The organism is Nocardioides okcheonensis (genome assembly GCF_020991065.1).
GTDB lineage: Bacteria > Actinomycetota > Actinomycetes > Propionibacteriales > Nocardioidaceae > Nocardioides > Nocardioides okcheonensis.
This window is the reverse complement of sequence record NZ_CP087710.1, coordinates 574,567-632,237: the sequence shown is the minus strand read 5'-3', so window position 1 is coordinate 632,237 and position 57,671 is coordinate 574,567. Positions and strand designations below refer to the sequence as shown.

Annotated in this window: 45 protein-coding genes and 6 pseudogenes (1 of these 51 running past the window's edge); 30 read left to right on the top strand and 21 right to left on the bottom strand. The window is 67.4% G+C overall.

Annotated elements, in window-relative coordinates; all coding sequences use genetic code 11:
* Nucleotides 1-48, bottom strand: partial view of a VC0807 family protein gene (locus LN652_RS02815; protein ID WP_230443187.1) — the start only. It extends 636 nt beyond the left edge of the window; only the first 48 of its 684 coding nucleotides appear in the window; the start codon lies at nucleotides 46-48; its stop codon lies off the left edge, out of view.
* Nucleotides 48-806, bottom strand: coding sequence for a TetR/AcrR family transcriptional regulator (locus tag LN652_RS02810; protein WP_230443186.1), 759 nt, complete (start codon nucleotides 804-806; stop codon nucleotides 48-50). The genes LN652_RS02815 and LN652_RS02810 overlap by 1 nt, the downstream gene beginning before the upstream one ends.
* An 80-nt stretch (nucleotides 807-886) precedes the next feature.
* Here LN652_RS02810 and LN652_RS02805 point away from each other — a divergent pair, with 80 nt between their 5' ends.
* From LN652_RS02805 to LN652_RS02795, 3 genes are all read left to right on the top strand, one after another.
* On the top strand, nucleotides 887-1,966 hold the full coding sequence (locus LN652_RS02805) for an ATP-binding cassette domain-containing protein (protein ID WP_230443185.1): 1,080 nt from the start codon (nucleotides 887-889) through the stop codon (nucleotides 1,964-1,966).
* Entirely contained in the window at nucleotides 1,963-2,781 is an 819-nt protein-coding gene (locus LN652_RS02800; protein ID WP_230443184.1) for an ABC transporter permease, read from the top strand. The genes LN652_RS02805 and LN652_RS02800 overlap by 4 nt, the downstream gene beginning before the upstream one ends.
* Before the next feature lie 84 nt (nucleotides 2,782-2,865).
* Complete coding sequence (locus tag LN652_RS02795; protein WP_230443183.1) at nucleotides 2,866-5,184, top strand: ATP-binding cassette domain-containing protein; 2,319 nt, start codon at nucleotides 2,866-2,868, stop codon at nucleotides 5,182-5,184.
* Nucleotides 5,185-5,476: 292 nt separating this feature from the next.
* On the opposite strand, the gene LN652_RS02790 is transcribed toward LN652_RS02795, so the two are convergent.
* Nucleotides 5,477-6,085 (bottom strand): sulfotransferase family protein, encoded by a 609-nt coding sequence (locus LN652_RS02790; RefSeq protein WP_230443182.1) that lies wholly within the window; start codon nucleotides 6,083-6,085, stop codon nucleotides 5,477-5,479.
* Between the two features lie 598 nt (nucleotides 6,086-6,683).
* On the opposite strand from LN652_RS02790, the gene LN652_RS02785 reads away from it, so the two are divergent.
* The 3 genes from LN652_RS02785 to LN652_RS02775 all read left to right on the top strand — a co-directional run bounded on the left by LN652_RS02785 (nucleotide 6,684) and on the right by LN652_RS02775 (nucleotide 8,583).
* The gene (locus LN652_RS02785; protein WP_230443181.1) at nucleotides 6,684-6,866 is read left to right on the top strand and encodes a hypothetical protein; all 183 of its coding nucleotides are present in this window, start codon (nucleotides 6,684-6,686) and stop codon (nucleotides 6,864-6,866) included.
* A gap of 97 nt (nucleotides 6,867-6,963) precedes the next feature.
* Entirely contained in the window at nucleotides 6,964-7,710 is a 747-nt protein-coding gene (locus LN652_RS02780) for an RCC1 domain-containing protein (protein WP_230443180.1), read from the top strand.
* Between the two features lie 258 nt (nucleotides 7,711-7,968).
* Nucleotides 7,969-8,583 carry a recombinase family protein gene (locus LN652_RS02775; protein WP_230443179.1) on the top strand — a complete coding sequence of 205 codons (615 nt, stop codon included), beginning with the start codon at nucleotides 7,969-7,971 and terminating at the stop codon, nucleotides 8,581-8,583.
* Between the two features lie 163 nt (nucleotides 8,584-8,746).
* On the opposite strand, the gene LN652_RS02770 is transcribed toward LN652_RS02775, so the two are convergent.
* Entirely contained in the window at nucleotides 8,747-9,511 is a 765-nt protein-coding gene (locus tag LN652_RS02770) for an Abi family protein (protein WP_230443178.1), read from the bottom strand.
* Nucleotides 9,512-10,027: 516 nt separating this feature from the next.
* Here LN652_RS02770 and LN652_RS02765 point away from each other — a divergent pair.
* The 7 genes and pseudogenes from LN652_RS02765 to LN652_RS02740 form a co-directional block, all read left to right on the top strand.
* Nucleotides 10,028-10,237 carry a recombinase family protein gene (locus LN652_RS02765; RefSeq protein ID WP_329958483.1) on the top strand — a complete coding sequence of 70 codons (210 nt, stop codon included), beginning with the start codon at nucleotides 10,028-10,030 and terminating at the stop codon, nucleotides 10,235-10,237.
* Between the two features lie 47 nt (nucleotides 10,238-10,284).
* Nucleotides 10,285-10,428 (top strand): hypothetical protein, encoded by a 144-nt coding sequence (locus LN652_RS21990; RefSeq protein ID WP_329958453.1) that lies wholly within the window; start codon nucleotides 10,285-10,287, stop codon nucleotides 10,426-10,428.
* Nucleotides 10,429-10,635: 207 nt separating this feature from the next.
* Nucleotides 10,636-11,379 (top strand): response regulator transcription factor, encoded by a 744-nt coding sequence (locus LN652_RS02760; protein ID WP_230443177.1) that lies wholly within the window; start codon nucleotides 10,636-10,638, stop codon nucleotides 11,377-11,379.
* 11 nt (nucleotides 11,380-11,390) lie between these two features.
* Entirely contained in the window at nucleotides 11,391-12,767 is a 1,377-nt protein-coding gene (locus LN652_RS02755) for a sensor histidine kinase (protein ID WP_230443176.1), read from the top strand.
* 83 nt (nucleotides 12,768-12,850) lie between these two features.
* A complete protein-coding gene (locus LN652_RS02750) occupies nucleotides 12,851-13,168 on the top strand; it encodes a COG4705 family protein (RefSeq protein WP_230443175.1) in 318 nt (105 codons plus the stop codon).
* Nucleotides 13,165-13,716: a COG4705 family protein gene (locus tag LN652_RS02745; RefSeq protein WP_230443174.1), complete on the top strand. Its 552-nt coding sequence runs from the start codon at nucleotides 13,165-13,167 to the stop codon at nucleotides 13,714-13,716. The genes LN652_RS02750 and LN652_RS02745 overlap by 4 nt, the downstream gene beginning before the upstream one ends.
* Before the next feature lie 453 nt (nucleotides 13,717-14,169).
* Nucleotides 14,170-14,320 (top strand): annotated as a pseudogene (locus tag LN652_RS02740) (IS481 family transposase); the annotation flags it as partial.
* 126 nt (nucleotides 14,321-14,446) lie between these two features.
* Here the strand turns inward: LN652_RS02740 and LN652_RS02735 are convergent.
* The gene (locus LN652_RS02735; RefSeq protein ID WP_230444669.1) at nucleotides 14,447-14,701 is read right to left on the bottom strand and encodes an ANTAR domain-containing protein; all 255 of its coding nucleotides are present in this window, start codon (nucleotides 14,699-14,701) and stop codon (nucleotides 14,447-14,449) included.
* A gap of 434 nt (nucleotides 14,702-15,135) precedes the next feature.
* Here LN652_RS02735 and LN652_RS02730 point away from each other — a divergent pair, with 434 nt between their 5' ends.
* Nucleotides 15,136-15,990 (top strand): mechanosensitive ion channel family protein, encoded by an 855-nt coding sequence (locus LN652_RS02730; RefSeq protein ID WP_230443173.1) that lies wholly within the window; start codon nucleotides 15,136-15,138, stop codon nucleotides 15,988-15,990.
* 226 nt (nucleotides 15,991-16,216) lie between these two features.
* On the opposite strand, the gene LN652_RS02725 is transcribed toward LN652_RS02730, so the two are convergent.
* Together LN652_RS02725 and LN652_RS02720 are read right to left on the bottom strand one after the other, a co-directional pair.
* The gene (locus tag LN652_RS02725; RefSeq protein WP_230443172.1) at nucleotides 16,217-16,465 is read right to left on the bottom strand and encodes a DUF421 domain-containing protein; all 249 of its coding nucleotides are present in this window, start codon (nucleotides 16,463-16,465) and stop codon (nucleotides 16,217-16,219) included.
* A gap of 221 nt (nucleotides 16,466-16,686) precedes the next feature.
* Nucleotides 16,687-16,998, bottom strand: a complete 312-nt coding sequence (locus tag LN652_RS02720) for a hypothetical protein (protein ID WP_230443171.1) — start codon at nucleotides 16,996-16,998, stop codon at nucleotides 16,687-16,689.
* Between the two features lie 511 nt (nucleotides 16,999-17,509).
* On the opposite strand from LN652_RS02720, the pseudogene LN652_RS02715 reads away from it, so the two are divergent.
* Both LN652_RS02715 and LN652_RS02710 read left to right on the top strand, forming a co-directional pair.
* Nucleotides 17,510-18,463, top strand: a pseudogene (locus LN652_RS02715) (IS256 family transposase); the annotation flags it as partial.
* A 627-nt stretch (nucleotides 18,464-19,090) separates the two neighbouring features.
* Nucleotides 19,091-19,837 carry a hypothetical protein gene (locus LN652_RS02710; protein ID WP_230443170.1) on the top strand — a complete coding sequence of 249 codons (747 nt, stop codon included), beginning with the start codon at nucleotides 19,091-19,093 and terminating at the stop codon, nucleotides 19,835-19,837.
* A gap of 79 nt (nucleotides 19,838-19,916) precedes the next feature.
* On the opposite strand, the gene LN652_RS02705 is transcribed toward LN652_RS02710, so the two are convergent.
* Nucleotides 19,917-20,231: a VOC family protein gene (locus LN652_RS02705; RefSeq protein ID WP_230443169.1), complete on the bottom strand. Its 315-nt coding sequence runs from the start codon at nucleotides 20,229-20,231 to the stop codon at nucleotides 19,917-19,919.
* Nucleotides 20,232-20,347: 116 nt separating this feature from the next.
* Nucleotides 20,348-21,052: a class E sortase gene (locus tag LN652_RS02700; RefSeq protein ID WP_230443168.1), complete on the bottom strand. Its 705-nt coding sequence runs from the start codon at nucleotides 21,050-21,052 to the stop codon at nucleotides 20,348-20,350.
* Nucleotides 21,053-21,168: 116 nt separating this feature from the next.
* Between LN652_RS02700 and LN652_RS02695 the strand changes: the two genes are divergently transcribed.
* On the top strand, nucleotides 21,169-27,717 hold the full coding sequence (locus LN652_RS02695) for a DUF7507 domain-containing protein (protein ID WP_230443167.1): 6,549 nt from the start codon (nucleotides 21,169-21,171) through the stop codon (nucleotides 27,715-27,717).
* A 43-nt stretch (nucleotides 27,718-27,760) separates the two neighbouring features.
* Here the strand turns inward: LN652_RS02695 and LN652_RS02690 are convergent, their stop codons facing one another.
* Complete coding sequence (locus LN652_RS02690) at nucleotides 27,761-28,198, bottom strand: VOC family protein (RefSeq protein ID WP_230443166.1); 438 nt, start codon at nucleotides 28,196-28,198, stop codon at nucleotides 27,761-27,763.
* Between the two features lie 236 nt (nucleotides 28,199-28,434).
* Between LN652_RS02690 and LN652_RS22120 the strand changes: the two genes are divergently transcribed.
* On the top strand, nucleotides 28,435-28,875 hold the full coding sequence (locus LN652_RS22120; RefSeq protein ID WP_407941517.1) for a phosphatase domain-containing protein: 441 nt from the start codon (nucleotides 28,435-28,437) through the stop codon (nucleotides 28,873-28,875).
* 134 nt (nucleotides 28,876-29,009) lie between these two features.
* Here LN652_RS22120 and LN652_RS02685 read toward each other — a convergent pair whose 3' ends face one another.
* Both LN652_RS02685 and istB read right to left on the bottom strand, forming a co-directional pair.
* Nucleotides 29,010-30,119, bottom strand: coding sequence for a sensor histidine kinase (locus tag LN652_RS02685; protein ID WP_230443165.1), 1,110 nt, complete (start codon nucleotides 30,117-30,119; stop codon nucleotides 29,010-29,012).
* A gap of 3,209 nt (nucleotides 30,120-33,328) precedes the next feature.
* A pseudogene (gene istB, locus LN652_RS02680) lies at nucleotides 33,329-33,958 on the bottom strand (IS21-like element helper ATPase IstB).
* A 230-nt stretch (nucleotides 33,959-34,188) separates the two neighbouring features.
* Between istB and LN652_RS02675 the strand changes: the two are divergent.
* A pseudogene (locus LN652_RS02675) lies at nucleotides 34,189-35,047 on the top strand (IS3 family transposase); the annotation flags it as partial.
* Between the two features lie 1,088 nt (nucleotides 35,048-36,135).
* Here LN652_RS02675 and LN652_RS02670 read toward each other — a convergent pair.
* Nucleotides 36,136-37,043 (bottom strand): annotated as a pseudogene (locus LN652_RS02670) (IS256 family transposase); the annotation flags it as partial.
* A gap of 141 nt (nucleotides 37,044-37,184) precedes the next feature.
* On the opposite strand from LN652_RS02670, the pseudogene istA reads away from it, so the two are divergent.
* Together istA and LN652_RS21985 are read left to right on the top strand one after the other, a co-directional pair.
* Nucleotides 37,185-38,899: pseudogene (gene istA / locus LN652_RS02665) on the top strand (IS21 family transposase).
* 342 nt (nucleotides 38,900-39,241) lie between these two features.
* Entirely contained in the window at nucleotides 39,242-39,712 is a 471-nt protein-coding gene (locus LN652_RS21985; RefSeq protein ID WP_329958452.1) for an ATP-binding protein, read from the top strand.
* Between the two features lie 67 nt (nucleotides 39,713-39,779).
* Here LN652_RS21985 and LN652_RS02655 read toward each other — a convergent pair whose 3' ends face one another.
* From LN652_RS02655 to LN652_RS02640, 4 genes are all read right to left on the bottom strand, one after another.
* Nucleotides 39,780-40,502: a hypothetical protein gene (locus tag LN652_RS02655; protein ID WP_230443164.1), complete on the bottom strand. Its 723-nt coding sequence runs from the start codon at nucleotides 40,500-40,502 to the stop codon at nucleotides 39,780-39,782.
* 45 nt (nucleotides 40,503-40,547) lie between these two features.
* Entirely contained in the window at nucleotides 40,548-41,090 is a 543-nt protein-coding gene (locus tag LN652_RS02650) for a hypothetical protein (protein WP_230443163.1), read from the bottom strand.
* A 376-nt stretch (nucleotides 41,091-41,466) separates the two neighbouring features.
* Complete coding sequence (locus tag LN652_RS02645) at nucleotides 41,467-41,799, bottom strand: hypothetical protein (protein WP_230443162.1); 333 nt, start codon at nucleotides 41,797-41,799, stop codon at nucleotides 41,467-41,469.
* On the bottom strand, nucleotides 41,793-42,116 hold the full coding sequence (locus LN652_RS02640; RefSeq protein WP_230443161.1) for a hypothetical protein: 324 nt from the start codon (nucleotides 42,114-42,116) through the stop codon (nucleotides 41,793-41,795). The genes LN652_RS02645 and LN652_RS02640 overlap by 7 nt, the downstream gene beginning before the upstream one ends.
* 49 nt (nucleotides 42,117-42,165) lie before the next feature.
* On the opposite strand from LN652_RS02640, the gene LN652_RS02635 reads away from it, so the two are divergent.
* Nucleotides 42,166-42,519, top strand: coding sequence for a DUF2784 family protein (locus LN652_RS02635; RefSeq protein ID WP_230443160.1), 354 nt, complete (start codon nucleotides 42,166-42,168; stop codon nucleotides 42,517-42,519).
* A gap of 1,159 nt (nucleotides 42,520-43,678) precedes the next feature.
* Here the strand turns inward: LN652_RS02635 and LN652_RS02630 are convergent.
* Nucleotides 43,679-44,023 carry a hypothetical protein gene (locus tag LN652_RS02630; protein WP_230443159.1) on the bottom strand — a complete coding sequence of 115 codons (345 nt, stop codon included), beginning with the start codon at nucleotides 44,021-44,023 and terminating at the stop codon, nucleotides 43,679-43,681.
* Between the two features lie 47 nt (nucleotides 44,024-44,070).
* Here LN652_RS02630 and LN652_RS02625 point away from each other — a divergent pair, with 47 nt between their 5' ends.
* From LN652_RS02625 to LN652_RS02605, 5 genes are all read left to right on the top strand, one after another.
* Nucleotides 44,071-44,382: a hypothetical protein gene (locus tag LN652_RS02625; protein WP_230443158.1), complete on the top strand. Its 312-nt coding sequence runs from the start codon at nucleotides 44,071-44,073 to the stop codon at nucleotides 44,380-44,382.
* 241 nt (nucleotides 44,383-44,623) lie between these two features.
* Entirely contained in the window at nucleotides 44,624-44,860 is a 237-nt protein-coding gene (locus LN652_RS02620) for a hypothetical protein (RefSeq protein WP_230443157.1), read from the top strand.
* A 157-nt stretch (nucleotides 44,861-45,017) separates the two neighbouring features.
* Nucleotides 45,018-45,380 (top strand): hypothetical protein, encoded by a 363-nt coding sequence (locus LN652_RS02615; protein ID WP_230443156.1) that lies wholly within the window; start codon nucleotides 45,018-45,020, stop codon nucleotides 45,378-45,380.
* 54 nt (nucleotides 45,381-45,434) lie between these two features.
* The gene (locus tag LN652_RS02610) at nucleotides 45,435-45,941 is read left to right on the top strand and encodes a YqhA family protein (RefSeq protein WP_230443155.1); all 507 of its coding nucleotides are present in this window, start codon (nucleotides 45,435-45,437) and stop codon (nucleotides 45,939-45,941) included.
* Between the two features lie 635 nt (nucleotides 45,942-46,576).
* Complete coding sequence (locus LN652_RS02605; protein ID WP_230443154.1) at nucleotides 46,577-47,815, top strand: TerC family protein; 1,239 nt, start codon at nucleotides 46,577-46,579, stop codon at nucleotides 47,813-47,815.
* Between the two features lie 68 nt (nucleotides 47,816-47,883).
* On the opposite strand, the gene LN652_RS02600 is transcribed toward LN652_RS02605, so the two are convergent.
* Entirely contained in the window at nucleotides 47,884-48,168 is a 285-nt protein-coding gene (locus LN652_RS02600) for a helix-turn-helix transcriptional regulator (protein WP_230443153.1), read from the bottom strand.
* Between the two features lie 77 nt (nucleotides 48,169-48,245).
* On the opposite strand from LN652_RS02600, the gene LN652_RS02595 reads away from it, so the two are divergent.
* Entirely contained in the window at nucleotides 48,246-52,298 is a 4,053-nt protein-coding gene (locus LN652_RS02595) for a putative inorganic carbon transporter subunit DabA (protein WP_230443152.1), read from the top strand.
* The gene (locus LN652_RS02590; RefSeq protein WP_230443151.1) at nucleotides 52,295-53,176 is read left to right on the top strand and encodes a DUF6671 family protein; all 882 of its coding nucleotides are present in this window, start codon (nucleotides 52,295-52,297) and stop codon (nucleotides 53,174-53,176) included. Before LN652_RS02595 ends, LN652_RS02590 begins: the two co-directional genes overlap by 4 nt.
* Nucleotides 53,177-54,736: 1,560 nt before the next feature.
* Here LN652_RS02590 and LN652_RS22115 read toward each other — a convergent pair.
* Together LN652_RS22115 and LN652_RS22110 are read right to left on the bottom strand one after the other, a co-directional pair.
* Complete coding sequence (locus LN652_RS22115) at nucleotides 54,737-55,099, bottom strand: transposase (protein ID WP_407941542.1); 363 nt, start codon at nucleotides 55,097-55,099, stop codon at nucleotides 54,737-54,739.
* An 88-nt stretch (nucleotides 55,100-55,187) separates the two neighbouring features.
* Entirely contained in the window at nucleotides 55,188-55,856 is a 669-nt protein-coding gene (locus LN652_RS22110) for an IS110 family transposase (protein ID WP_407941541.1), read from the bottom strand.
* A 1,042-nt stretch (nucleotides 55,857-56,898) separates the two neighbouring features.
* On the opposite strand from LN652_RS22110, the gene LN652_RS02580 reads away from it, so the two are divergent.
* Complete coding sequence (locus tag LN652_RS02580) at nucleotides 56,899-57,318, top strand: hypothetical protein (RefSeq protein ID WP_230443149.1); 420 nt, start codon at nucleotides 56,899-56,901, stop codon at nucleotides 57,316-57,318.
* Nucleotides 57,319-57,671 lie beyond the last annotated feature (353 nt).

Sequence of the window (57,671 nt, the reverse complement as noted above, 5' to 3'; positions counted from 1 at the left end):
TATCTCGTCATGACGAGAACCGAATCCGACGTCGCCTTGGTGGGCCATCACGTCTCTGTGTTCTCGGTAGCGTCGGATGACAGGGCGTCGAGCCCGGCTGTGATGATGTCCAATCCGAACTCGTAGGCGTGGCGAGCATCCGAAGCGGCTCCGTGCGCCTCTCCGACGGCCTGTCCGACGCGTGTGGCGTACGGATAGTGTTCAGAATTCATGTAGGCGTTGAGGAGTGGGCCGGCGGTTGCCCACCATCTCGCTTCTGACTCATGCGGCTCACGCTGGCCAACCAGTGCTTGCCGTGCGGTGCTGCGGACATGTTCCAGCACGAGCGCGAGGGTGGTGTCCATCGTGACCTCGCCGACCTTCAGACTCGAGAGCAGCCTCAGCTCAATCTCGTACTTCTCGGTGGTTCCCGGGCCGAGGGGTGGCCGGCTGACGTCGACGTCCAGGAGCCACGGGTGCGTCTCGAACAGGTGCCAGTTCGTCTCGGCGATCGTCGTAATTCCCTCTCGCCACGAGGAGGTGGTGTGCGCCGCGTAGGAGTCGGCGGTTGCTGCGTGTGCGTTGTCGACCATCAGGTCGAGGAGTTCGGCCCGGCCCGGGATATGGGCGTAGAGCGTCATGGTTCCCACGCCGAGGCGGTCGGCCAGCTTCCTCATGGACAGATCGGCCAGTCCGCCCTCGCGGACCAGGGCGACGGCACCCTCGACGATTCCCTCGACCGTCAGTCCGGTGCGCCCCACGCGCGTACTCGGCTGCCACAGCAGCGGCAGGAGCCGCGCCGGATCACCAAAGCCCGTGCGCTCCACTTCGGTCCTTTCGTCGGGAACAAACGCACCCTACCGCTCGTTGTCGTACACTGTACCGTACGTCATACGAGAGGAGTCGGATGCGGAACGCGATCGAGGCCCGCGACGTGGCAAGGAAGTTCGAGGTCGAAGGGCGGGAGGTGGGTCTTCATGGCCTGAGCTTCCAGGTGGAGGCCGGTCAGGTCCTAGCGGTGTTGGGTCACAACGGCGCAGGGAAGACGACCCTGGTCAGGGGGCTGACCACCTTGGCGACGTTCGACAGCGGCGAGGCGTTCGTGGCTGGCTATGACGTCTCCCGTGAGGGCAACGAGGTCCGGGCGCGAGTGGGCTTGGTCGGCCAGGCAGCCGCCGTCGACGAGCAGCTGAGCGCGACCAGGAACCTGGTCCTGTTCGGTCGCTTGCGTGGGCTCAGTCGCTTCGCTGCCGAGACCCGCGCAGCGGAGCTCCTGGACGAGTTCGGCCTGAGCAACGACGCAGAACGCGTCGTGTCCCAGTTCTCCGGAGGTATGCGCCGTCGCCTGGACCTGGCTGCCAGCTTGGTGATCCGCCCCGAGGTGTTGTTCGTCGACGAACCTACGACAGGCCTTGACCCTGCCGCTCGCCGTGACTTGTGGGCAGCATTGCGGGGCCTGGTCGCAGAGGGCACGACGTTGCTGCTCACCACGCAATATCTCGAGGAGGCCGACGAACTGGCTGACAAGGTCATCGTCCTTTCCGAGGGTCGAGCGGTTGCTGCGGGAACGCCACGCGAACTCAAGGACCGCGTGGGCGAGGCGGCCATCTGGGTGCGCGTCGACCGCCCGGACCAGACAGAAGATGCCTTGCAAGCCTTGCGTGACGTGGACCCGGAAGCACGCCTCACCTCCCCGCTGACGTTGACCGCATCGGCCAGGCGCCCAACTGCTCTGGCGGACAGTGCGCAGGCGCTCCAGGCGCGCGGCGTACGGCCTGCCGAGATCGCGTTGCGCAGACCCACGCTCGAAGACGTGTTCCTGACGATCTCCGCTTCGTCGAACGCAGACGGGCTCACCAAGGCCGACGGGGCGAGTCCGCCCGGCGAGGAGACGTCGGCAGCCACCGCGCACGGAACGGCTCGTGAGATTCATGCCCCCAAGGGCAGCGCCCAAGGGTTTGCCGAAAGCGAGAAGAAGACTCGATGACAACTATCCATGACCCCCACACCGCTCACCCGCTCGCGACCGTCGCCACCTTGCCCGCGTCGCTCATCCTGGCCGGCCGCATCCTGGCGGGATGGAGGACGAACAAGGCCGCAGTCGTGATCGCCTGGGTGTTCCCGATCTTCGTGACATTGCTCTTCATCGGACTCCTCGGGGGAGCGATGGAGCTGCCGGCCGGAGAGTCGTACGTCGACTTCGTGATGCCGGGCATGCTTGCTGTGACGATGCTGTTCGGCCTCGAGACGACCACGCTTGCAACTGCTGCCGACGCCGCCAAGGGATTGAACGACCGGTTCCGTTCGATGCCTATCAGTGCCGCCGCAGTCCCTCTGGCACGTTGTTTGGCCGACATGTTGGGGTCCGCGGTGGGGCTTGGGGTCATGGTGTTGTTCGGTCTCGCGATCGGGTGGCGCCCTGGTTTCGGTCTTGGCGGGGCCCTCGCCGCAGTGGCACTACTCACGTTGCTGCGATTCTCCTTGCTGTGGATAGGCCTGACCATCGGACAGCGCTCAACCTCGGTCGAGTCGGTGGCTTTCGTCCAAATCCTCGTGTGGCCCATCGCCATGTTGTCGAGTGTCTTCGTGGACCCCGCCACGATGCCTCGCGTGCTTCGCTGGGTGGCCGAGCTCAATCCGATCTCAGCTACCGCAACGACTCTGCGCGACTTGGCAGGCACCGCCACGTGGTCCGGCCAAGCACTGTCCGCTGACGTCTCGGCGCTGCTCGCTGTGGCATGGCCGGGCGTTCTCATGCTGCTGTTCGTCCCCGCAGCGGCCCGAGCGTTCCGTTACCGCTGAGACGGGCCATGGGCTTCGCGGGCCATCGGTCCACGGCCCGCGAAGCCCCCTTGGCCAATGTCATCAAAACCAGAAGGAAAAGGCGTGGCACTCGACACCATCCATCTGCGCGGTCTGCGACAGAACAACCTGCAGAACATCGACCTCGATCTCGATAAGCGAAGCTTGATCGTCGTCGTAGGCGTATCTGGTTCCGGCAAGTCATCGGTCGTGTTTGACACGATCGCAGCCGAAGCCCAACGGCAGATCAACTCCACCTACACCTCGTACGCCCAGACCTATCTGCCGTCCTATGGCCGACCAGACGCGGACGCAATCGAGAACCTCTCGGCAGCCATCGTCATCGACCAGCGACGGCTCCGCGGCGGCCCGCGGTCGACAGTCGGCACGGTCACCGACATCGGGGACTGGCTGCGCCTTCTCTATGCGCGAGCCGCCACGCCGACGCTGGGAAGCCCGAGCGCCTTCTCCTTCAACGACCCCGCCGGAATGTGTCCCCGTTGTCACGGTCTAGGCAAGGAGAACGTCATCGACGTCGACGCCTTCGTCGACGAGAGCCGTTCGCTGAGGGAAGGCCCGTTTCGCCACCCGGACTACCGTCGCGGCACCAAAGCGCTACGCGCCTACCTCGACAGTGGCCTGTTCGACGTCGATGTTCCCCTCGATCAGTACTCGACTCGTGAGCTCGACCTGCTTCTGCGCGGACCCCAGGCGAACAGTAGTCGCCGCAGTCCCATCCCTGACGACTACGAGGGCGTTCTCGACCGATTCCGCCGAGTGCAATTGGCGAAAGATCCGGGCAGCCTCAAAGGCCAGGCCAAAAGGGCCTACGAAGACGTGGTCACGGTCGGGCCGTGCAGTGAATGCGCAGGAACCCGCCTCAACGCCGACGCCCGCTCCGCCGTCATCGAGGACCAAACGCTTCCCGGCTTGTATGACCTTCAGATCAGCGACGTGGCTGAGATCATACGTGGCTGGCGGCTGGGGCCGCACGACGCCGCTGTCAAAGACATCATCGCCCGACTCGAACGGGTGGTTGACCTCGGTATCGGTTACCTGTCGCTGAGCCGTGAGACGTCGACGCTGTCTGGGGGAGAGGGGCAGCGCATCAAGATGGTGCGGCATCTGGGAAGCGCCCTGAACGACCTCCTCTACATCTTCGACGAACCAACCACAGGGCTTCACGCCAGCGACGTGGCGCGCCTCAACAAGATGCTCGTTGCCCTGCGCGACAAAGGCAACACCGTCCTGGTCGTCGAGCACAATCCGGAGGTGATGAAGCTCGCCGACCGCATCGTCGAGATCGGCCCAGCGGCGGGTGCGCAAGGCGGCCATCTCATCTTCGACGGTACCTATGACGAGCTGCTCACGGCAGATACGCCCACAGGATCCGCGCTACGAGCCCAGGATGAAGCGCGCCGTGAGTCGCGCCGCCCCACGGGTTGGGTCGCTATCCGTCACGCAAGCTCGCACAACCTCCAAGACGTCAGCGTCGACATCCCTCTCGGAGTGCTGACCGCGGTCACGGGGGTCGCTGGGTCCGGGAAGTCGAGCCTGATCCACGGGCACCTGGGAGCTGTCGCCGGCGACGCGGTCTTCATCGATCAAGCGCCGATCAACGGTTCCCGGCGCTCAACGCCGGCGTCGTGGACCGGGATACTCGACGACATTCGTGCCGTGTATTCCCGCGAGACGGGGCAGCCCGCGGCACTGTTCTCCCCCAACTCCGATGGGGGATGCCGACACTGCGACGGCACAGGCGTCGTGTTCCTCGACGCCGGGTTCACCGACCCCGTGCAACTGATCTGCGAGACGTGTGACGGTAGAAGGTTCCGGGCGGCGACCGAGAAGTACACGGTGCGGGACGCCTCGATCGCCGATGTCTTTGAGATGACCTTCAACGAAGCGGCAGCGTTCTTCGACATACCACGGCTGGTAGCAACGTTGCTCAAGGCAAAGCAGGTCGGACTTGGCTATCTCCGGCTGGGGCAGAACCTCACAACCCTTTCGGGAGGTGAGCGCCAGCGGCTCAAGCTTGCCCGCGAGCTGACGAGCACCGCGCCCATTGTGGTCCTGGACGAACCGACTACCGGACTTCACATGAGCGACGTACACAACCTGATCGACCTCCTGCACCACATCGTCGACTCAGGGCGCACCGTCATCACGATCGAGCACGACCTCTCACTGATCGCGGCCGCCGACTACGTCATCGACCTTGGTCCGGATGGAGGTCACGACGGCGGCCGACTCCAGTACGCCGGTCCCTCCAGGGGCATCTGCCAGACGGAAACAAGAACCGGTGCCGCCTTGCGGCGGCACCTCGATTCCCTTCAGGCAGCTCGGGCCTGCCGCACCCCGACAGTGACACCTGATAGCCCGGCTGCGAACAGATGCTGCTGAGGATGCGCGCCGTCCCCAAGCCTCACTCGAAGGAGCACCGCGACGACGTGGTCCGTTTCGCGAGAAACTGTGGACCGACAGTTACCTCACGCCGGTCACGTCCGACGTCGGAATCAGCGAGTCGTAACTGACCGGCTGGCTCCCTGCCGACGACAACCCGTCGACGTCGAGGACGGCACCGGGCCTCGACCCACGGTAGACAACGCCGAGTCGCACGCCAGATGCAGGCTTGCGAAGCGCCACCAGAACACCAAGCCAACTCAACGGTAGATCTCGTCGGAATGTGTTCGAATCACTGGCGTTCGGGAGTGTTACTTGCGCGCGCATTCAAGTGGGGAACAGGTTCCTCAGGAACAGGGACGTTCAACGCAGAGCAGATCGTCTGCCAACCATCGGATACTCGCCACTCGATGAGGCGGTCCTCAGGACATGTGCGACGCACGCTCCGCACATGAGCCTCGTACGCCGCCAAAGACCGCTCGCGATCCAAAAAGCCCTCCCAGCCGCCGAAGTGCTCGTCCCACACCGCCGACAGCAGCTCGGCGACCTCCCGAGGCCCCACATCCTGGCCGGGCGCAGTCCATTGATGGATAGACCCCAGAGCGCTGTCGTACCAGGAGTCGGCCTCGCGAACGGTCAGTAGGACGTGAGCGTCGGGCCACAACTCGGAAAAGTGGCGCCATTCCCAGCACCCCGGCCAGTCCACGCATGAACCGAACTCGCCGAGCTCGACCTTCCAGTCCACCGGGGTCCCGGACCGATGCTTGTTCCACAGCACCGCAAACTCAGGACGGGACCAGACGTCCTGCATCTGAAAGCACGGCCCAAAGCCAAGCAGCTCCAGGGCGGCAGCCGCGGAGGTCGTGCCGGTGCGCCCCCATCCCGCTCCGATAACACGCATGGCGCCATTATGCCGCCGATCACCCAGACAGAACCGTAGCCGGGATACGTTGCCGACCCACTCTGCATGGGTTTTCCGCATCAGGCGCCCATGCCGACGTCGCAGCAGTCGCGCCTGGCTGGAGGTTGAGGCGGCCGCGGTCGTGACCTGCTGAGCACGCCCCCCTCCCGCGACGGACCCTGTCGCACTCGGCGAAGTCGGCGCCCGGCAGACCAAGGTGCACGTCTAGGGTGGACGCCTTGATCTGAATCTTTGTTGTCGGCCGGCTTTCGCTGTCCGCCTCTGTCCTTGACATGATCGACGCTGGCATCTGCTCGACGCCACCCCACCTACGCGCCCTGCCCGCGACGTCGATTGCATCAACCTCGGGAGGTACGCGGGCAAGAACTGGCTTCGCGCAGGCGGTGGGACTGTCTGCTGTACCCCTTGCGGACCAACCTGATGGTGAGCCGCGCAGGCCTTCCGTACCCACGGCCAGCTAGTTGGTTCTGTCTGAGAGTAGCGAACGCACCCCTTTGCATGGCGTCGATCCCGATCTGGTCACCCTCGGGGTGACGATAGGATTACGGATCGGCGCCGTCACGACCATGATGGGGGCATGGACATCGCTGATTTCGAGCAGGCGGAGGTCGAACTGGTCTCGCTCCTTCGAAAGTGTGAGGCGGTAGTCCGCGGCAGCAAGCTCTCGCCTTCGCGACAAACGCTCATGGTCAACCGAGTCGCCGCTCTTCAGACAGCTCTCGAGCTTGTCGCCGAGGCGAAGTCGCGCCGTGCAACCTGAGGCGCCGGCGCTCGCTGCCGGGAGGCGGCATTCCGTCGGGCGTCGCCTTGACGGGACCGTGCTTGCTGTTGGCAACGATGCGGCGGGTGAGTGCCGCGTGGAGTCGTGGGACGCGATCGTCGCAGTGGCGGTAGGAAATGTTCATACAGCGAACAACACGGGGCGATCCCACACGATCGGCCTGCGCGCGGATGGCTCGTTGTTGGCCACGGGCTGGAACGACGACGGGCAATGCGACGTGCTCGGGTGGCGGGACGTCATTGCCGTGGCCGCAGGCTGGCGTAGAACTCTCGGGCTGCTCGACGATGGGACCGTCAGGGCTGCAGGTCGAGGTTCAGAGGGCCAGTGCGACGTGGCCCCGTGGCGCGACGTCATCGGCGTGTCCTGTGGGGACTGGCACTCGGTCGCGGTGCGCGCCGACGGCACGGCTCTTGCGGTGGGCGTCAACCGCCGCCGACAGTGCGCGGTCGAGGGGTGGCACGATCTGGTGGCTGTCGCGGCCGGTTACATGCACACGCTCGGGTTGCGAGATGACGGACGAGCGCTGGCTACCGGAGCCCGGGCGACGGGTGCGTGCGATGTTGACAGCTGGGAGAACGTCGTTCAGTTGGACGCGGGCAGCTATCACTCAGTCGCGGTCACTGCCAAAGGGACCGCCCTCGCTGCTGGTGACAACAGCCATGGCCAGTGCGATGTCTCTGGCTGGGAGAGCATCGTCGCGATCGCTGCAGGCTCCACCCATACCCTCGGCTTGCGAGTCGACGGCACGGTCCTGAGCACCGGAAACAACGCCGACGGTCAGTGCACGACAAACGCCTGGACGGGCGTCCAGGTTGTTCGGTAGTGGCTCACCGGCACACGCGCCAGTTCCGAGCAAAACGACGTGCGGCGACACGGCAGTGCCTAGGGCGGCGCAGCGCAGCGCGTCGATCGCCGCAAGCCCATCCCGTACTGGTCACGCTCCGTGTGACATAGGCCTTCGGACCTCTGGCTGCTTGCGGTCTCACTCAGCGAGGCGCTTGCTGAAGGGTCGGGCGATGTCCGATACCCGAGTCGACCACGGCCCGTGTCTCGACCGGGTCCACACATCTGGAGGTGCGCCATGAGCGCGCTGCTTGTCGGGTACGCCCGATGCTCCACCGATCAACAAGACCTGACCGCTCAACGCGACGGGCTCCTTAGCCTGGGTGTCCAGCCGGACCGGATCTACGTCGACCATGGACTGACCGGAACCAACCGGGAGCGCCCTGGACTGCGCGAGGCCCTCGCCGCCTGTCGGGCTGGCGACACGCTAGTGGTCACCAAGCTCGACCGCCTCGCGAGGTCGCTACCTGATGCTCGGGCGATCGCTGACGAGCTGACGTTGCGGCAGGTCAGTCTGAGCTTGGGCGGGTCGGTCTACGACCCGACCGACGCCGTCGGGAAGCTGCTATTCAACGTACTTGCCATGGTGGCCGAGTTCGAGTCTGACCTGATCCGGCTTCGCACGGTGGAGGGCATGAAGGTCGCCCGGGCGAAGGGACGGTTGCGCGGGAAGCAGCCCAAGCTGAGCCGCAAGCAGGAGGCACACCTGGTGTCCTTGGTCCACAGCGGCGAGTACAGCACCCTCGAGGTCGCCGAGCTGTTCGGCGTCGGTCGCTCCACCGTCTACCGCGCGATCGAACGCCAACGCATTGCGGCCAAAGCGGACCTCGCAGAGGCACGAGCGCGTCGCTGACTTCGACACGGCGCCGGCTGTCCCGAATCCGACACCCAAGCGGGACAACCGACGCCGATCGGCCAACACTCCGATTAGAGGCCTGGAGAGGAGTTGTTGTGTGGTGAATCTGAGCGGCTCGGGCGGCACAGGCGTGTTGGCTATGCCGCTCACTGTGGCGAAGTCACACAGGCCGGTTGTTGAGCAGGTCTGGCACGTCGGTGTCTTGGCGGATCCACTCGGCCAGGTCGCGGTCGATCATCCGTGCGAGCTTGAGGTAGTCGTCGTGAGCTTGGGCCGGTGTTCTTCTCGCGTGCTGGCCGGGGAGGGGGAACCCGTTGTGGAGTGGCTCGTGGTGGGCCACCCGGTTGCGAAGGACGTTGACGCGTTTCGCGACGCCATGGGTCCACGACCGAACGAAGCGGGCTCCGGGATCGGGATCGTTTGCGACTTCCGCTCTTCCGCCCGGGAACGCTTTGCGGAGGGCTGGGCGCCATAGGTTCTCGTAGTCGGTGCGGTATCGGCGCGGGGACCGGCCTGCGTGGTCGCCGGCGTCGAGGAGGTTGACCCAGAACCCGAAAGTGCACTGCGCGACAAGGCGGCCCGGGACGTCGGGTCCGGTGGGATTGTTGCGGATTGCGCGGGGGAGGTGGTTCCAGGCAGTAGCGAGCTGGTTGCAGGAGCGATCGTCGAGTTCGACGTCTGCGCGCTCGTACCAGAACGCCCCCCACTCGTTCGTGAGCGCGTGGTGCATCGCATTGCGGAGGCCGACTTCCACGATGGCAAGGTCTGCCATGATTGCGCCGGCGAGGTCGCGGTCCCACACGTATAGGTCCCGCGCTAGGTGTGGATTGCCGGATGCTGCGGCGAGGTAGGACGCGTAACGGTCATTGGAGATGGCGTGCTCGAGCGCGGTGGCGGCAGCGGTTGCGGGGCCATGCAGAGCCACTGGACACTCCTTGGTTGGTTTGCGTAAGATGCTGGTCAGAAGTCCCCGGATATCGCCTCTCTTGGACCTGAGCCATGACGCGTCCGGGGTTTTCTTATTTCTCAGGTCTTGTGCTGCCCGGTTCCGGCGCCGTGGTGCTGGCGTGGATGAGCACCCGAAGGTGATCACGTCGAGCGTCAGCGTTCAACTCGCAACACACGTCCCAGGCAGTCTCGACCTGGATCGGAGGCTGCTCGCACCAAAGTTGTCCAGGTGCCTTGGGGGATAGGGACCTTGCGGACGATGGGGGAGCGGGCGCTGGCTGAGGGGTCGGCCGTGCCTCCGGCGCGGCTCGATGCCCGAGCCGGGACGCAGCGGGCGCCTGGCCGGGCCCACAGCAGGAGGTGTGCCATGAGCGCTCTACTTGTCGGGTACGCCCGATTGCCTGACCGGCACCAACCGCGAACGCCCCGGACTTCGCGAGGCACTTGCCGCCTGCCGGGCCGGGGATACGTTGGTCGTCACTAAGCGGACCGGCTGGCTCGTTCCCTGCCCGATGCTCGCGCGATCGCCGACGAGCTCACGGCCCGGCACATCAGCCTGAGCCTGGGCGGGTCGGTCTACGACCCCACCGATGCGGTCGGGAAGCTGCTGTTCAACGTGCTGGCGATGGTTGCGGAGTTCGAGTCGGACCTAATCCGGCTACGCACAGTCGAGGGCATGAAAGTCGCCAGAGCCAAAGGCTGACTAAGGGCAAGCAGCCCAAGCTGAGCCGCAAACTGGAGGCGCACCTGGTGTCCCTGGTGCACAGCGGCGAGTGCAGCACCCATGAGGTAGCCGAGCTGTTCGGCATCGGGCGGTCCACCGTCTACCGTGCCATCGAACGCCAACGGGTCGCGGCTAAGGCCGACCTCGCTAACACCTCCACACGACGCTGACCGTCACCTCGTCGGTGTCCCGCAATCAACACCTCGGCGGGACGCCAGTGAGTGGACCCGGTCAGCGCCGGCCTTGAACAGCGGCCTATCCAGACGGGGTTCCGCCTACGGCCGATGTCCGGTGGGCGTGAGTCGGGGATCTGGTGGTAGACCGAGTGTCTGCAATCCACCGATCGGGCGCGGGTGTAGTTGTCTGACGCTTTCGGCGTGATCAGGTTCTTGGCAGGTTGGCATGCCGATGCTGGACTGATCGGGGAGCGGGCGAGCGACGGAGGGTCGACGATGCAGGTGGGGGTGTTGGAGGACGACCCAGCAATCCGGCGGCTGCTCGGTGAGGCGTTGCGGATGAGCGGACACGAGGTGCTGATGGCCTTCGACGGAGGCGAGGCCCTGCGGCGTTTCGGCGCAGACAGCGGCATCGACGTGATCGTCGTCGACATCGGCCTTCCCGACTCCGACGGCCGGGACGTGGTGCAAGCGTTGCGCTCGTCGGGTCAGCAGGCGCCGCTGGTGTTCTTGACCGCGTTGGATGCCCTGCATGACCGGATGGCCGGGTTTGGTGCCGGCGGGGACGACTACGTCGCCAAGCCGTTCGAGGTGGTTGAGCTGATCGCCCGGATCGAGGCATTGGGGCGGCGCGCCCGCCCGACGACGTCGGGGTCGGGGCTGGTGCTGGACCCGGCCGGGCACTCGGTGCGCACCACCATGGGTGAGGTGCTGCTCACTCCCACGGAGTTCCGGATGCTCGCCGCGATCACCTCGCGCCCCGGCGAGGTCGTACGACGGCGCACGGTGATCGCGGCGGCATGGCCGCACGGGGCGATAGTGGCCGGAAACACCGTCGACTCGTTCATGCGCCGGATCCGCACGAAGCTGGACTCGATCGACGCGACGGCGTCGATCGACACGGTGCGCGGCGTCGGGTACCGGCTGACGTCAGAGCCGAAGTGAGGACACACAGAGTGTGGGAGCGGATCTCGCGGCCGTGGTCCTTCCGCCAGCAGATCGTGGTGCTGACTGCGAGCGTCACCGCGTTCGCGATGCTGCTGCTCGCTCTCGTGCTCCAGTTGGTCCTGGCTGGCATCGCCGACCGGGACGTCGACCGGGTGTTGGCCGACCGGGCCGAGTCGGTGATCGGCGCCACCGAGCCCAACGCGAGCTCGACGGGTTTCTCGGTCCCGGCTGGTGCGGTCGACGAGGGTGTCGCGGTCTATGACTCCCAAGGACGGCTGGTGGCGGGGGCCCCGGCGCCGCGGCTCCGGCAGGCCTACGAGCGGCGCGCCACGATCACTCGGTCCGTGGTGGACGGCGTCGGTGACGTCAGTCGCGTGCGCGCCGAGCCGTTCACGGTGGGTGGCTCGAGCGGTGTGGTCGTAGTCAACGAGTACCTGCAGCCATACGAGGAAGCAGAGCGGCTGGCCCTGATCGTCAGCCTGGCCACTGGTGCGATGACGGTGGCTGCGGCCGCCGGAGTGGCGGCATGGGCAATTCGCAAGGCACTGAAACCGGTCGAGCGGATGGCGTCGACCGCGTCCGACTGGAGCGAGCACGACCTGGCCCGACGGTTCTCGCTCGGGGCCCCCACCAACGAGATCACCGCCCTGGGTGCCACCTTGGACACCCTGCTCGACCGCGTGTCCACCGCGATCCGCTCCGAACAACGGCTCACCTCCGAGCTGGCCCACGAGCTCCGCACCCCCCTGACGACCATCCAGGGCACCGCCGACCTCATGCTGATGAGGGAGGGGGAGCAGCTGACGGATTCGGCCCGCCACGACGTGCGCGAGATCTCGAACGCCAGCCGACGAATGGCCCACACCATCGCGGCACTGCTGGAGGTCGCCCGCACCGAGGCCACCGTCCTGCAAGCTGGACATTCCCAGCTGAATGAGGTGATCGCGGACGTGCTGGGTGAACTCCGCGACGACTCGATCCGGCTCGAGGTCGACGTCGAGGACATCCGCCTTGCGATGCCCCACGGCTTGGCGGTCCGCACCCTGAGCCCCGTCGTCCACAACGCCGTCTGCCACGCGAACGGCGTCGTGGAACTCTCCGGGCATCGGCATTCGGGTCAGGTCGAGGTATGGGTGCGCGACGACGGCCCCGGGGTCCCTCCCGAGCTGCGTGCGGTGATCTTCGAACCGAGCACTACTACCGCGGCCGGTGGTACGGGCGCCGGGCTCGGGCTGGCGCTGGCCCGCCGCGTCGCGCGCGGGGCAGGCGGCGAAGTCAGCCTGCGTACCCCCGACTCCGAGGCACCTGCAGCCGAGACAGGCGTGGGTGCTGGCGCCGGAGCGGGCGCGGGGGCGACGTTCGTGGTGCGACTGCCGTTGGCCTAGGCGCGTGCCGCGAACACGACCCGCCACCACCACGGTCACAACCGGTCAGCCTGCTGGCAGGTAGCGAGCCGCAGGCTTCCCCCATGACCAATCACACCGACCACACCGGCCTGAGGACGAGGTTGACTCCCGCTGCGGCCACCGCTGACTCCCACGTCGCACCCGCGTCCTCTGCCATGCTCAACAAGGTGCCCGAGGTGTTCCTGCTGTTCTGGGTGGTCAAGATCCTGTCCACCGCGGTGGGTGAGACCGCCGCGGACTACCTGGCCGGGACCCTTGGCTTCGGGCTGACGGTCACCTCGTTGATCATGGCCGGCTTCCTCGCCGTCGCCCTGGCCGCACAGTTCCGGGTACGGCGCTACGTCCCTGCCATATACAGTGGCTCACTGTCGTCCTGGTGAGCGTGGTCGGCACGCTGATCTCCGACAACCTCGTCGACAACTTCGGTGTGAGCCTGTGGACCACCACCATGATCTTCGGCCTCGCGCTGGCGGCCACCTTCGCTGCCTGGTTCCGCTCCGAGCGGACGCTGTCGATCCACACCATCGTCACCAGCCGTCGCGAGGGCTTCTACTGGCTGGCGATCCTGTGCACCTTCGCGCTCGGCACCTCCGCCGGTGACCTGGTCTCCGAAGGACTCACACTGGGCTATGGCACCGCGCTGGGCATCTTCGGCGCCCTGATCGCGCTGGTCTCCCTGGCGTTCTGGAAGGGCGGGCTCAACGCCGTTCTGGCGTTCTGGACCGCCTATGTCCTCACCCGCCCCTTCGGCGCGTCGCTGGGCGACCTGCTCACCCAGGCACCGGCCGACGGCGGGTTCGGGCTCGGCGCCAACGCCACCAGCGGCTTGGTTCCTGACCATCATCTTCGGTTGCGTCGGCTGGTTCACCTGCAGCAGCGCCGCGAGCACGAAGCACCGCACCCCGCCGAACCGGTCGAGGTCGCCTGATTCCTCGTCCCAAACCACCGAACCGACCGTGCCCCGGATATCCCCCCATCCGGGTCACGGTCATGTCGTCGTCCCCGACAGCGCACCCCTCGTCGCGATGGGGTCTGCTGCACGATTCGGTGGCAGGCTGTCTCAGGCGGGGACGCGTGGTCGGCAGAGTCACAGGTCAGCGTGCAGTGGTCTTCTGCACTGCGGTCAACATCCGTACATAGACCGCAGGATGCTCCAAAACCACCCAAGGCATCGACGAGCGCCGGAGCGATCAATCGAAGCAGATCAGTTTCATCGAACTGGTGGTGAACCTGACGCCGCGGTGGTCCGCTCTGCCGAAAGACGGCTAGTTTGCGGAGGGCCCCGCCGCGGGCTCCCAGCATGCCTGTCCGAGATCTCGTGCCAGCGCCACTTTGTACAGGACGTCAAGGTGAATTGGGCAATGGTGAGAACGTCGCCCGAGCCTACGCTCGGTTATTCGACTCGACCAAGCAACGCTACGCCGAACTGCCGGGATGGCTGCACTTCTACAATCACTACCCGCGTCCACTCAGCTATCGAGGCCAAGCCACCGATCAGTCGACTGACCAACATCCCAGGACATCACAACTAGGGCATCAGTAAGTCCAGGTGTCGCGGATCTGTGCCGACCTCGACGAGGAGGTCGGCGCATTCCGGGACCATGAATGCGTCAAGACCAAAGGCCCGGGCGATCAAGCAGTCGGCTGCCCGGGCCGCCTCAATACTTCGGCAGCTCGCGCGTCTCGGCGATCTCGGTCGCGATGTCTATGACCTTGCGATTGGTGTGCGACGACACCCGTCGCAGGTACTCGAAGGCAAGACACGAGTCGAGCCCAAGGCGCTCCATTAAGATGCCCTCCGCCTGCCCGATCACTGTGCGACTCTCGACCGCCTGCTGCAGCTGCTTGATCTCACGTTCAGCATCAGCGAGCGAGTCCACTAATCGCTCGTGCTGATCGTCCGCATCTTCCATCGGGCTCACGTCTTCTGCTCACTTTCTGACCCGATACAAGGTTGCCGCGAGGTTAGACAACGTTCGCTTCCGCGACTTCACCCTCGCGGCTCAAGACTATCCACGCGACGACTGCCTGCGCCACGCCCCGACGACACTTGACCACCTCTTGCGTACGGACGACACTGCCCGCTACACCTCGAGTGCGCGAGCCGGCCACTCTCGGGGATTGCTGCGGCAGCGCAGGACCCGGCCGACGAGGCTGCCCCCTCCCCAGCCGGGTCCACCTCGGCATCGAGAGCACGTCTGGCGTCGTGTCGCGGTGTCGTTGTGAGAGGCAATCGACCTTGGTACCCCAACGCAGCCCGCGTACTCCGCCTCACCGGGGGTGACGTTTTCAAGCGTGCTGGCGCCACAGTCGGTGTGCCAGATCACCCTGCGAAAGGACACACCCGATGGACATCGGAGACAGCCTCCAGAACACGACGGACGGGATCTTCGACTTCCTGCCCAACCTGGTGGGCTTCCTGCTCATCCTGCTCTTCGGCTACCTCATCTCGAAGGTGGTGGCCGGCATCGTCGGCAAGCTCCTCGATAAGGTGCACATCGACAGGCATCTTCACGATAGCTCCGCTCGCAGGTACGTCGACTCAGTCCTGCCCGGCGCCTCACCGGCCAACGGCATCGCCCGGATCGTCTTCTGGTTCATCTTCATTTTCTTCATCACCGCCGCCATCGGCGCGCTTGGCATCCCAGCGGCGACCGGCTTCATGAACGACGTGCTGGCCTACCTGCCCAACGTCATCGTCGCGATCCTCATCTTCGTCATCGCCGCCCTGCTGTCCGGCGCGATCGCCGGCGCCGTCGTGAAGTTCATGGGCGACACCCCGACCGGCGAGGTCGTCGGCACCGTGGCTCCCGCGGTCATCGTGACGATCGCCTTTTTCATGATCCTCGAGCAGCTCCAGATCGCCCCCGAGATCGTGCGCATTGCCTTCACCGCCATCATGTTCGCCCTCGCGCTCGGCCTCGCCCTCGCGTTCGGCCTCGGTGGACGCGACCTCGCCGCCGACATGCTGCGCCAAGCAAAGGACAAGAGCTCGGACGCCGCGAGCCAGGCCAAGCACGACGCCCGCGTCGGCGCCGAGCGCGCCCGTGGCGAGTACGAGCAGTCCCCGAGCACACCCAGCACCACACCTCGCACCACCGCCGGCGGCACACACGACACGGACGAGGCGATCACCTCCGACCGCGCCTTTGACCCCGAGGCCACGCAGCACATGCCGCCGCCCGCCTCACCCAACCGCTGACCGAGCTCACCTGCGCCAAAGGCTTCACACACCGCGGACCGTCGCCTCCTGTCGAGGCGGCGGTTCCGTCTTCTACACAGTTGAGTGGCTAGGCGAGGGTGTCGGACGGGTTGGCCGACCCGTCCGACGCCTCGTTATTTCGCGTGAGAAACGAGAATGAGCCGCCCGTCTCGAGGACGCAGAGCTCGATGTCCCGTAGACGCTGATGCCGTTCTGTCGAACCGCCTCATGGACGTCTCGGATGGTCATCGGGCTCACCAGCCAGGGTCTCGAGCAGCGGCTCACCGTCACGGATCCCTACACGAGCTCGTCCGGCGAGCCACGGCCGAAAGCGCGAGAACCTGAACGTGACGGCGTTAAGCAGGATGCCGGCCAAGGTGAACGTGGCGACGGCGATGATTGCCGCCGAGACCGAGTAGTCCTCCTGCACGATCCTCTGGCTGACCAGGTCGCCGACCGTGATGAGCCGGATCATGTCAGAACGCCGAGAGCTGAGCGCCCTCGCGCTTGCTGCCGACGCGGACGACGAACCAGAGGACGCAAAGATCACCAGTGAGCGGATCAAGATGTCCATTGGGGCACCCGCCACGTAGCCCAGCCTGCGGTGACGACGGGCTGATCCTGCTCCAGCACGCTCATCTCGCAGCGGTCGCGGCCGCCGAGCTGCCCGGGAGCAACCCGCGCGTCGAGAGCGATCTAGAGAACTTGCCCTTGGACCGGTTTGTCGAATTCGTACACGAGCCAGTTCAGGTCCGAGGTCTCGGCCGACGGACCGGGACACCACGACTGGAAGTCGAGGTGCTCGAAGTACTCGGCGCAGAACCGGACCTCGACCGTGTCACCGAACGCACGATCCGAGGTGATCGTGACGACGAGCGACGATAGCTCCCCAGCGCGGGCGATCAGTGGGTATTCCACAGCAAGTGCATACCCATCACCGCTAACGGACGCGTCGTTGACGCGTGGGCCGAGGACATCGAAAGCAGCCGCGAGGACGATCAGCGCCAAGACAGCGACACCCAGCCGACGGCCCACCCGCGCCGGCAGACACGGAGGCGAGTCGCTGAGGTCGGACGTCGTCTCGTCGTCATGCCGCGACACCCTATTGGCCAGCTGCGCACGGTCTCACCGGCAGTCATCAGCGGTCACTGGTGTGGTGAGTCGTGGGGCCTTTCTCAACGCGTCCCGTCACCGCGACGAGTGGCAACCGCGTCCGACGCCTGCTCGGCAACAATCGGCTTCAGCCGGAGCCACCGAGGCGGGACCACGCTCCCGGGGCGATCGTTCGAACGCCTGGTCCGAGTCGGCGGGACGCTACCCGGGTTGTCAGTCGCCCAACAGCTGTTGGACGGTCCGGTAGGCATCGCGGTGCTTGGGTGGGCCTTCCCGTCCTTCCGAGAGTAGAGTCCCGTGGAGTGATGAGGTGCGACGGCGGGGCTGCGTGATGTAGGCCGCCACCGGCGGGATGTTGGGTGTGAAACGACCGAGTCACGCACTGAAGACCCATCGATGGCCTTGTCCATGCCGTCGCATTGACCAGGCGCTCTACGCGAGGTGGTGGAGGCCTACGTCCACGGCATCTCGACCAGGAGTGTGGATGATCTGGTGGTCGCGCTCGCGCCGATTCGGGGATCTCCGGGTCCGAGGTCTCGCGGATCTGCGAGGGCCTTGACGAGTCGGTGGGCGGGTTCCGGGCCCGGCCCCTGGACCACACCGGCTTTCCGTACCTCTACCTCGACGCGACCTACCTCCATGTCCGCAACGAGCCCGGCAAGAGTGGCCAGGTGGTGTCGATGGCGGTCGTGGTGGCCACCGGGTTCGCAGCGGACGGCACGCGTGAGGTCTTCGAACTCAACGTCGGTGACAGCGAGGACGAGACGTTCTGGCAGGCCTTCCTGCTCAGCCTCAGACAACGCTGCCTGGCCGGTGTGCGACTGGTCATCTCAGACCAGCACTCCGGGCTGGTGCCCCGTTGAGGCGGTCCTTCCAAGGTGTCGCGCGTCAGCGGTGCCGGGTCCGCTTCGCCCGCAACCTGCTCGCCCACGTCCCAGGTCCCACGCCGACATGGTCTCCGCGGTGTTGCGCACGAGCTTCGCTCAGCCCGACCCCGAGGCCGTCAACGCTGTATTGGACGAGGTCCGCGACCAGTGACCGGGTTGTTCCCGAAGGTCGGACCGCTGATGGACGGCGCGAAGGCTGAGGTCCTCGGGTTCACCGCGCTTCCGAAGGCCCACTGGCGCAAGATCTAGTCGATCAATCCGCTCGAGCGGGTGACAAAGAAGTCAAGCGCCGCAGCCGTGTGGTGGGGGTCTTCCAGCCCCGCCGCCGTCTTCGGGCTCGTCGGCGCCGTGCTCATCGACATGCACAACGAATGGATTGCCGGCGACCACCGCTACCTCCAGACGAGTCCATGGCGCTGCTCAACGACCCGGTAGATACTGGTGACCACGCCGCGATCGAGAGCCGCGAGTAGGGCACCGAGAACCACCTCAAAACCCACCACCTCGCGGGGCGCTGCCCATCCCCCTATCGGCGTATTCCGCGAGCCCACGCTGATCTAGGAAATCCGCAACTCCGATGGTCGTCAACCAAGTTCGGGTGCGGTTCGTCTCCTGTGGATGGAACCTAAAGCGCTGCGACATGCGATGACCGATGCTGTACGCCATACGGATGTCTTGGATTCACGGCTCGTACTGAAGCCCGCGAGCGCGCACGCGCGCGCCCAGTCAAGGCGTCGGTTCGCTGGACTCGTGTATCGGATGAGCCGTGCGAGGAAGCGTGACTACGGCGTTGTGGTTGCCCAAGACTGCAGCCGTCTCCGGTGCCCGACCCGGTACGGGACGGGCTCGCGGAACGACCCGGTGCGGGACGGGCTCGCGAAGCGACCCGGTGCGCGATGGGCTCGCGAAGCGACCCGGTGCAGGATCCCGTTCTGGTCACGCTCCGCGTGACGATCCCGTTCTGGTCACGCTCCGCGTGACGATCCCCAAGTGGACCTCAACGTCGCCACCGACCCTCCGGACAGGCTCGACCGGGTGGCAGGCTGCAGCTCATGTCGAGACGTGGATGGCGGAGGTGGGCGCGTTTGGCGTTGGCGGTCGTGGTGCTCCTGGCGTGCTTGACAGGGGGTGGGTGGCTGGTCCTGGCGAAGACCGGCACGAGCGAGGCCGTTCCCGCCACGGTGTACACCATCGTGCGGGCGCCGGGTGCGAGCCAGGACGACGCCGATCTGGTGCGGCGCGCCCTTGAGTTGTCCGACTCCGGGGTGGAGGAGGTGATCGGCGCCGAGGTGACCGAATCGGTGGAGGTGCGCCTGACCAGGTTCCTGAGCTGTGCGGGAGCGCAGACCCTGGGCAGCGCCGACACGGACTCGATCTGCCTCTACGTCGGCGGCGACTCGTGGCGCTATCTCGTCGATCTCGACCCGGCGGTCGCGATCGGGGCGGTGGCCCACGAGCACCTGCACGTGCTGCAGGGACAGCTGGGCTGCCTCCCCGACGCCGCAGACCGTGAGTACGCCTGGTGGACCGAGGGGACCGCCACCTACTACAGCTGGCGCGAGCTGATCCTCGCGGGCCTGGTGACCGAGGAGCAGGCGAAGGACTACCAAGAGGAGTTCGCCGACACGGACGAACGCCTGCAGCCGCTGTCGGCCTACGAGGAGTCCATGGGGGGCGACAAGGCCTACTTCTTCGCTGCACGAGCTGCGGCCGAACTGGACCGGCGAGCCGGCGGTCAGGGTTTCGTGGCGTTCTGCACCCAGGCTTCCCACGGCTGGCGCGAGGCCTTCGCCGATGTCTACGGCATCGAGGTGGACGAGTTCTACGCGCAATTCGGGCAGGGGTAGTCCTACGCCGAACCGCCAGCGGTGTCGCGATGCTCCTCCGCGGCTGACGCGGCGGAATCTCCCGTCCGCGATCGGATGGCTACTTGGCCACTAGCCCGGTTTCAGCGCTGTTGGTCTGTCGTTCGACTGGTTGGGCGAGGGCCACGACGTGGCCGTCTGGGTCGAGCACGTAGCCCACGTGTTCTCCCCACGACCGGCGCTGTAGATCATCGAGTAGGCGACCGCCCGCATCGAGCGCGCGGGCTAGGGCGGCTGAGGTATCGGCGCAGCGCAGGTAAAGCTCGCACCGTTGAGAGACGTCAGTGGTGGCGTCTACCTGTCCGACGAACAGGGCTTCGATATCGGCAGCGGGCATAAGCCCCAAGGTGGCGCCGCCGAGGTCGAACTCAGTCATCCCCGGCACGTTCGAGGTGGGTCGGCATCGAGCAGCCGGCGGTAGAACGCTCGGGCGCGGGTCTGGTGGGCGACGCAGAGATGAACTCGACTGCACGCATGCACTTCCCGGCGAGGTCACCGGGCGCGCTGCGAGGCGAGGTGGCCGAAGACGACCAGGCGGTCGTCGGTGTGGAAGAGCTCCGCGCAGGTGACGAGAGTGATGAGGGCGTCGCCGTCGACGGCGTCGGGTTGTACGCCTCCCGCGGGGTTGACGGGCAGCGGAGCGGTGACCCAGCTCGCGTCGAGAGGGACCTCGAGCGCGTCGCCGGCGGTGTCCAGGACATAGGTGTAGACGGCGTCGCGGGTCTCGACCACGAGCTCGTCGCCGATCTCGAGGTCGGGCAGGTCGCGGAACGGTTGGCCGTGGGTGATCCGGTGGCCGGCCAGCACGTAGTTGCCGGGCCCGCCAGGGCCGGTCGTGTCAGGGTCGTGCGCGAGCCCGGAGGCGAGCGCGGTGTCGGACAGGCCCTCGACGACGGGCACGGCGAAGTCGTCGCCGAACCGGGGGATCCGGACGACGGCGCTCGCACTGACCGGCCCGCCGCGGCCATCGACGCGGACCCGCTCCTGGCCGGAGGACCAGCCCTCCTCGACGGCGTCACGGATCCGGTCCTGGGCACGCTGCGAGACGTAGTTGGTGCCCCACAGCTGCCACCCGACGTACCCGAGCAGGGCGATGCCGACCACGATGAGGCCCATTCCCGCGCGCCGCGACCAGCGGCGGCGCCCGGCGTCGTCGTCCGGAGCGCTCGTCGGCCCGCGTTCCCGGAGGTGTCCCACGGGCCCCGTCATAGCACAGCGTGCCTTCACATCGTCGACGAACTCCTCTACGTTCGTAAGCGCATCAGTTGCTCGGGCGCGGGTCACCGGGGTCCGCGAGGATGGTGGTGGTGGCCGTGAGGGACATCCCCCGTTTCGGCGTCGTCCGGCGGGTCCTCGCGTTGTCACTGCTGGTCCTGCTGGCCGTGGTTGGGGTCCCGGCGTCGCTCGCGCCCGCGGAGGCGGCGGTCATCGACAGTTTCGCGAAGGTCTTCTCGGCGCAGACCAACGGCAGCATCCAGGTCATCGGCAACGCGCTGATGACCTGCCAGGCGGCCGGCGCCACCAACGGCGCCAACTGCGCCAACTCGCTGGCCGGCGCGGGCGCCGGCAGCTCGGGAAACAACAACCTGTTCATGGTCAACCTCGACGCCGACGCCGACGCGAGCACGACGAACTCGTCGCGGGCGCGGCTGACGCTGCCGGTCGGTGCCACCGTGCTTTTCGCCGGGCTGTACTGGTCGGCCGCCACCTCGACGGGGGCAGGCGGGGGAGCGCCGGCCCCCGCCGGCCGGAACCTGAGCCTGCGCACGCCCGGCTCGGCGACGTACCAGCGCCTGGCTCCGCAGACCCTCAACGCCTCGCCCCAGGCGAGCGCCGACTTCCAGGCCTACCGCGACGTGACCGCTCTGGTGCAAGCCGCCGGCTCGGGCGACTACTGGGCCGGCAACATCTCGGCCGCCACCGGCCGCGACCGGTACGCCGGCTGGAGCCTCGTGGTGGCGGTGGCCGACCCGAACGCGCCGCTGCGCGACCTCTCGGTCTTCAACGGATACGCCGTGGTGACCGGCAATCAGGTCGTGGACACCACGATCTCCGGGTTCCTGACGCCGCCGACCGGACTGGTGAACGCCAAGATCGGCGCGGTCACCTTCGAGGGCGACCAGCAGCTCACCGGCGACTTCTTCACCGTCAACGGGTTGCGGCTCTCCGACGCGGGCAGTCCGCAGGACAACTTCTTCCAGAGCCGGATCACCGACCAGGGCGCCGAGGTCACCGATCGCACGCCCGCCAGCGTCAACAACCTCGGGATGGACGCGAAGGTCGTCGATGCCGCGGGGTCGATCCCCAACGGCGCGACCTCGGCCGCGCTGCGGTTCGGCACGTCGGGCGACACCTACTACCCGACGGTGCTGACGACCCAGGTCGACCTCTACGCCCCCACGATCGTCGGCACCAAGGACGTGCTCAACCTCGCCGGCAACACCCCCGCACAGGTCGGCGACACCCTGGAGTACACCCTCACGTTCAGCAACGTCGGCGACGACACCGCCACCAACGCCGTGATCAGCGACCAGCTGCCGGCCAACGTCAGCTACGTCCCCGGCAGCCTGCGCGTCACCGGAGGCGCCAACCAGGGCACCAAAACCGATGCCGCGGGCGACGACCAGGGCGAGTACGTCGCGGGCACCCGCACCATCCGGGTGCGGGCCGGGCCCGGGGCGACCGCGACCCAGGGCGGCACGCTGGTGAAGAACGCCTCGCAGACCGTCAAGTTCCGGGCAACGGTGGACCTCCCGGCCACGGGCACGACTCTGGTCAACGACGCCGACCTCACCTACCGCGCGGCCACGCTCGGCACCGACTTCACCTACACCACCGCGGACGTCAGCACACCGGTGGGCGAGCTCGCCGACGTCGGCATCGCCAAGACCGCCAGCCCCGATCCTGTGGCCGCGGGCGACCTGCTGACGTACACGCTGACGGTGACCAACGACGGTCCCAACCCCGCCGTCGCGGCGACCGTCACCGACTCGTTGCCCGACGACGTCGTCTTCGTCTCGGCGACCTCGACGCGGGGCACGTGCGGCCAGGCCGGCGGCGTCGTCGACTGCGCCCTCGGCACCCTGCCCAACCCCAGCACCACCACCCTCACGATCGTGACCCGGGTGGTGTCCGGCTTCACCGGCACCGGTCTGGCCAACGTCGCCGCGGTCACCGCAGCGACCTCCGACCCCGACCCGTCCGACAACCAGGCCGTGGCCACCTCCTCGGTCGTGCGCAGCGCCGACCTCCAGCTCACCAAGAGCGCCACCCCGGCGGCACCGGCCCCCGGCCAGGACGTCACCTACACGCTGACCGTCACCAACACGGGGCCCTCGGACGCCCGCGCGGTCGTGGTCGAGGACAGCCTGCCGGCGGCGTACACGTCCGCGACGGCCATCGCCAGCGCGGGCACCTGCGTGGTCAACGGCGGCACCGTCCGCTGCACGGTCGGCACCCTGGCGCCCGGAGCCACCCTCGCCGCGACCGTCACGGCGAGGCTCGACCCGGCGTACGCCGGCGGCGCGATCACCAACGACGCCGCCGTCAGCGCGACCACACCCGACCCCGTGCTCGGCAACAACAACGACACCGCCACGGTGACGCCCGGTCCGGCGCGGGCGGACGTCTCGGTCGAGAAGCAGACCGTCACCTCGCCCGTCGTCCCAGGCCTGCCCGTCACCTACACGATCACCGTGCGCAACGCGGGTCCGTCCGACGCCCAGGACGTGACGATCGCCGACGACCCACCCGCCACCCTGTCGGGAGTCTCCGCGTCGCCCAGCCAGGGCATTTGCACCGCGGCGATCGCCTGCGACCTAGGCGTCGTGCCCGCGGGCAGCACGGCCACCGTCACGATCACCGCCACCGTGGCAGCGGGCGCCACCGGCACGCTGTCCAACACGGCCACCGTCGACTCGCCGACCGACGTGACCCCCGGCAACAACGGCTCCACCACCACCGACCCGCTCGCGGCGCGGGCCGACCTGTCGATCGTCAAGACCGCGACACCCAACCCGGTCGTCAACGGCAGCAACGTCACCTACACCATCACCGTCACGAACAACGGCCCGTCGGCGGCGCAGGGCGTTACCGTCGCCGACACCGTGCTGACCCCCCTCGGGCTGGTGTCGGCGACCTCGTCGCAGGGCACGTGCACCACCGGCACGGCCACCGTCGACTGCCCCCTCGGAACCATCGCCGACGGCGCCAGCGCGAGCGTCACCGTGGTGGCCTCCACGCCGCCCGGGGGCGGCGCCGACGGCGTGCAGAACACCGCCACCGTGGACGCCACCACCCCCGACCCCGACGACGGCAACAACTCCGCCACCAACACGCTCAGCACGTCCGCGCTGGCCAACATCCGCATCACCAAGACGGTCAGCCCGGCCGCGGTGACCGTCGGCGACGAGCTCACATGGACCCTGACGGCCGAGAACCTCGGCCCCTCCGACGCAGGCGGCGTCGTGATCACCGACACCGTCCCCGACTCGATCGCGATCCTGTCCGTCAGCCCCGTGGGGTGCGGGGCGACCGGCCAGCTGGTCACCTGTCCAGTCGGCGCGCTCGCGGCGGGGGCGACGTCCGTCGTGACGATCCAGGGACGGGTGCTGCCGAGCGCCGATCCCGGCGCCCTGGCCAACACCGCCGAGGTCACCTCGACCACGCCCGCTGACCCGACCACCTCCGACAACACCTCGACGGCCACTGCCCAGGTGGCTACGTCGGCCGACCTGGTGCTCGGCAAGTCCGCCCCCGCGACGCGGACGGCGGGGGAGCAGCTCACCTACACCCTGACCGTGACCAACCCGGCCGGTCCCGGGGACGCCCGGGACGTCGTGGTCACCGACCAGCTCCCCGCAGGGTCGACGTTCGTCAGCAGCCCCGACTGCGTCCTGCAGCCCGACTCCGCGACGACCGTGCGCTGCGCGATCGGCACCCTCGCCAGCGGTGGCACACGCGAGCTGGCGGTCGTGGTCGCGGTGGGTGCCGACGTGCTCGGTGGCACGGTGCTGACCAACGACGCCGTGGTCTCCTCCTCCACGCCCGACCCGACCCCGGGCAACAACGACGCCTCCGTCGACACGACCGTCGCCGCCAGCGCCGACCTCTCGGTGACCAAGTCGGTCGACCCGACGAGGCTGGTCGCGGGGGTCGAGGCGGTGTATGCCCTCGTCGTGACCAACGACGGACCGTCCGACGCGCGCGACGTCGAGGTGGCGGACGTACTGCCTCCGGGTGTTGACCTCGTCGCCGCCACCTCGTCGGCCGGCACCTGCCTGGGCACGGCCACCATCACGTGCACCCGGCCCGTCCTCGCGGCCGGTGCCACCTGGACCATCACGATCCGCGTGCTGGTCGCCCCGGCGGCCGTCGCCGACCAGACGAACGCCGTGAAGGTCTCCTCTGCGACGCCGGACCCGGCGCCGGGCAACAACGACACCAGCCTGACCAGCCCGGTGGACGCGGCGGGTGACCTCGCCGTGGCGAAGACCGCGGCACCCGAGCCGCTCGTCCCTGGCCAGCAGGTGACCTACACGCTGACCGTGGTGAACTTCGGGCCGGCCACGATGACCGCCGTCGAGCTCAGCGACGACCTGCCCGGCGCCCTCTCCGAAGCGACGGCGTCCAGCACCCAGGGGTCCTGCTCGGTCTCGTCGGGCGCCGTGTCGTGCCTGCTCGGGGCCATCGGTCCGGACGAGTCCGTGGTCGTGACGGCGACGGCCCTGCTGGACGCGGCGTACGCCAGCGCCACCCTCACCAACCTGGCCTCGATCACCAGCCCGACACGTGACACCGACCCGTCCAACGACGCCGACGACGTCGAGAGCACAGTCGTGCCGAGCGTCGACCTGCGGATCGACAAGCGCTCCGAGGCCGACCCCGTCTCTCCGGGTGAGACCTACGACTACACGCTGTCGGTCCAGAACGCCGGCCCGTCGGTGGCGCGCGACGTCGTCGTCACCGACACCCTGCCACCGGCGCTCACGGTGATCTCCGCTTCCGTCGGTGGCACAACTTGCGGCGTGGCGGGCCAGACCGTCGCCTGTCAACTGGGGGACGTCACCGCCGGCCCGGTGCTCGTCACGGTGCGGGTCCGGCTCGCGTCGAGCTTCACCGAGACGACGATCGCCAACACCGCGACGGTCTCTTCGCCCACCGACGACCCCGACCGCAGCAACGACAGCGACACCGTCGAGGTGCCCGTGGTGGCATTGGCGGACCTCGCCATCGCCAAGACCCGGACCACCCCCGCGCCTTCCAGCCCGGTCGTCCCCGGTAAGGGGGTGACCTGGCGGCTCGGCGTGGTCAACAACGGTCCGGCGCCGGCGGCCGAGGTGCTCCTCACCGACCAGGTCGACCCGGCCCTCACCGGCGTCACCGCGACGTCGGTTGCCGGTCCGTGCGCGGTCTCGCCCGAGAATCTCGTGACGTGCGATCTCGGCACCCTCGCGCCCGGCGCCGGCGCGATCGTGACGGTGAGTGCCGGCGTACCGCAGGGCTTCCTCGGCGTGCTCGCCAACACCGGCGCCGTGTCCTCGACCACCGTCGACCCCGACATCACCGACAACACCAGCACCGTCAGCGAGGCCGTCGGCCCGACCGCCGACGTCGCCGTCATCAAGGCGCGGACCTCGGGCCCGATCGTGCCCGGGCAGCCGGTGAGCTGGCGGGTCGAAGTCACGAACGCCGGACCCTCCGTCGCCCGCCGGGTCCGGGTCACCGACGACCTCGTGGACGCGCTCACGGGCGTCACGGCGACCGGCCCGACCGGCACGACCTGCGGCGTCGCTGCGGGCAACGCCGTCGCCTGCGAGATCGGCGACCTCGCCCCCGGGGCGGCCGCGGTCGTCATCACCATCGGCGCGACGGTTCCGCCGGCCTATCTCGGTGCGCTGGACAACACAGCCGTCGTCAGCTCGCCGACCGACGGCACGCCCGCTAACAACGAGGCCACCTCGACGGGCACGGCCCAGCCGTCGGCCGACCTGGCGCTCACCAAGGAACGCACCTCGCCCGCCCCGGTCCCCGGTGGCGAGGTCGTGTGGGCGATCCGCGTCAGCAACGCCGGGCCGTCGACCGCCCGAGGGGTCGTGGTGACCGATGACGTCGACGACGCGCTCACCGGCGTCGACGTCCAAGGGCCCGAGGGCAGCGACTGCCGGACAGGAGCCGGCAACCGCGTGCGGTGCACGCGGGCCGACCTGCCGCCCGGTGCGACCGTCGAGATCGAGGTCCGGGTCAAGGTGCCCGAGGGCTTCGCGGGCGCGCTGTCCAACTCCGCCGAGGTCACCACCGAGACGCCCGACCCGCAGCCCGGCAACAACACCGACTCGGTGACCGACCAGGTCCGGGCCCGCGCCGACCTCCGCCTCGTCAAGACCACCGACGACACCTCGGTCGATCCCGGCGACGCGGTCACCTATCGGATCACGGTGAGCAACGACGGGCCAAGCAGCGCGACCGAGGTGATGGTCACTGATCCGCTCCCCGGCGCACTCACCCTGGTCTCGGTGACCACCAGCCGGGGCACCTGCAACGACCAGCAGCGGTTGCGTTGCCGGATCGACTCACTGGCGGTCGGCGGCGAGGTCGGCATCGTGATTCGGGCCCGGGTGGCTCAGGACGCCAACGGCACCGTCGCCAACTCCGCCGACGTCGAGGCCGCGACGACCGACCCCACGCCCGGCAACAACGCCGACACGGCGGCCGTCGACGTGTCGGACCAGGACGACGTCACCGGAGGCGACCCTCTGCCCCCCACCGGCCTCGCCGCGTGGACCGTGCCGGCCATGACCACCGGACTCGTCTGCCTCCTCGCCGGCCTGCTGCTGTGGCGGCGCGGCCGGCGTCCCCTGTAGCCGGGCCTTCCTCCGATGCACCGCGCGCGCCCGGTGGCCAGGCTCAGTCCGTGATGTCGATGGTGCCGTCGTCCGCGACTGGGAAGCCTGGCGCGAAAGCGGCCTCCCAGATATGTCCGTCCGGGTCTGCGAAGTAGCCGGAGTACCCGCCCCACTCGGCTCGGCTGGCTGGCTTGACCAGTGCGGCTCCAGCCTCGAGTGCGTGCGCCAACGCATCGTCGACCGCCTGCTCGTCGCCGAAGTTCAGCGCCAGCGTGACTCCGCGGTAGAGGGGCGGGGGCTCGGCGGCCGGCACACCGATGTCGGCGGCCAGGTCCGCGTGCCCGAACAGGCCGATCCAGGTGCCGGAGGTGCGGAACCACGTGATGCCGGCGGACGGGTCCCCGCGTTGCTCCCAGCCCAGCCTGCGGTAGAAGGCCGCCGATCGGTCGAGCTCGGCGACCCCGAGCGTGACGATGGTGAAGTTGGGCGCGACACTCATGGAGCCATGGTGAACGACTCCTTGGCAGGGCCGGTCCCGGGAAGCCGGCCACAGTCGCAGGCGGTGATCGGTGCGGGACGGGCTCGCGGAGCGTGCCGGTGCGGGATGGGCTCGCGGAGCGTGCCGGTGCGGGATCCCGTATTGGTCACGCTCCGCGTGACGATCCCGCACCGGGTCGCTCCGCAAGCCCATCCGTCGGCGGGTCGGTCAGCGGGCTGACCGCATACGCTGAGACAATGACGCGCATGTGGGACCCGACGACAGCCGGGTTGCTGCGTCTGCCGTCCGGTCGATCTGTCCGGGGTCGTGCGCTGCGTCGACCGTTGCCCGACGGAGAGCGTCCGGACTTCGGGTTGTACTTGCTCGGCAAGCCTCCGGGGCCGATGCGTTGGGAGGAGCGGTGGGTTCGCTGGCCGGACTTCTGGCTGCCAACTGACCAGGGAGACACGCTGGGGGCGCTGCGTGAGGCTTGGGCCCGTGCGGCGGAAGAGCGGGTCGAGGTCGCCTGCGGTGGCGGACGCGGTAGAACGGGCACTGCCCTTGCTTGCCTTGCTGTTCTGGACGGCGTACCCGTCGACCAGGCTGTTGGCTTCGTCCGCGAACACTACGACGCTCGGGCGGTCGAGACGCCCTGGCAGCGGCGCTACGTCGCGCGAGTCAGCACCGCGTTTCGATAGCCGCTGACCGATCGGTCAGTAGCAAGCGCCGCGAGCCCATCCCGCACCGGGTCGCTCCGCCAGCCCATGGGCTTGCCCACCGGTTCCGTCGATCCCGGCACGGTTGACGTGCCGCGGACTTGACCTGCGCCTGTCTAGGCTCGGGGGAAGGTGACGGTGAATTCCGCGCCGACCGGTGTGTTGGGTCGATACTCGATGGTGCCGCCGTTGAGGCGCACCAGCTCGCGGACCATGTAGAGACCGAAGCCCGTGCTCGACGGGGGCGAGCCGCGCGTGCCGCCAGCTCGCGCGAACCGGTCGAACAGGTACGGCACGAACGACTTAGCTACGCCTGGGCCGGAATCGGCGATCCGCATCCGCACCGCGTGCTTGTCCGCTTCGACCGTGACCACCACCGGGGGAGACCCGTAGCGGGCTGCGTTGCTGAGCAAGTTGCCCAGGATCTGACGCAGGTGGAACGGGTCGACCGCGACGGTGCCATCGTTCCGCACAGTCAGGCGGGGCTCGACGGCGTACAACTCAGAGGCCAGGGCCTCGGCGACCAGGGTGGCCAACCCGCCACGGCGCGGATGCACCTCGATCTCACCCGAGTCCACGTTGATCATCGACAGCATGCCGACAAGCATCTGGTCCATGCGCTCGACCGCTGCCAACGCCCTGGTCACGTTCGCCCGGGGCCATGCGTCATCAGTATCGCCGTTCCACGCGTGCTCGATCTCGTCGAGGAGCGCCTGGACGATGGTGAGCGGTTGGCGCACGTCGTGTCCGAGCATCGCAATGAGGTCGGAGTAGCGGCGGTTGGCCGATTCTAGTGCGTCAAGGGCCCGCACCCGGTCGGTGATGTCGGTGATCAGAGCGAACAAGCCCGCCACGCGACCGTCGACGATGTCGGGACTGTAGGAGACTTCGGTGTGGCGGCTGGCGCCAGTCGCGTCCAGCAGGGTGCGCAGAAAGGTTTGCCTCTCGCCGGCCAGCGCCGCCTGTAGGTGTGGCAGGTTGGCCTGAAACACGTCCACGCCGAGGACCGCGGAGAAGTGCCGGCCGCGCAGATCGTCGGACGAACGGCCGACGAAGGCACAGTAATCGGCGTTGGCTATCACCAGACGAAGGTCGCTACTCCAGTAGGCCACCATCCCCGGGAGCTGATCCACCAACCGCCGCAGCAATTGTACGTCGGTACGAGGCCCGCCGGCGTTGCTCTCGTCGGCGTTATGCCGATCGGCGCTGTCCTCGCTTGACTCCATACCCGAGACCCCTTGCAATTGACCGGTTTCGACGAGCGTAGGCGATCTGGCAGCCGGATTTTGCCACCATCCCTCAACCGCCCGTTGACATCGCCTGGAACTCGATCCGAGGCGCGACTTTCCTTCGCCATGGACGCTGATGGAACCGGCCCGTCGAGGCAGGCCCGGTGCTCAACCTGCACATACCCTGTGAGTGGAGGAGGGAGATCCGTGGTCTCGGACAGCTCGCGCTCAGGAGCCAACCCTAGACGGGTAGTGGTACGCCCCGGTGCGCAATTCATTCTGACACACGCACATGGCACGCGCTCCGGGCGCCGCGGCTCTCAAACGCTTGTACGCCTGAACGGTCGCCTGCTCTGGGTGGCGAGTCACCGCGTGAGTCCCGTCGATCCGGATGACTCACCGGGTCCACCGCGCTAACGCATCGGACTACCGACCAACCCGCCCGGGGCTTCGCACCGTTCACTCCGCGAGCCGATCCCTCTGTGCGCGCGTCCCGCGCGACGATTGGCACGCGGAGCGTGTCACAGCGGGATCCTGAAGCGGTCGAGAACGGCATCGGATTCCCGAGTCCACCTCCACTCGCGACGACCAACTGTCCGCTGAACCACCGCGCACAATTCGCGATCAGTGGAGTGCAGACTTGGCGGAGGCGTGACACATTGCAACACCAGATTGCTGTCATTGAAGTGCGCCGGCCACACACCACGGATAAGGAATCATAGCCATGACTGGCATGACTGTTCGCCGTTTCGGGCTAGTGACAAGCGCGGCTTTGCTATCGCTGGCCGCAGCCCGGGGCTCTCTCGCCTGCGTCGGGTCATCCAACCGTCACTAATCGTAGTGTGCACTACGATGCTCCGACAGGTGTCGGCGCGTCCAGTATCAGTATGAGCAGAACGGGTACTACACCGCAAAGCGCTGCTTCTCTGGGATCTCCCGGTATTACTGGTTCAATGCACGTGCGCCGTCTTGATGAACGTTCCGCGTTGACCTACGCATGAAGTGGCTACACGGATCGGTTCTGACATCAACTTGTCTCGCCTTCCCCCACGATTGCACCATCGCGCACGCTGCAACCCGTCGATGGCGACAGCAGTTGGAAGCGACCGGCCTCGTCAAGGAGCAATCGTGCAGCCACTGTCCGCGAGAAGGTGCTCGAGGCGGGTCGCCCACTTCCCGCCTTCACCCGAACGGCGGCTACGGGGACCAGGTAGACCAGCGACCGCCCGGTTCAGAAGTCCGTCGGAACCGATACGTGGTCGTGGAACATCAGCCTCACGCGCGCGGTGCGCGTCACTTCCTCAACCCGCCACCCGCGGGAGTCCGACGTCGATCGCCTGCTCGGCAACGATCCGGTTCAGCCGCGCGTTCTCAACCTCCAGCGCCTTGAGCCGCTGAGCCTCGTCCCTCCTTCAGCGCCCCGTACTTTGATGCGCCGCCGATAGAACGTCTGCTCGCTGATCTCGAGCCACCTGCCACCAGCGCTCTTGAACATCCGAGCATTCACAGAAACGATGGGCCGGAAAATGGGGGGCAGGACACTCGGTTAAGGCCGGCTCCGGCGGTGGCAACTCCGACAGCGTGCATAACCTCTCCGCTTGAAGGGACGGCTGTGCGATCAGGTCACGCGTCGCGTTTTATCGCCAGCACAGGAGCCGGCGCATGTTTAGGAGCAGGGGGTGACGGTCTTGTCGTAACTCACGAGAAGACCCCGCTCGAAATGGTAACTCTTTGTGGGGTAGGTGTTGAGACACACGTCGGGAGCCGCGGAAAGGATTACCTTCACCTGTAGCGGAGTGGAACAGTTGTTCTTTATCGTCACGTTTAGGATTCCCGCGTCGCGCCACACCGTACGAGCAATACAAGCGGGTGCCGTTCCAACCGCCTGGGCGGCTGGCGCGAACACCACGCCTGCAAGCGAAACAACTGCTGCTGCAGCGAAGGCGACGGCGGCCCGTCGAGTCGACCGTGAAGTACGCATAGGACTGCTCCCGATGAAGGTAGAGGTCAGGTCCCTCGACGGTCGCTCCTCGACACCGCGGATGTCAACGTCGGCGCCCGTCCCTCGGTCGGTTGACCCGAGTGGTGTGTCCGGGGTCCGGCGGAGTTGGATTAGTGGATTTTCGTGCTGCACGAGCCCTCAGGAGGGGTGGCATGGGACGACGCGGGTACCCGCCAGAGTTCAGGCGCAAGGTCCTCGATCTGTTGGAGTCTGGACGCAGCGTGGCCCATGTGGCCCGCGATCTACAGATCAGCGACCAGTCGATCTAGAGCTGGCGTCGACAAGATCGCATCGACCGCGGCCTCGTACCGGGTTGACCAGTGCCGAGAAGGCCGAGCTGATCGCAGCGCGCAAGCGCTTCGCTGACTAGAGACAGAGTTGAAGACCACCCGGCGTGCGATGGAGCTGGTCCGCGAGGTGGTGCCCCCAAAGGCGGGTCGAAGCGATCGCGGTGATGACAACTGCGTCGCTGCCGGTCGATGTCGCCTGCCGGGTCTTGGACGTCTCGGTCTCGGGCTACTACGCCTGGCGCGGCCGCCCTCCCAGCGGACCATCCGGCACGCCTGACTCAGCGATGTGGTCCGCGAGGTCCTTGCGGCCTCGGTGGATTTACGGATCACGCCGGATCCACGCCGAGCTGGTGCTAGGACATGAGATCGCGGTGAGCCATGGCCAGGTCGAGAGAGGTCTACCGAGAGTTGTTCTGGCCTTGTCGCACCGGCGTCGTGTGCGTGACGTCGAGGATCTGACCGGTCGCAGTGTCCATCAGGATGTTCTTGGGCGCGTCTGACCGCAGGAGGCCGCCCCGCCCGGGTGTTGTGCTCGTGACGTTGAGGACCTGACCGGTCGCGGCGTCCATCAAAATGGTCCTGGGGGCGTCCGAGCGGAGGACGTTGCGCTCGTCCCACCTCAACGTGCTCGTTCCGTCTGGAGCTACCGCAAGAGAGCTTGCGGGCGTCGATGCGAAGACCACGATCGTGGAGATGACTGCAAGTGGCCGATGGCACTTCACGGGACGGTTCCTATTCTGTCCGAGGTGATGAAGGAGAGGCTCAGCGAACACGATCACATTAATCATGTCCGGGACCTCGCGAGCAGTTTCGCAGCCTGGCTGTGAGAGGGCCCTGAAGCAACGCCGCGTGTCTAGGGGACATTCGCAGTTGGCCCGATGGAGCGCCCGGACGGGAGTCCGGCGACTGGGTCGTCACGAGTCGGCGTGACCCCTGTTGCGGCTTTGTTGGGCACTGGCCAGGCGGTAGGAGTGGCTGCCGGTTTCGATAATGTTGCCGCCGTAGGTGAGGCGGTCGATGATCGCGGCGCACAGGCGGGAGTCGGTGAAGGTGTTGGTCCAGCCGCAGAAGGACTAGTTGGAGGCGATCGCGACGGAGTTCTTCTCCTCGCGCTCGGTGAGGACTTGGAAGAGGAGTTCGGCCCCGCGGCGGTCGAGTTTCATGTAGCCGAGTTCGTCGATCATCAGCAGGTCGATGCGGCCGTAGCGGGCGATGGTGCGGGCAAGTTGCTTGTCGTCGGCCGCTTCCACCAGCTCGTTCACCAGCCGGGTGGCCAGGGTGTACCTGACCCTGAACCCCTTCTCGGCGGTCGCGGTGCCCAACGCGGTCAGCAGGTGGGACTTGCCGGTGCCCGAGTCCCCGATCAGGCACAACGGGTGACCCTTGCGGACCCAGTCACCGGTGGCGAGCTGGTGGATGGTGGCGGGGTTGATGTTCGGGTTGGCGCTGTAGTCGAAGTCCTCGAGGACCTTCGGCCGGGGGAATCCTTCTGCTGCGACTCTTCGGATGGTCAAGCGGCGGTCGCGGTCGTCGCATTCGGCCATGGAGTTCGGCGAGGAATCCGGTGTAGGTCAGCTGCTCTTGTTCCGCGGCGGCGAGGGCGTCGCCGACCAGGGCCCGGTTGGTGGGTAGTCGGAGTCGTCGACAGGCTTGGTCGACGGCGGTGGTGGCGGCTTCCTCAGTCAGTCCGCGGCGCCGGCGCAGGGTCGTGGTGACGTTGGTGGCGGTGCTTATGGGCGTGGTCCCTTCGCGAGGTCGGTGTCGGTGGCAGGGTGCGTGGCAGACCGAGCGTGTGGTTGCAGCCCGCACGATCAGCGACGCCATGGTCACCAATCAGGTCCGGGACCTCGCCTGGCAGGTCGATCACCAGGGCGTGCGCAGGATGTCACTCGAAGGCCTCTACGGCCGGCGGAAGATGGCTGCGCTCCTGCAGCGCACGACGCCGGGCACCTCGCCCGGAAGCGTAGATCGGGCGATGAGATCCCTTGGCCTGCGAGGGATCCGATGGTCCAGCGGGGATCCGGACCACGATCCCGGCCAGAGACGGCAACCGGGCCGGCGACCTGCTCGACCGCGACTTCACCGGGCGACGCGCCGAACCGGACCTGGGTCATGGACTTCACCTATGTCCGCACCTGGGCGGGGTCCATCTACACCGCGTTCGTCCTCGACGTGATCATCCAGAAGATCGTCGCTTGGAACGCGGCACCCACCAAGGCCGTCGAGTTCGTAGACGTGCCGCTACGGATGGCGTTGTGGCAGTGCGGCCGTGAGGGCAACCCGGTCGTGCCCGGCAAGTTGATCGGCCACGCGGATGCGGGGTCGCCCAGTACACGTCGATCACGTTCACCGACCATCTCGCCGACGAGGGCATCCGCCCCTCGATCGGGTCGGTGGCCGATGCCAACGACAACGCGCTGATGGAGTGCGTGATCGGGCTGTACAAGACCGACTGCATCCGCGCCACGGTCTTCCACACCGGCCCCTACCGGACCATCGGAGACGTCGAGTACGCCATCGCCGGGTGGGTCGACTGGCACAACAGGCGCCTGCACGGCACGCTTGGGATGATGGCTCCAGGGGAGTTTGAGCAAGCCCACTACGCGACTCTCTACCGAGAGCCGCAACCCGTACAGGAGCGGCGGAGAACCTTGGGCGCTTCGAAGACCTTGGTTTGCCCTGGGTTCGGTGGAGTGCCTTGGTCTGACGCGGGCTTGGCTACGGTCGAGGGAGTGCACGGAGCCGGTGGCGCAACACCTCGAGATTGTCCGAGGCGGGGTCGCTGATGACAGTTATGGCCCGGGGCAGATATCGCTCTACGGCGGCTGGAATTGAGCTGCGCAGCAGCGCGAGGTCATCTGGGTCTGGCAGCACGACTACGACGTCAGGTTGGAATCTGGTGAGGCAGGCGATCGTTTCCGCGGTCGTGTGTGCGGCCGCGAGACACCTAAGGCCCGGCTCTGCGTCCACGAAGCGTGTGAGCAAGTCGGTCAGTACGGCGTGGGGGGCGACGATGAGCACACTCAGGAGGTCGATCACTGCCACCCTTGCCCGGACCGACCCCCGCTCAGGCCGATGGTAAGGCATCGCGGACGCACCTTGGTGCGGCCTGGTGGGATCGGTGGCGCGGATGTCGCGGACTTGGTGATTGCGCGACGAAGCGATTCGCGACAGACGACGTGCGTTGGTGAACGCCCATCGGCCTGAGACAGCAAGCCAGACCGCGCGCGGCCCGGGCCGCCAAGATGATGGGCGGTCGGTAGGGAACCTGGTCAGGCTCCCTTTCGATGTAGCGTGCTACGAGAGCGGGGCGCGCGCCTCCACACGCTGGGGATTGGCGCCCCGCTCGCCACGAGGGCCTGAACGACAGGATCGTGTGTTGCTGGACGATCTGGCGAGAGGACCCGGCCTCAGTCGGACGGTGCTCACTATTGCCAGCCTCGACACCCCACCGGCGTACCTCACTTCTATGGGCAAGCCAGCGCGGTTGGCGGCCATTGGTGCAGAACGCTTATCAAGCTTTCTCCTTTCGGAGAGCAAGCAGCTCGGCATCAGTTACGGAGCACTCCGAGGCCACGCACCGTCCACCACCGCGATGAGAGCGTTCCAGTCGGCAGCGACGATTCCGTGCTGGCGATAGACGATCGTCAGTGAATCGGGTGTTCCGCAGACTGGGCAGTCCAAGCGCTGGCGATCGAGCATAGGTTTCAGGTATCCGCCTTCATCGATCCGAACGACGAGCCCGACGCGGTGAAGGCAGAATGTCCGTGCGGGCGCCGTCGAGATGGTCGGCCACGGCGGGGAGCTTCTCGCTCAGGGCGTCCACGACGCGAACTGGGCGTGGACCGCCTCAGCGTCGGGCTGGTCGTGGATTGAGTGCAACAGGGCCTTGACCCAGCCCCAGCTGGACTTCGGAGTCGCGGACATCAGATTCGCGGCGTAGTGCGTGCGACACCGCTGCCGCGACGCGCCGGCCAGCGTGGCGGCGATCGCCGCGGTCAGTCCGCGGTGGGCGTCGCTGGTGACCAGCCGCACCCCGCGCAGGCCGCGGGCGGTGAGGTCGCGGAAGAACGCCAGCCAGCCGGCACCATCCTCGCGGGTGGCGACCTGGACGCCGAGGATCTCTCGGTGCCCGTCGGCGTTCACGCCGGTCGCGACGAGCGCGTGGACCGGCACTACGCGACCACCCTCGCGGACCTTAAGCACCAGGGCGTCGTCAGCCACGAACGTGAACGGCCCAGGCCCGCCGTTGTTAGCAGCCAGCGAGCGGGTGCGGAATTCCTCGACGTGGGCGTCGGGTCCTTGGCCATCTCCGAGACCTGGGACTTGGACAAGCTGGTGATGCCGAGTGAGGCCACGAGTTTGTCCATCCGCCGCGTCGAGACCCCCAGCAGGTAACAGGTCGCCACCACGCTGGTCAGCGCCCGCTCGGCACGCTTCCTGCGTTCGAGGAGCCACTCGGGAAAGTAGGACCCCTGACAGAGCTTAGGGATCGCGACGTCCAGGGTTCCGGCGCGGGTGTCGAAGTCGCGCTGGCGGTAGCCGTCGCGACGGTTGACCCGCTCGGGGCGTGGTGGTGCCGTACTCGGCACCACAGACCGCGTCGGCCTCAGCGGACAACAGCGTTGACTGTGACAGGTTGCTCTAGCCCCACCGTGACGGTCTGATCTGGCCCCATGGGCGACGCGCCGGGGTGGTTGTGACGGTTTGATCTGGCTCCACCCAAGCCTTGGTTCCACCTGATGGTTCTCGAGGACGGGTGGGGTTGGGATGGGATCACGTGTGGAGTTGTCGGCCGCGATACGCCGGGACGCGCGGATCGAGGAGCTGTCGATCCGGGAACTGGCGCGTCGTCACGGGGTACACCGGCGCACGGTGCGCCAGGCACTGTCGGCGGCCGAACCGCCACCGCGGAAGACGTCGATCAGGTCGGCGCCGCGGCTCGATCCGTACAAGGACCTCATCGACGCCATGCTGCGCACCGACCTGGACGCCCCGAGGAAGCAGCGGCACACCGCGCCCCGGATCCTGGCCCGACTGGTCGAGGAACACGCCGCAGACGGCTTGTCGTACTCCCCGGTGCGCGACTACGTCCGGGTCCGGCGCGCGCGCAGATCGACCGTGAGGCCGGCCGCCGGGTGGAGGCATTCATCGCCCAGCACCATGGCCCGGGCGAAGAGGCCGAGGTCGACTTTGGTGAGGTCTGGGTGGTGATCGACGGGGTGCGGACCAAGTGCCACATGTTCGTGCTGTGGCTCTCGCACTCCGGCAAGGCCATCCACCGGGTCTACCCGACTCAGGCGCAAGAGGCGTTCCTGCAGGGCCACGTCGAGGCGTTCGAGGCGATCGGCGGCGTCCCGACTCGCCACATCACGTATGACAACCTGACCTCTGCGGTCGGTGCGGTCATCCAGGGTCCCGGCCGGGCACGGAACGAGAACGACCGGTGGGTCCTGTTCCGTTCCCACTACGGATTCGACCCGTCTACTGCCAGCCCGGCCTCGACGGGGCGCACGAGAAGGGCGGCGTCGAAGGGGCGGTGGGCTGGTTCCGTCGCAACCACCTCACCCCGATGCCCGAAGTAGCCGACCTGGACGAGCTCAACGAGCGCATCAAGGGCTTGGGAAGCTGCAGACGAAGCCCGTCGGATCAGCGGCCACCTCCACACGATCGGGCACGACTTCGCCGCCGAACGACCGCAGCTGCGGCCGCTGCCCGCTGAGGCGTTCGACTCCGGCCTGGTGCTGCACCCGCGGGTGGACCGCTCGGCGATGATCACCGTCCGGATGGTCAAGTACTCCGTTCCCGCGCACCTGATCGGGCGCCGGGTCCGGGTTTCGTTGCGGGCCTACCGGCTGGTGGTGTTCGAGGGTCGCGCCGTGGTGGCCACCCACCCCCGGATCGCTGCCCGTGGTGCGCAACGAGTGGTGCTGGTCCACTACCTCGAGGTGGTGCGGTTCAAGCCCGGCGCGCTGCCCGGCTCGACCGCTCTCGCCCAGGCATGTGCCGCCGGTGTCTTCACGTCCGCCCACGAGGCGTTCTGGGCCGCCTCCCGCAAGGTCAACGGCGACGCCGACGGCACCCGCGAGCTGGTCGACGTCCTCCTCCTGCACCGGACCATGACCCACGACCAGGTCATCGCCGGCATCACCGCCGCCCTGAGCGTCGGCGCGGTGAGCGCCGACGTGGTCGCCGTCGAGGCACGCCGCGCCCCAGCCACCGAACTGGCGAGCGATCCGACGGCCGATCGCGTTAGTGGTGGGGCCACCTCGGATCGTCATCGCGGTGCACACGGTGGTGCACGTGAGCAACAAGTTGTCAGCGCGACCCAGCGGCGCCTGACCGACCCCGCCGCAGTGATCGCCGGCCTGCCACCCGACACCCGGCCACTGCCCTCGGTCGCCGCCTACGACGAACTCCTCCCACGACGCCGCACCCCCACCAGCCACGAAGCTGGGTCCGAACCGAAGGTGAGCACCTCATGAGCCCGACCACTACGGGAGCCTCCGTCACTCCGACCCTGCGGCGCCGCCGGGGCCTGACGGAGGAAGCCGCCGTCGCCGCCGTGGACCAGGCGTGCCCCTGGCTGCGGCTACCCACGATCCGAGCTCTGGTCGACGAGGCCCTGGCGGTGGCGACCAAGGAGCAGCTGACCTACCAGGGGTTCCTGGCCGAGCTCCTCCTGGCTGAGGGCGACGACCGGGACCGTCGCTCCTCCATCCGGCGGGTCAAGCCGCCGGGTTCCCCCGCGACGAGTGGCTCGGCGACTTCGACTTCGACGCCAACACCGCCATCAACCCCGCGACCGTGCACAGGGGTGATCCGCTGTGCCTGATCGGGGGGCACGAAACTGGTCAACGAGCTCGTCGAACAGGGCTACCGCGTCCACCACACCCTGGACTCGGGCACCGGCAAGTCCCACCTCCTCATCGCCCTCGGCACCGCGGCCGCCGAACGAGCTCGCCAAGGGCGACTGGATCCGCGAAGCCGCCGACGACAAACTGCTCGCCAAGACCATCGCTCGCTGCGGCCGCGTCGACCTGCTGATGATCGACGAACTCGGCTACATGGATCTCGACCGCCGCGGCGCTGAGCTGCTCTTCCAAGTCCTCACCGAACGCGAGGAGAAGAACTCCATCGCGATCGCGTCCAACCAGTCCTTCTCCGGCTGGACCGACACCTTCACCGACCCCCGCCTGTGCGCAGCCATCGTCGACCGGCTCACCTACCACGGCACCATCATCGAAACCGGCACCCACTCCTACCGCCTCGCCCACGCCCGCTCGACGCTCACGTAGAGGCTCGAGTGCGGTCACGCGAGAGACAGCCTGCGTGACCACCGAATCTGGTCAGACACGACCCCGATCAGCAGGGGGCGGGTGGTGTGAACGTTTGCTCCTTGACCGGGGTCGCCGTCTTGAGTGCCTCAGCAAGGTCAGTGGTTGATTCCCCGACGAGTTGCTGACCCAGCGTCGGGAAGCCTGCATCGGCAGCGGCGGAACGAGCCTTTGCGATCGGTTGCTCAGAACCTTCGAATTCACCCTGACCGATGATTCCCTTGTCGTAGGGAATCACAGCGCCGGTTCCTAATGGGGCCCACTGTGCCGGCTCAACAGGATCTCCGTCGGCGCAGCGCGCTTCTTCCCACGAGACAGCGACTATGTACGTGTGCCCGACCTCGAGTCGTGGGGAGCCTTCAACGGCGAACTCTGTGCGGTCCTCGGTGTTGCCGTCGCTGTAGCTCCAGCCCCAGGCCACCCACGACAACTCCACGGGAGCCTTGCGGTCGGCCGCAGGGTTCGACCAGACGACATCGTCAACCTTGAAGGTGACTTCGCGGTTGATCAGACCTGACGCGGATGTGTCAGACGCCGCATCGGTTGGTTCGATGGTCCGCTCTGACGTGGGCGTCACAACCAGGACGTGGTCAGCGTAGGTGACCCAGTCCGCAGCTGTTGTGCTCGGAAGGCGGTCCTCTCCCATGCCCAACTTCACTTCGTCGTCATCGGCGACGTAGAAGGCCGTCGCCGCGGTCGCGCCGCATGCCAGGCCGAGAACGCATCCCGCAGCGATCAAAGACTTTTTCATCGGGTTCTTCTCAGTCAGTAGACGGCGTTGATCCGGTTGACCTGGTTAGGACCCGAGGCTGTTAGTGCCTACGGGCGTGGTCATGCATCCGAGGTCCGGGTCTGTCTGGGACGTTTGAGGAGAAGCGTTGGCTCCATGGAGGAGGCCGGCACCATGTCCCGCCTCATGGCAGGTGAGTCGAGTGGAGTAGACGCCGGCGCCGCGAATCCGGACGTAGTGCTGATCGCACTCGTACTTCGCCGCAGGGCTGTCGTCGTCACACCAAGTGACGCCGTCGGCCCCTGTACCGATCGCGCCTTCCTGCCAGATGAGGTCGGTCTCGGCTGTTCCGCTAAAGGTCGGGCTGTTGTCGTAAGAGACGTTGAGGTCCGTCGGGTCGTACTGGCTGTTCATGGCGTAGTTGACCGCTTGGCGGTCTTCCACTTCCAGCTCGAACTCGCCCGAGCTGTCCATGTAGAACGTCCAGCCGGCGTTGTCGGTGCGGCAGACCGTGCGGCCGCCGTTTGGCCCGCCGTTGACGCACGCGTTGTCGTAGTTGGAGTTTCCACCATGTTGTTGACGTTCACGGCGTAGGCAGCGATTCCCCACCCGAAGCTCATGCAGATGACGGTGCTGATGAGGAGGAGGGCGAAACCCCTTAATGTGTCCCGAGTTAATGTGTCCCGAGTCACATCCGGAGTTTGAGGCCCATTCGACTCCTCGTCAACCCTTCCGCGAACGGCTACCACGCAGCCCCCATCGGTAGCGCTTGGTGGGGCCATCTGGAGCCTTCACGGTGGGGCCAAGTGGGGTTGACAAGGTCAAATGACTGTGTCAACCCCGCTTGGCCCCATGATGGCGGCCCGAACTGGCCCCACTGGTTTGGGACCAAGGCAGGAACGAACGGATGCAGGGCGAGCAGAGTTGTTCGGCTGACCGGCGGACACCGATCAGCCGAACAACCGTCAGACGATGTGCGTGGGGCTCACGCGCCGAAGGGCACTAGGCAGAGGAAAAGGACCGCGGTTGCTGCGCCGACGTGGCTGAGGATCTGCATGCCGACCGACTGGCCGCGTTGACGGTGCACCAGGAATGCGGCGACCGCCACCGGGGCGTAGAGGGAGATCATGGCTGCGACGACGTTGCCCAAGGGCCAGGGGTCGAGGGACTCCGATGGAAGCAGCCGGGTGACAAGCACGCCCAGGATGAGGTAGCAGGTCACGGCCCAGACGAGGCCGATGGCGAGCAGGTGAGCGCCCCAACGTGAGCCGGTGGTGTTCTTGGGGCGATCCGTTGTTGTTGTGTCCACGCTCAGCACCTCTGAAGTCCTTGGCGGGCGATGGTGTTCTCATTCGTGTTGTTCAGGAAGCGCTGCCACTGCCGCTTGGCGATGGCGGCGTTGGCCGCATTCTGGGCGGCGCCGCGGTCCTTGATCACTCTCGCACTGACGTTGAGGTGCAGCCAGGGGCGGGTGCCCGAGCAGGTGGAATAGAACCTGAACGTGATCTCGGATCCAGCGCCGTCGAAGTGACCAGCCTGTGCCTCAAAGGTGAATCCTACGCCGGTGATCTGGGTGACCCGGACGGGCGCCGGCACTTCGATGAAGCTGAAAGGGCTGGCGTTGAGGTTGATCACCTGCGTGGTCGTCAGGTGGACCGGCGCGTTGCCGATGGGGAACGAGCAGTTGAAGCACCTGCGCAGCCAGGGCGGCTGTCCCCTGACGGTGCTTGAGAAGGACTTGATCGAACGCGCCGGTGGCACGCCGTACTCCGGTTCCTTTCTCGATCACTACATCTTCGGGATCCTCCTTCCCGACGGCACCCAGGCCTTCGTGTATGCGACCGATCTGGTGGTCATCTTCGCGACGTACGCCTTTGTGGTGTTGCGGCTGCGGCGGCGTGCGGTGCGGGGCGCCGGTGAGGGAGCCGTAAGTGTGAGCGCGGAGGTGACGCAGCGGGCCGTGCGCCTGCGGGAGGAACTCGTCGCTGCGACCGTCGCCGCGGTCGTGACCGTGGCCCCGACCGCGCACCACGGCTGATCAGCCCGCCTGCTCGGCTCGGCGACCGGGTTCCATAACCGGGACGGGAGAGACCACTCCTGATCACCAGCCGGGCAACGAGGCCCGGACCGACGACAACGGTGGTGATCAACATGGACGACCTTCTCATCCTCGTGGCAGTGGTGCTGTGGTTGAGTCTCTGGTGGGCTCGTGACGTCGGTTGGATCGGCGTGCGTCGCGGTCAGGGGGTCGCTGCGGCACGGCGCAAGCGGCGACATCCATTCTCCGGGTCCCTGCCCGACGGTGGCTCTGACGGCCCACACGTTGACGCGCGGGGGAGGCTTCCATGATGCTCCTCAGGCTGCCTGTCGCTGCAGTGCCCGAGAGCGGCGGCCCGATTCACCCCCACGTGCGACTCCCTGTGTCGGGTGCCTGGGCGCGCACGGACCTCGACGAGGTCGCACGTCATCTCCAGGCCGGGGGCTGCGTGCACGTCACGCTGACGATCCCGCACCGCGGACTGCTCTCGCTCGTGCGGCGGCGTAGTGCTGCCACGGCGGATAGCAACCTTCGCGACCGTCTTGACGACCTCGCGGGCGTTGCGGGATCCGATGTGAGTCGCGTGATGGTGCGGTTCGAACACGAGCCGGGCGCGGTCAGGGAGGCCTGGAGGGCGCGGGGGTATGGCGGCGTGGCATCGGGGGACCTGGGCGCCCGCGCTCGAACGAATGTTCGCTCGACGCGCTCGTGGCGCGGGCCGTGCCCCGCCCCGCTGAAGCGACGGGCCCCCGCGGGGTTCGACGGTGCGAGGGCAGGCCCCACGTGCGCGCCGACGCAGGAATGCCACTGTCGTGGGACGTCATCGATCAGCTCCACCGGTGGGTGTCCGCCGGTGACGAGGCCCACTTGATCCTGATCGTTCCCCGCTCTCCGGTCTCGCGCGACCCTGAGCTCCACCTCCTGTGGGAACGACGCATGACACTTGACGTCGCCGACCGCGAAGGGGAGGTCGCTCAGTTGTGGCCGGGAACCCCGCTCGTGCGGATCGACGTCGTCCGGGTCCACCCCAACGCGGGCCGCGTTCGATGGGCGCGTCGGTTCGCTCGGCGGACGCCATGACGGTCCGCGAGCGGCGTACCGCCGCACTGCGGCGTCCGGAAGGAGATGTGTCGTGATCCACGGTGACCGGCGCGGCGCCTCAGTCCGCGCTCCCGATGGTGTGGATTCGCCCCTCAGCACGGATGCCGACCACGTCGGCGGGGGCGTCAGAGCAATTCCGCGCGACCTCACACCGGAGGCTGCCGCGCATCTGACCTCGGCCGGTGGTTACCCCTGCATCTCCGTGCTGATGCCAACGACCCCGGGTGCACGGATGGCGATCGCGGATCGCGAACGCCTCGAAGACCTGCTTCTCGACGCCGAGCGACGTCTGGTCGACCAAGCGTTGGGCGGCCGCGAGCGGTTGATGTACGAACTGCGACGACAGGCCCGCATCGCGCAGGACTCGGGCACGCAGAACGCTCTCGGGCTGTTCGTCAGCCACAGCATGTCGCGAGCCTGGGCTCTTCGGTGGCGGTCCATCAGAAGGTCGTGGTCGAGTCCACCTTCGCCACTCGTGACGTGCTCCGGGCGCTGCACCGGACGCCGCCGCACCTGGTCCTACGCGTCGACGAGTTCGGAGCTCGGGTGTACTGGGTGGCCGCGCGCGTCACGCTGCTGGACACGGTTGAGCGTCTCCCCGTCGGCAGTGCGCGGCTCATGGCCTCGCCAGGCCTCGACAGATCCGACCCGGAGTCGGGTCTCGGGCGCGGTGCCGGGCGCGGTGCCGGGCGCGAGGCCGACGACCGCAGCGACCTGCTCGCCCGGATCGACGGCTGCTCGCCCGGATCGACGCCTGCATGACACCTCTACGGGCAGAGCGTCCTGCTCCGTTGGTCCTGGCCGGCGACGCGGCACTCGTGGACGAGCTGAAGAGCACGGCGCGCTGGCTACAGCGCCTCGCGGGCGTCGTTGTCGGCGCGACCGCCGACAAACCGGACCAGCTGTTCACAGCGTCAGCGTTGTGTCTGGAGGACTATCTGCACCGCCGTGGTCAGCAGACCCTCGATGCCGTGTACGAGTCCGCCTCAACGATCCCGAGCAGGTGGTGGCCGGGCTGGACGGTTGCTGGGCGGCCGTGGCGAACCGGATCACGGGCACCCTTGTCGTCGAACAGGGCTACGTGCACCCTCGACCGCCCGGAGAAGGTGGGGGGCCTGCGTCTCACGACCTGATTGACGACCTGCTCGAGCACGCCATCCACGCCGGCAACCTCATCGCCTTCGTCGACGACGCGCAACTGCACGAGTTCGGGGGAATCGCGCTCCTGAAGTCCAGGTGAATCGAAGCCGCAACGATGGTTGGCGATGTCAGTACGCCGCGCACGACGCGCGACACGCGTTCGCCCATATGCAACGTCCCTCACGAAAGGAGCCCACGTGAGCGTCAGCCGACCGGGAGCTGATGGCAGTCACCCGACCAACCCCCGACGGCATCGCATGGCACGCGAGGACCTCTCACCACTGGAACCATCTCGCGACATCGGATGGCTGCTGACCCTGCTGAGCGCGGTGGGAGTGCTGTGGTCCTCGTGGGGGCTGTTCCCCAACGATCCGGTGGGTAACGCCGCCGGGACCTGGGTGTCGGCCGCAACGACCATCGCGATCATGGGCACCATGTGGTTGCGCGCGACCGACGCCTCGTCGGCCGTTGCAGTCACGGCGCTGGCAGGTGGAACACTTCTACTCCTTGGCGCACTTCGCGACTACCCCACCTCCGTCACCGTCACCATGGTGGGCGGTGGTGCCGGCATCGTCGTAGGCGCGATCATGCAGGTTCGACACGCCCCCGGAACGCGTTAGGCCCACGCACTTCTGAACGCCGGGGACAGCCCACCCCGCCAAAGAAGGAACGCCATGGCCCACGAGACATCCGCACCCGCTGATCAGCCGCCAGGCATGACCAGACCGCCAGCCCTGCGGCGCGTCTTGGAATCGACCCGATACCTGGCCGCCATCGGATCCGTCATCGCCTTGGTGGTCTGCGCCGCCACATTCGCCTGGGCAGGTGGAAAGGCGGTGCAGTTCTTCGCAGCTGTGACCTCTCGCACCGGCCCGGGGGAGGACGCCTTGGTCTACCTCTTCGAGAGCATCGACACGATCCTCGCCGGTGTCGTGCTGCTCCAAGTGGGCCTGGGGTTGTGGGAGCTCTGTGTCGGCGACCTGGCCTTGCCGGAGAGTCTGGCAACGCACACGTTCGACGAACTAGAAGCCAAGGTCGCCGGAACGTTGGTGCTTGTGCTGGTGGTGCGCTTCTTGGAGGAACTCGTCCAGGACCCGGCGCCCCAACAGCTGCTCGCGACGGGCATCGCGGTCACCCTCGTCGGCGGGCTCCTGGTCCTCTTCATGCGCTGGCGCCGCTGAGCGGCGCCCACTGGTGTCGTTCTAGCTGGGGACTGCCCCGATGAGCGGTCGCCCAGGAACCACAACGAGCACCTTCGGGCGATGGGTGAGCCTCCATCGACGGGTGTGGCTGCAGACCCGGCCATGCCGGCCATGCCGGCCGCGACGTCGACCCGCGAAGCAGAGATACCCACCTCCTTGTCGACCCATCTGCCTGTTGACAGGGAAACCCGGCAACGCGGATCATCTGAGGTGAGGGGAGTACCCCGTTCTCGATGACATCGTCACCACGGTCGACCATGTTCGGCCCGGTGTCACGGCCGCGTCGAAGTGATCGCGGTGGGGAAGACCTCCGACTGCTCGGCAGTGGCTCGAGCGTGTGGAGGTGTCTGGTGGATGACATGCGAGAAGCATGGTTCGTGATCTCGTTTGGGGATCTCGGTGAGGTCGCAGCTCTCGCTGTGGTGCTGGCCGCGCTCGGTGCGCGAATGGTGCCTTCGGCTCGTAGGTGGGCGCCCCGCGGGAAGGCTCGCCGATACCGATCGGCACCGGCTGGGCGTGCGGACCGCACGCCCGAGGGGCATGTCGATGCGACGTCTGGTGTCACGCGAGCCCCTCAGCTCGTTGCCTCTCGTCCGCTACCTGGAGCATGAGCCGTGGACGTCTCGCCACTCGTGTGGGGGCTGACGATCGCCGGGATCGTGGGCCTACTGCTCTTCGACTTCTACTTCCACGTGCGCAAGGCTCACGTCCCGGCGCTGCGGGAAGCGGCGTACTGGTCGGCGCTCTATGTCGGCATCGCGATCGTGTTCGGACTCGGAATCCTCGTCGTCGGTGGGACCACGCCGGGTGGGGAGTACTTCGCTGGCTACATCACTGAGAAGGCGCTCTCGGTGGACAACCTGTTCGTGTTCCTCATCATCATGAGCAGCTTCCGAGTCCCCCGCGAGGACCAGCAGAAGGTGCTGCTGTTCGGCATCGTGTTCGCGCTGATCGCGCGGACGGGGTTCATCTTCCTGGGTGCCGCACTGATCAACTCCTTCGCGTGGGTCTTCTACGCCTTCGGGCTCATCCTGATCCTGGCCGCGGGAAACATGTTGAAGTCTCATCAGGACCACGACGAGGGCACGGCAGACAACTTCGTCGTCCGAACCGCACGCAAGGTCATCCACACGACCGAGCATTACGACGGCGACAAGCTCTTCACGATGCACAACGGCCGGCGCGCGATGACCCCGATGCTGCTAGTCATGGTCGCCATCGGAGGCACTGACATCCTCTTCGCGCTCGACTCGATCCCGGCCATCTTCGGCCTGACCCAGGACACCTACCTGGTCTTCACCGCGGTGGCGTTCTCGCTGATGGGGCTGCGTCAGCTGTTCTTCCTCATCGAGGGTCTTCTCGACCGGCTCATCTACTTGTCGTACGGGCTCTCCGCGATCCTTGCGTTCATCGGCGTCAAGCTCATCCTGCACGCCTTGCACGAGAACAACCTCCCCTTCGTCAACGACGGCGAGCCGATCAAGGTGACCGAGATCAGCACGGTCGTCTCCTTGAGCGTGATCCTCGGCATCCTGCTGGTCACGGTGCTCGCCTCGCTCTACAGCCCTGCCGGAAAGTCCCGCAACGCCATTGCCAACGCCCGCCGCCACGCCAGCGCCTACCTGGACTCCGAATACACCACCGACCCGGCGGAGCGTGAACGCATCTACGCACTCCTGCTGTCCGAGCGCGACCAGATCGTTGCCCTCGGACCGAAGTACCGGCAGAAGGCACGCGACGAGGACGACCTGATGAACTTGCTGCGGCGTGCCCAAGACAGCCACGCCGCCGCCGTCGACCGCGGCGAGGCCGAACCGGTGGGACCCTCGACGCTGCTGCCACCTCACCCCTGAGGGGCCATCCCTTCTCCGCCCTCTTGCTGCGTACCCATCCTCCGTGCCCCAGGCGTCCGCCGCCCGGCCTACCGCGGGAAGATGGCGAGGAGGTCGCTCACCATCGCCGTCGACTCCTCCGGGTGGCGCAGGGGACCATTCGGGTGCACCTCGTAGCGATTGCGTCGCCCCACCCGGGTGCGGCTGAGGTAGCCCGCAGCTTCCAGGTCACGCAGGATGCTGCGCGCAGCACGCTCGGTGATGCCGACGCGGTGGCTCAGCTCGCTCAACAAGACGCCGGGCTCACGCGCCACCAGCACCAGGACATGACCGTGGTTGCTCAAGAAGGTCCAGGAACGCTCAGTCGAGGTCACGCACGCACCCTAACCCGCCGGCGTGGCGTGGCTCACAGTTGATATGCCGGTAGTTAAATACCGGTATCATGATGCCTATGACAGTTCTGCGCCTCCTCCGCCCTGTCCTGGCTTGCCTGATTCTCGCCGGCCTGGTGGGGCTTGCCCATCGGTTGTCCGTCGGCGGCACGCCATCGGTGGACGCGGGGCCGTTGCGGTTGGAGTTCGGGTTGGTCAACCTGATCCTGTTCACCTACATCGCGGCGCTGACGTGGCTGCTGGCCGGCTACAGCTCGACCAACTTGCGTGGGCAGCACCGGTTGGGTCGCTTCGGCGCCTTGTTCGTGGGTGTCACCGTGTCCCTGCTGATCCTCGTGCTGGCCGGGAACCTGCTCACTCTCGCGGTTGTGTGGACGATGAGTGGGGTGCTGTTGGCGAGCCTGGTTTCGCACACGGGAACCGTGAACGCCGACGCGGCGGGTAGGCACGTCCAGCGGTCGATGGCTCTGTCGAGCGGTCTGCTGTGGGTGGCGGTCATCGTTGCTGCTGCGTCTGGCCTGAGGCTGGACGGGACTGACACCGGCTCGGCACTGGGTTCGACCCAGGCGACACTGATCGCGGTGCTCATCGTCGTTGCCGGAGCCGTTCGTTCGTCGCTCGCGCCATTCCACCGGTGGCTGCCCGAGACGGCGGAGGCCCCGTCCCCTGTGTCGGCGCTGCTGCACGCAGGGATCGTGAACGCGGCGGGAGTCATCGCGGTGCTGCAGTGGGACCTGCTGAGCGCGCAGCCGGCGGTCCTGCTGGTGTTGGCCGTCGCCGGCCTGGTCACGGTGGTGTGGTGCTCGTTGGAGCAGCGGGTGCGCCCGGACGTGAAGGGTCGGCTCGCCGCTTCCACGTCGGCGCAGATGGGGTGGATGGCCCTGCAGGTCGGCCTTGGTGCCCCGGCCGCAGCGCTGTTGCACCTGATGAGTCATGGCGCGTGGAAGGCCTGGTTGTTCCTCCGTGCCGGCGGCGCGGTGGTGCGAGCGCGACGGGAGTCCTCCAGGGGTCCGGTGGTGTGGTCTCAGGCCGGGGCGATGTCCGTCCTCGCCCTCGCTCCCGCGGCGGCGCTGCTGATAGCGGCGGGGGTGGGGGGCTCGGACAGCCCGTCGGCCTCACCAATACACCTGTTGTTGCTGGGCACCGCGGTGGTCCTTGGTCTCGCCGTCGGGGTGGAAGCAGCGGCGTTGGAGGGCACCGGCCTCGCGGTGCGGTCGGTCGTCGCGTCGAGCGGCGGCCTCGCGATCGCGACCTACCTGTTCGTGGCCGTCGTGTTCGAGCAGCAGGTCAGCGTCCGGACGGATCTGTCGCACCCGGCGCTCGACTGGGGCGCCCTCATGGCGGCTACGGCAGTCATTGCAGTGGCCCTGCTTGCCTGGACGGCCGTCAGGTTGCACCCCGGCAGCGACCACCCCGTGGCCACGCTCGTGTCCTCGACCTCGCTGCCCCCGCGCGCCGGCTTGCCTGGTCTTCCTGCCCGGATCCGCGACCCGCACCCGGCTCGCGGGATCTCGGCGACCACGATCACGCCACAAGGGCCCGCGGACCGCGAGACTGATGCGCTTGTGCGGAAGACGGTCGAGATGGCCGGCAAGCTCATGGGGCCCGCATGGCCGCTGCGTGCCACCGTCGCCGTCAACCCGCTCGCCGGATTGGAAGTCCTGCCCTTCGACACCGCCTTGGCGTTGGGTGAGCGGTTCCACGCAGCCAGATTGAGGCCCTCCTTCGACTGGTTCCTCGACCTGTACGACCAAGGCCAGATCAGTGACGCGGAACTGGAGCGCGCTATGGACGACCACGGCGTCGGCGGTGGGCCCCGCGGCGCCGACGGGCTGGTCGACCTGACCCGTGACATCGTCGCCCTCGATCAGCCCGCACTCACAGCAACCCACGAGACGTCACCCAAATCCGCGCGACGCCGCCCCTCGACAGAGGCAGGCGCGGCTGCGGGCGCAAGCCGCCCCCTCGCGCACGCCCACGTGTGGTCGGCGCGAGCCTGGCATCGCGCCGAAGATCGCACGGCAGACCTACATGGCCCGTGGCGGCTGTGGAAGCACTCGGCCCGCCACCCGAGCTACGGCGCAACCAGCGGCTCACGCGGCGCCCGCATTTTGGCCGACTCGCTGCCCGAGGACCCCGTACGAGCCATTGGCGTCCTCCTCGACCGCGCCGGACACGGCTCCGAGGACCTGTTCGACGTCGTCACGTCCCTCCTCGCCGCCGGGCCGGGCTGGGTGGCACATGCCCAGTGGCGCGCCCGACGCAGCGGCACCGCCGACCCGCTCGTCGAGCTGGTTGCGCTCCGGCTGGCGCTCACCGTCCTGCACGGTGTCCCCGTCCTCGCCCCACCGACCTCGACGCGGAACGACCCGGCTGAGGGGGCGACGAACTACCTGCTGCTCCAGAAGGTCTGGCTCGATGCGCTGGACCGGAGCACCCAGGACCTGCTCTGCCGCCCTCTCGCCGAGCGCCAGTCCCAGGCGTCGACAGGCACTTCCTCGACGCGAACCTCCACCACGAACCTGATCGCGAGCTCGTTGGCCAGTGCGGCAGTTGCCCCTGTCAGTCAGTCGGTGTGGTGCATCGACGTCCGCTCCGAGCCCATGCGACGCCATCTGGAATCGATGGGGCCGCACGAGACGTTCGGCTTCGCCGGGTTCTTCGGGATCACCGGCCGCGTAAACCTCCCGGAAGGCACGTCGTTCGACCAGTGCCCGGTCATCGTCACCCCCACCATCGAGATCGATGTCGCTCACCAGCGGCTCGACATCATTCCCGCGATGAGCCTCGCCGCCACCCGGGTCGCCGCCCGTCCAGGACTCGCCTTCGGGGTGGCCGAGGCCGCCGGAGCGTTAGCGTTCGCGGCCGCCGTGGCCGCCAACCTCGCACCGCGGACGTGGCGGCGCATCCTCGACCGGTCCGTTCGAGGTCACCGCAACGCCGGGCCGATCATGTTGCGAGACCTGGCCGACCCCAGCCGAGACCTTGACAGCCGGGAGCGCGCCGGTGCCGCCGAGGCCATGCTGCGCACCATCGGTCTGACCAGCGGGTTCGCTCCCGTCCTGATCCTGGCCGGGCACGGCTCGACGACCGAGAACAACGCCTACGCCACGGCCTACGATTGCGGCGCCTGCGGTGGCAACCCCGGCCTGCTGAACGCGATGGCCATGGCCCAGGTCCTCAACGACCCCGCGGTTCGCGCGGAGCTCGACCACCGAGGCATCCATCTCCCGGACACCACCCGGGTGCTAGCCGCGCTGCACGACACCACCACCGACCGCGTCACCTTGCAGATCTCCTCGCCGGCCGATGTCGAGGCCGCCGCGCTGGTCCAGCCCGCAGTCGACGCGGCCGGCCGCGTGGCCGCAGCCGAGCGTCGGCTCCGCCTGCCCACCCACGGGCGCAGGGCCACACCTCGTCGAGGAAGCACCGGCGGCAGCCTGGAAGCACGGGCCACCGACTGGTCCGAACCCATGCCCGAGTGGGGACTAGCGGGCTGTGCGGCCATCATCGTCGGGCCACGCCACCTCACCCGCGGCATCGACCTCGCCGGCCGCACGTTCCTGCACTCCTACAATCGCCACGACGACCCCGACGGGACCGTACTCACCGCGATCCTCAACGCACCCGTCATCGTCAGCCAGTGGATCGCCTCGCAGTACTGGTTCTCCTCCGTCGCGCCCACCGTCCTCGGCTCCGGCGACAAGACCACCCACAACGTCGTCGGTGACATCGGTGTCCTCACCGGAGCTCACGGCGACCTCCGCACCGGACTGCCCTGGCAAGCCCTGTTCGCCCGCGACCCCGGAACTCACCCGGACTCGAGCAGCCGGCCCCAACACGTCCCGTCGCGGCACCTCGTCGTCATCGACGCCGACCCTGCCCTGCTCGCATCCGCTGTACGACAGAGCCCAGGCGTCATGACACTGCTCACCAACAACTGGATGCGACTCGTCGCCCTCGACCGCGGCCACGTGGTCGACATCGCCACCATTCTCGCCAGCGAAACAGATCCTGCCCACGTGAGCCGCACGACGACGCAGCCACCGCGCCGTTGGCCGACTCCCGACCAAGGCCAGGAGTCCAATCGCGGCGAGGTCGGCCCCCGATGAGCAGCCAAAGCCCCTCCCAGCTTCCGCACGGACACGACCTGGCGGGCGCGCGGGCTGCGGTCGCGACCAAGCATCGCAAGACGCTGACCATCGCCCGCGCGCTCGGAGGGCCCCACGGTCTCCGCCTGCAGACCGCAGCTGTGGACACCGACGCGCTGGGAACGTTCACCGGGGAGACCCCCCGACCCGGAACTCCCCGCCATACCGCCGCCGTCAAGGCACGGTGGGCATGTCACGAATCCGGACTCAACCTGGGGATCGGCTCCGAAGGCTCTTTCTCTCCCCACCCGGAGGTCGGGTTCATCACCGTGCAGGTCGAGCACGTCGCCCTCATCGAAGCCTCCACCGGCCTCACCATCGTCGGCACGGCGACCGGGGGAGCGCCCTGGGCTGTGAGGCGAACCCAGACCCCGGATCAAGATCTGCACGAGTTTCGCGACCTGCTCGCCTCTGGCACCCAGCGTCTCGTCGTCCGACCCACTACACCCCACACCGACGGCCGCGGCATCACCAAAGGCATCGCCAGCACCGAGCATCTTCGCGATGCTGTGCGAGCGGCAGTTGAGCACGATGAGACTGGGCGCGCGACCATCGAGACCGACCTACGCGCACACCACTGCACACCACGCCACAGCCTCATCCAAGCCGCCGCCCGAGACCTCGCACTCCGCCTGGCGACCCGTTGCCCCGCCTGCTCCTCATTCGGCTTCGGGTACGAACGCTCGCGACGCGGAGCACCCTGCGGCTGGTGCGGCACACCCACGACTACCGTGCGCCATCACGTGTATTCCTGCCCGGCCTGCCACCACACCGACACCCAGACCCTCGAAGGAAGCGATCGAGCCGATCCGGGAACCTGTCCGGAATGCAACCCCTGAGTATCCCCGACTCGTCTCCCTCCTTGGATGTGTGATGCAAACCTTCAGACCACGCGCGCGGCCGAGCATCGCCACCCGCAACGCCGCAATGTCCCATCCGCCCGCACCCACACCCGCCCATGCCACCCCCCAATTCGACAGCATCAGCAGCAGCCGCCCCACGCCCGGCCCGTCGCAAACGACGGCGCCCCTGGTACCGCGTCGTCACACAGACTGCAACGTCGCGTCGCATCCTGCGATTGCCAGCACCAAGACCAACGGGAAGCGCGGGTGCTACCTCGTGGGGGGGCGACGAAGAAGAAAGGCGGGACAATGTCGGGCGACAAGACGGTCATCGTGGTCACGTCGAGTGAGTTGATCAGTGAACTCCTCACACGGTTCCTTGAACGACGGGAGCCGGCATCAGGTGCGTCGCGACGGCTCATGGTCTAGACCAAGTCGATTCCCTCTGCGACGAACGGCGGCCGCGTCTGGCAGTGGTCGCCTTCCAACCGGGCGAGGAGGCCACCTTCCTCCCAAGCGTGCTTGCTGTCCTAGACCGGCGCGGGATCGAAAGAGTGGTCCTCGAACCAACCGACCGGCTTGGCGACGTGCTCCACAAGCTCGGCACCTAGCCCGAGCTCCGGGTCAAGTACCGAGCGCTCGGGAGCACGGCACCGACGGGGTGGGACAACACTGCTCGCGCCTGCGGTCTGCTCGCGCCTGCGGGCTGCGCCCGCGCCACGCCGAGAGAGGAGGGGCCTATGGTCGAGTGAGCGGTGACCCCGGCCCCTGCGGCACCCGGGCATTCGGGACCGATTGGCCGTGACAGCGCAGAAGGTGGTACCCCATGAGGGTGACCTGACGAGGTTGCAGCGCTGGATCTCTGAAATCCCTATCGGGTGCCGCTACTGGCTCCACTACGGTCTCCACCCTCGGGTTACCAGCGACCCTCCAGCGACCCTCCAGCGACCCTCACTGAACGGCGACGCGGGTTAGTCGTCAGACGTCATCGATAACTCGTCGGGGTTTGCCGACACTGCTGACGTCTCGGGGGTGACGTTCGTCCCGCGTGACGGGGCCGACTGGCCCTTTCGCCGCGACGCCGGCGGTGATGTGCTACTGCAATGTGGTTCTTCAGGGCGATAGAGACGAGCGAGGGGGAGTGGGAGTGCCGCCGCGGACGACAGCAGTTCGACGTGCACGAATCTCTTTCCGACGCCGTTGAACACCTGGTTGAGCTTGCCGAGCGAGAGGGGCCCGCCTGGCTGTTCGCCCATCACCAAGATGGCCGCGTAGCTACGGTGGCCAAAGTGGGCACTTCGCTACCTCGCTAACCCTCCCGTGGGTGAGGGTGATCACGACTCGCACATTGCCGAGCATCGGGCCACTGTCCACCGAGGATCCAGTTTGGGCACTTTGAGTTCGTAACGATCGGGCTGAGGCAAGACACTGTGAGAACGTCTTGCGCAGACGTCTGTGCAGGCGGGCTGCCGCCGACCTGGATCAACCAACCCCCTAACGCCGTTCCTTGACCAACGGGCGGGCCCTGGGGTGCGTCGCCTCAGTTCACAGACGCCCCTATAGGTCAAGACTTCGTCGCGGCGGCCTGGGGCTCGTGGCGTCTTGTGGTGCGCGGTGGTCGGTCATGACGGCTTGGTAGACCTCGCGCGCCAGGTAGCGCTTGAGGCATCGGATGATGTCGCGTTTGGACAGTCCGTCGGTAGTACGGCGAGCGACGTCGTCGATGGTCGGCTGATGGAATCGCATCCGCACGATCACCGCCCGGTAGAGCGCCGCGTTCGCTTCTCGGTGCCCGGCTCGTGAGAGCCGGTGACGGTTGGTCATCCCGGAGGATGCCGGGATGGGGCTGGCGCCGCAGAGCTTGGCGAAGCCTGCCTCGGAGTGAACGCGCTCGGGGTTGTCCCCAAAGACGATGAGCATCTCCGCGGCAGTGTCGGCCCCGATCCCGAGCCCTTGGCGCAGGGTGGGTGCGTGGTTGCGGGTGAGGTCGTCGAGGAGCGTGTCGTGCTCACCGATCTTGGCTCCCAACGCTTGGAAGCGTTTGGCGAGTGAGCGCAGTGAGTGCTTGGTGCTCGCGGTCGGTGAGGTGACCGCGCCTGGTCGCAGTGAGGCGCACTTGTCGATGAGGACCTTGTCGGAAAGGCCGGCAAGTTGCTCGCGCAGCTCGGCGGGTGCGGTGACGATGAGTGCCTTCAAGGTGATGATGGCGCTGGTCTTGGCTTTGCGGGCGGTGTCGCGGGCGATTTTGGTCTGCCGGATCATCTCGGCTGCGCCGTCGGCGGACTTGGGGACAGCCTTGGCCTGCCTGCCCGCCCAGCACGGCACGAGCACCGGCCTCGGCGTCGAGAGTGTCGCTCTTGCCGTTGCTGCGTCGGCTGCGGCGGTCGCCACGGTTGACCTCGATCACGCGGTGGCCGGTGCGGCGCAGGAAGCTGGCCAGGCCGACGCCGTAGCTGCCCGTGCCATCGACGCCGTAGGCGCTCACGCGGCCGTCGCCAGCCATCGCTGCAGCCCACGCTTCTAGTTGTGCGTAGCCCTCACGATTGGCGGCGACGTGCTGCGCGGCGAGTTGGGTGCCGAGCTGGTCCAGTGCGATGGCAACGTGGACGTACTTGTGGGTGTCGACGCCGACGATGATCTGCCTGGTCACTACCTGCTCGGCGGGTTTGACGGTCATGCTGGTCATGGCTGCCCTTCCGGTCTGCCTGCTGGGTGGTCGATGCCAGCTGGTCGGGCGGGTAGGACAGGACTGTGATGAGGTCGGTTTGGCGATCAGGCCCCTATTCGGTCACCGCCCTCCCGGCCAGCCGGCGTGTGCGCTGATCGCCACCCGACCGGGGCCGACAGATCAACGCCAAGGCACCACGGCCAGTCGTAAGCAAGGGTCAGACCCCGGTCAGGTAGCCCCTGATTCTTCTCACAGTTGAAGTGGTGTCCGGCGATCCCGACGGAAGGTGCGATCACCTCTCGTTCGAGGACCTTGTGACGCCAAGCGGTAGCCGAGGCGATGCGGGATCGGCGCGACGGATGTCGCCCCCGGCCATTGTCGTACCTAGCTCAATCTCCATGCATCAGGCTGGCGTTGGCCAACGACTTCGTCGACCTCCGCTTCGGCGCCCCGGGTTGGGTGACAACGTCACAGCGATGACCGGCCGAGCGGAGCGGGGAGCCCATGCCAGCGATGTTCGGTCGGTCTCGGGCGAGTTCGCCCGGCGACGCCGCTTCCCCCGTGTCAAGTTCGCTTGGGCATCCAAGATTTTAACCGAAACCGTGGACAAACCTTGGACAAGACTCATCGTCTTCCTTCAGCATGGGCTGGGTCAGACGTCTACTGCCGAACCGCGTCCGGCAAACCGAAGTGCCTGGCGCAGCTCGCGGAACTCCGTTGTGACGGCGGGGTCATTAGGACATATCAGGGGGTAGGAATGGGCGCAGACGCAACGCAGACCGCAGAGGGGGTCGTCAGTTTGGTGGGACGCCGACGTCGCCGCCCGAGTTCTCCAGAGGGCTCCCTTGCCGCACCAGGCACGCCAGCGAGGGGCCGTGAGCCAGCCTGCCCTACGCTCACCGACCCCGGGCCTGCGAGCGCGCCGAGCAGTCGCGACGCGATGACAGTCGATACCTTGCACGTGGATGCTTGTCCGCACGATCACGCTCGGGTGAGGGGACACGGGCCCGAACGCACCGAAGATCAGCCCGGCCCGGTCGGGGAGGCGTATGTGCCCACCGCTCCCGATCCCGTCATTGCACGCTTCGACCGCTTGTGGCAGTTCCACATCGACTCACTAGCCGATCGCCTCGGCGCCACCCCGTCCGTGCTGTTGTGTATGCCTGACGGGCGGCCGCTGGCCGCCCGCGGCCTGGCCGACCACGACCTCGACCCAATTGCCCGGCTCACGTGCGATCTCGTAGCGGCGAGCGCAAGCCTGACCACCGCCCGCCACTCAGCGGTCGAGGAGATCGAGATCGTCCAGTTCATCGGCGGCCGGTCTCGCACCGTGGTCCGCGGAGCCCCAGTCCATGGGCACGGCACCCTACTGCTGTCAGTTACCGCCGAGGACGTGAGCCTCTCGCTGATGATCGTCCAAGTCCGTAGGACCGCGGGTGAGCTGGCCACTCTGCTCTCGGCCGCCGGGTAGTGCCGAACGCTCATCACCGCCGGCGACTCCTCAAGCAGGGGTCGTTGCCGAGCAGACGCGAGCCATGAAGTCTCGCGTCTCCAACGTCGAGCGCATCGGCGGAGACCTCGCCTCTCGACCATTCTGCGGCCTGCCCGCGCGGTCGACGCCACGGGTCCGCAGGCCAATTCTCGTGGCGCCGCGCGGTCGGCAGTGCCGTCGACCAGCGCCACGTCGGTACGGCGGACCCGGCGGAGGTGCCCGATTCTGCGGCGTGCGGCCCGCCCTCGACAAGAGTCGTACCGGCGACCTTTCACGTGGGAAGCAGCTTCGTGGACCACGCCCGACGGATCGCAGACACCGAGGGACGGAAC

What these genes read in the sequence shown, in the direction of transcription:
- LN652_RS02805 (WP_230443185.1), top strand. Translation starts at nt 887, where the DNA reads ATGCGGAACGCGATCGAGGCCCGCGACGTGGCAAGGAAGTTCGAGGTC.
- LN652_RS02800 (WP_230443184.1), top strand. Translation starts at nt 1,963, where the DNA reads ATGACAACTATCCATGACCCCCACACCGCTCACCCGCTCGCGACCGTC.
- LN652_RS02790 (WP_230443182.1), bottom strand. Translation starts at nt 6,085, where the DNA reads ATGCGTGTTATCGGAGCGGGATGGGGGCGCACCGGCACGACCTCCGCG.
- LN652_RS02785 (WP_230443181.1), top strand. Translation starts at nt 6,684, where the DNA reads ATGGACATCGCTGATTTCGAGCAGGCGGAGGTCGAACTGGTCTCGCTC.
- LN652_RS02775 (WP_230443179.1), top strand. Translation starts at nt 7,969, where the DNA reads ATGAGCGCGCTGCTTGTCGGGTACGCCCGATGCTCCACCGATCAACAA.
- LN652_RS02750 (WP_230443175.1), top strand. Translation starts at nt 12,851, where the DNA reads ATGACCAATCACACCGACCACACCGGCCTGAGGACGAGGTTGACTCCC.
- LN652_RS02735 (WP_230444669.1), bottom strand. Translation starts at nt 14,701, where the DNA reads ATGGAAGATGCGGACGATCAGCACGAGCGATTAGTGGACTCGCTCGCT.
- LN652_RS02730 (WP_230443173.1), top strand. Translation starts at nt 15,136, where the DNA reads ATGGACATCGGAGACAGCCTCCAGAACACGACGGACGGGATCTTCGAC.
- LN652_RS02725 (WP_230443172.1), bottom strand. Translation starts at nt 16,465, where the DNA reads ATGATCCGGCTCATCACGGTCGGCGACCTGGTCAGCCAGAGGATCGTG.
- LN652_RS02705 (WP_230443169.1), bottom strand. Translation starts at nt 20,231, where the DNA reads ATGACTGAGTTCGACCTCGGCGGCGCCACCTTGGGGCTTATGCCCGCT.
- LN652_RS02690 (WP_230443166.1), bottom strand. Translation starts at nt 28,198, where the DNA reads ATGAGTGTCGCGCCCAACTTCACCATCGTCACGCTCGGGGTCGCCGAG.
- LN652_RS22120 (WP_407941517.1), top strand. Translation starts at nt 28,435, where the DNA reads ATGACGCGCATGTGGGACCCGACGACAGCCGGGTTGCTGCGTCTGCCG.
- LN652_RS02685 (WP_230443165.1), bottom strand. Translation starts at nt 30,119, where the DNA reads ATGGAGTCAAGCGAGGACAGCGCCGATCGGCATAACGCCGACGAGAGC.
- LN652_RS02655 (WP_230443164.1), bottom strand. Translation starts at nt 40,502, where the DNA reads ATGAAAAAGTCTTTGATCGCTGCGGGATGCGTTCTCGGCCTGGCATGC.
- LN652_RS02615 (WP_230443156.1), top strand. Translation starts at nt 45,018, where the DNA reads ATGGCACGCGAGGACCTCTCACCACTGGAACCATCTCGCGACATCGGA.
- LN652_RS02610 (WP_230443155.1), top strand. Translation starts at nt 45,435, where the DNA reads ATGGCCCACGAGACATCCGCACCCGCTGATCAGCCGCCAGGCATGACC.
- LN652_RS02595 (WP_230443152.1), top strand. Translation starts at nt 48,246, where the DNA reads ATGACAGTTCTGCGCCTCCTCCGCCCTGTCCTGGCTTGCCTGATTCTC.
- LN652_RS02590 (WP_230443151.1), top strand. Translation starts at nt 52,295, where the DNA reads ATGAGCAGCCAAAGCCCCTCCCAGCTTCCGCACGGACACGACCTGGCG.
- LN652_RS22115 (WP_407941542.1), bottom strand. Translation starts at nt 55,099, where the DNA reads ATGCTCATCGTCTTTGGGGACAACCCCGAGCGCGTTCACTCCGAGGCA.
- LN652_RS22110 (WP_407941541.1), bottom strand. Translation starts at nt 55,856, where the DNA reads ATGACCGTCAAACCCGCCGAGCAGGTAGTGACCAGGCAGATCATCGTC.